The organism is Nocardia vinacea NBRC 16497 (genome assembly GCF_000308835.1).
GTDB classification, from domain to species: Bacteria; Actinomycetota; Actinomycetes; order Mycobacteriales; family Mycobacteriaceae; genus Nocardia; species Nocardia vinacea.
This window is the reverse complement of sequence record NZ_BAGN01000426.1, coordinates 1-57,671: the sequence shown is the minus strand read 5'-3', so window position 1 is coordinate 57,671 and position 57,671 is coordinate 1. Positions and strand designations below refer to the sequence as shown.

Annotated in this window: 54 protein-coding genes; 31 read left to right on the top strand and 23 right to left on the bottom strand. The window is 65.9% G+C overall.

Annotation, left to right across the window (positions count from 1 at the left end):
* Positions 1–102 precede the first annotated feature (102 nt).
* Both ON44_RS44710 and ON44_RS44705 read right to left on the bottom strand, forming a co-directional pair.
* Positions 103–1,356, bottom strand: a complete 1,254-nt coding sequence (locus ON44_RS44710) for a bifunctional 3,4-dihydroxy-2-butanone-4-phosphate synthase/GTP cyclohydrolase II (RefSeq protein ID WP_040701456.1) — start codon at positions 1,354–1,356, stop codon at positions 103–105.
* Between the two features lie 60 nt (positions 1,357–1,416).
* Positions 1,417–2,049, bottom strand: coding sequence for a PadR family transcriptional regulator (locus tag ON44_RS44705; RefSeq protein ID WP_040701455.1), 633 nt, complete (start codon positions 2,047–2,049; stop codon positions 1,417–1,419).
* Between the two features lie 100 nt (positions 2,050–2,149).
* On the opposite strand from ON44_RS44705, the gene hemC reads away from it, so the two are divergent.
* On the top strand, positions 2,150–3,079 hold the full coding sequence (hemC, locus tag ON44_RS44700) for a hydroxymethylbilane synthase (RefSeq protein ID WP_040701454.1): 930 nt from the start codon (positions 2,150–2,152) through the stop codon (positions 3,077–3,079).
* A gap of 83 nt (positions 3,080–3,162) precedes the next feature.
* Here the strand turns inward: hemC and ON44_RS44695 are convergent, their stop codons facing one another.
* Together ON44_RS44695 and ON44_RS44690 are read right to left on the bottom strand one after the other, a co-directional pair.
* Complete coding sequence (locus ON44_RS44695) at positions 3,163–4,308, bottom strand: acyl-CoA dehydrogenase family protein (RefSeq protein WP_040701453.1); 1,146 nt, start codon at positions 4,306–4,308, stop codon at positions 3,163–3,165.
* Between the two features lie 203 nt (positions 4,309–4,511).
* Entirely contained in the window at positions 4,512–5,354 is an 843-nt protein-coding gene (locus tag ON44_RS44690) for an IclR family transcriptional regulator (RefSeq protein ID WP_040701451.1), read from the bottom strand.
* 241 nt (positions 5,355–5,595) lie between these two features.
* Between ON44_RS44690 and ON44_RS44685 the strand changes: the two genes are divergently transcribed.
* The 6 genes from ON44_RS44685 to ON44_RS44660 all read left to right on the top strand — a co-directional run bounded on the left by ON44_RS44685 (position 5,596) and on the right by ON44_RS44660 (position 10,462).
* A complete protein-coding gene (locus ON44_RS44685) occupies positions 5,596–6,072 on the top strand; it encodes a flavin reductase family protein (RefSeq protein ID WP_040701449.1) in 477 nt (158 codons plus the stop codon).
* A gap of 89 nt (positions 6,073–6,161) precedes the next feature.
* Positions 6,162–7,295, top strand: a complete 1,134-nt coding sequence (locus ON44_RS44680) for a 3-ketosteroid-9-alpha-monooxygenase, oxygenase component (RefSeq protein WP_040701448.1) — start codon at positions 6,162–6,164, stop codon at positions 7,293–7,295.
* Positions 7,296–7,306: 11 nt separating this feature from the next.
* Positions 7,307–7,534 (top strand): hypothetical protein, encoded by a 228-nt coding sequence (locus ON44_RS44675; protein ID WP_040701447.1) that lies wholly within the window; start codon positions 7,307–7,309, stop codon positions 7,532–7,534.
* On the top strand, positions 7,531–8,535 hold the full coding sequence (locus tag ON44_RS44670) for a ferredoxin--NADP reductase (RefSeq protein ID WP_040701446.1): 1,005 nt from the start codon (positions 7,531–7,533) through the stop codon (positions 8,533–8,535). The genes ON44_RS44675 and ON44_RS44670 overlap by 4 nt, the downstream gene beginning before the upstream one ends.
* A gap of 7 nt (positions 8,536–8,542) precedes the next feature.
* Positions 8,543–9,430: a VOC family protein gene (locus ON44_RS44665; protein ID WP_040701484.1), complete on the top strand. Its 888-nt coding sequence runs from the start codon at positions 8,543–8,545 to the stop codon at positions 9,428–9,430.
* A gap of 69 nt (positions 9,431–9,499) precedes the next feature.
* On the top strand, positions 9,500–10,462 hold the full coding sequence (locus ON44_RS44660; RefSeq protein WP_040701445.1) for an NAD(P)H-dependent flavin oxidoreductase: 963 nt from the start codon (positions 9,500–9,502) through the stop codon (positions 10,460–10,462).
* Here ON44_RS44660 and ON44_RS44655 read toward each other — a convergent pair.
* Positions 10,459–10,710 (bottom strand): three-helix bundle dimerization domain-containing protein, encoded by a 252-nt coding sequence (locus ON44_RS44655; protein WP_157187639.1) that lies wholly within the window; start codon positions 10,708–10,710, stop codon positions 10,459–10,461. The two genes, ON44_RS44660 and ON44_RS44655, sit on opposite strands and share 4 nt — an antisense overlap.
* Before the next feature lie 284 nt (positions 10,711–10,994).
* On the opposite strand from ON44_RS44655, the gene ON44_RS44650 reads away from it, so the two are divergent.
* The 3 genes from ON44_RS44650 to ON44_RS44635 all read left to right on the top strand — a co-directional run bounded on the left by ON44_RS44650 (position 10,995) and on the right by ON44_RS44635 (position 15,918).
* Positions 10,995–13,547, top strand: a complete 2,553-nt coding sequence (locus ON44_RS44650; protein WP_083898563.1) for an ATP-binding protein — start codon at positions 10,995–10,997, stop codon at positions 13,545–13,547.
* A 769-nt stretch (positions 13,548–14,316) separates the two neighbouring features.
* Positions 14,317–14,793: a nuclear transport factor 2 family protein gene (locus ON44_RS44640; protein WP_040701442.1), complete on the top strand. Its 477-nt coding sequence runs from the start codon at positions 14,317–14,319 to the stop codon at positions 14,791–14,793.
* Positions 14,794–14,871: 78 nt separating this feature from the next.
* Positions 14,872–15,918: an aminotransferase class V-fold PLP-dependent enzyme gene (locus ON44_RS44635; protein WP_040701441.1), complete on the top strand. Its 1,047-nt coding sequence runs from the start codon at positions 14,872–14,874 to the stop codon at positions 15,916–15,918.
* Between the two features lie 91 nt (positions 15,919–16,009).
* Here ON44_RS44635 and ON44_RS44630 read toward each other — a convergent pair whose 3' ends face one another.
* Positions 16,010–17,083: an NAD(P)H-dependent amine dehydrogenase family protein gene (locus ON44_RS44630; protein ID WP_040701440.1), complete on the bottom strand. Its 1,074-nt coding sequence runs from the start codon at positions 17,081–17,083 to the stop codon at positions 16,010–16,012.
* Between the two features lie 76 nt (positions 17,084–17,159).
* A complete protein-coding gene (locus tag ON44_RS44625) occupies positions 17,160–17,954 on the bottom strand; it encodes an SDR family oxidoreductase (RefSeq protein WP_040701439.1) in 795 nt (264 codons plus the stop codon).
* Between the two features lie 90 nt (positions 17,955–18,044).
* Here ON44_RS44625 and ON44_RS44620 point away from each other — a divergent pair, with 90 nt between their 5' ends.
* Complete coding sequence (locus ON44_RS44620) at positions 18,045–18,911, top strand: helix-turn-helix domain-containing protein (RefSeq protein ID WP_040701438.1); 867 nt, start codon at positions 18,045–18,047, stop codon at positions 18,909–18,911.
* A gap of 1 nt (position 18,912) precedes the next feature.
* Here ON44_RS44620 and ON44_RS44615 read toward each other — a convergent pair whose 3' ends face one another.
* The 8 genes from ON44_RS44615 to ON44_RS44580 form a co-directional block, all read right to left on the bottom strand.
* On the bottom strand, positions 18,913–19,908 hold the full coding sequence (locus tag ON44_RS44615) for a TAXI family TRAP transporter solute-binding subunit (RefSeq protein WP_040701437.1): 996 nt from the start codon (positions 19,906–19,908) through the stop codon (positions 18,913–18,915).
* Positions 19,905–21,968 (bottom strand): TRAP transporter permease, encoded by a 2,064-nt coding sequence (locus ON44_RS44610; RefSeq protein WP_245567567.1) that lies wholly within the window; start codon positions 21,966–21,968, stop codon positions 19,905–19,907. The genes ON44_RS44615 and ON44_RS44610 overlap by 4 nt, the downstream gene beginning before the upstream one ends.
* A gap of 86 nt (positions 21,969–22,054) precedes the next feature.
* Positions 22,055–22,471, bottom strand: coding sequence for a nuclear transport factor 2 family protein (locus tag ON44_RS44605; RefSeq protein WP_040701436.1), 417 nt, complete (start codon positions 22,469–22,471; stop codon positions 22,055–22,057).
* A gap of 102 nt (positions 22,472–22,573) precedes the next feature.
* Positions 22,574–23,086, bottom strand: a complete 513-nt coding sequence (locus tag ON44_RS44600) for a hypothetical protein (RefSeq protein ID WP_040701435.1) — start codon at positions 23,084–23,086, stop codon at positions 22,574–22,576.
* Positions 23,087–23,178: 92 nt separating this feature from the next.
* Positions 23,179–23,526, bottom strand: coding sequence for a glyoxalase/bleomycin resistance/dioxygenase family protein (locus ON44_RS44595; protein ID WP_040701434.1), 348 nt, complete (start codon positions 23,524–23,526; stop codon positions 23,179–23,181).
* Positions 23,523–24,470 (bottom strand): LipP1 family hormone-sensitive lipase, encoded by a 948-nt coding sequence (lipP1, locus tag ON44_RS44590; RefSeq protein WP_040701433.1) that lies wholly within the window; start codon positions 24,468–24,470, stop codon positions 23,523–23,525. The genes ON44_RS44595 and lipP1 overlap by 4 nt, the downstream gene beginning before the upstream one ends.
* A 2-nt stretch (positions 24,471–24,472) precedes the next feature.
* Positions 24,473–25,258: a glucose 1-dehydrogenase gene (locus tag ON44_RS44585; protein ID WP_040701432.1), complete on the bottom strand. Its 786-nt coding sequence runs from the start codon at positions 25,256–25,258 to the stop codon at positions 24,473–24,475.
* A 1-nt stretch (position 25,259) separates the two neighbouring features.
* Positions 25,260–26,456, bottom strand: a complete 1,197-nt coding sequence (locus ON44_RS44580; RefSeq protein WP_083898562.1) for an LLM class flavin-dependent oxidoreductase — start codon at positions 26,454–26,456, stop codon at positions 25,260–25,262.
* A gap of 214 nt (positions 26,457–26,670) precedes the next feature.
* Between ON44_RS44580 and ON44_RS44575 the strand changes: the two genes are divergently transcribed.
* The 5 genes from ON44_RS44575 (at position 26,671) to ON44_RS51205 (ending at position 31,089) form a co-directional block, all read left to right on the top strand.
* Positions 26,671–27,408 (top strand): glucose 1-dehydrogenase, encoded by a 738-nt coding sequence (locus ON44_RS44575; protein ID WP_040701430.1) that lies wholly within the window; start codon positions 26,671–26,673, stop codon positions 27,406–27,408.
* 14 nt (positions 27,409–27,422) lie between these two features.
* On the top strand, positions 27,423–29,090 hold the full coding sequence (gene kstD, locus ON44_RS44570) for a 3-oxosteroid 1-dehydrogenase (protein ID WP_040701428.1): 1,668 nt from the start codon (positions 27,423–27,425) through the stop codon (positions 29,088–29,090).
* A gap of 1 nt (position 29,091) precedes the next feature.
* On the top strand, positions 29,092–29,823 hold the full coding sequence (locus ON44_RS44565; RefSeq protein WP_040701427.1) for a glucose 1-dehydrogenase: 732 nt from the start codon (positions 29,092–29,094) through the stop codon (positions 29,821–29,823).
* 15 nt (positions 29,824–29,838) lie between these two features.
* A complete protein-coding gene (locus ON44_RS44560; RefSeq protein ID WP_040701425.1) occupies positions 29,839–30,654 on the top strand; it encodes an SDR family NAD(P)-dependent oxidoreductase in 816 nt (271 codons plus the stop codon).
* Positions 30,655–30,840: 186 nt separating this feature from the next.
* Positions 30,841–31,089 (top strand): hypothetical protein, encoded by a 249-nt coding sequence (locus ON44_RS51205; RefSeq protein WP_157187638.1) that lies wholly within the window; start codon positions 30,841–30,843, stop codon positions 31,087–31,089.
* Positions 31,090–31,152: 63 nt separating this feature from the next.
* Here the strand turns inward: ON44_RS51205 and ON44_RS44555 are convergent, their stop codons facing one another.
* The 3 genes from ON44_RS44555 to ON44_RS44545 form a co-directional block, all read right to left on the bottom strand.
* The gene (locus ON44_RS44555) at positions 31,153–31,404 is read right to left on the bottom strand and encodes a WYL domain-containing protein (protein ID WP_040701423.1); all 252 of its coding nucleotides are present in this window, start codon (positions 31,402–31,404) and stop codon (positions 31,153–31,155) included.
* The gene (locus ON44_RS44550) at positions 31,368–32,123 is read right to left on the bottom strand and encodes a maleylpyruvate isomerase family mycothiol-dependent enzyme (RefSeq protein WP_063721736.1); all 756 of its coding nucleotides are present in this window, start codon (positions 32,121–32,123) and stop codon (positions 31,368–31,370) included. The genes ON44_RS44555 and ON44_RS44550 overlap by 37 nt, the downstream gene beginning before the upstream one ends.
* A gap of 111 nt (positions 32,124–32,234) precedes the next feature.
* The gene (locus ON44_RS44545; protein WP_040701421.1) at positions 32,235–32,933 is read right to left on the bottom strand and encodes an AraC family transcriptional regulator; all 699 of its coding nucleotides are present in this window, start codon (positions 32,931–32,933) and stop codon (positions 32,235–32,237) included.
* A 204-nt stretch (positions 32,934–33,137) separates the two neighbouring features.
* Between ON44_RS44545 and ON44_RS44540 the strand changes: the two genes are divergently transcribed.
* The 5 genes from ON44_RS44540 to ON44_RS44520 all read left to right on the top strand — a co-directional run bounded on the left by ON44_RS44540 (position 33,138) and on the right by ON44_RS44520 (position 39,077).
* Positions 33,138–34,127 (top strand): zinc-binding dehydrogenase, encoded by a 990-nt coding sequence (locus ON44_RS44540; protein WP_218007779.1) that lies wholly within the window; start codon positions 33,138–33,140, stop codon positions 34,125–34,127.
* A gap of 217 nt (positions 34,128–34,344) precedes the next feature.
* A complete protein-coding gene (locus tag ON44_RS44535) occupies positions 34,345–36,549 on the top strand; it encodes a pyruvate, phosphate dikinase (protein ID WP_063721735.1) in 2,205 nt (734 codons plus the stop codon).
* A 4-nt stretch (positions 36,550–36,553) separates the two neighbouring features.
* Positions 36,554–37,324, top strand: a complete 771-nt coding sequence (locus tag ON44_RS44530) for a tyrosine-protein phosphatase (protein ID WP_051183387.1) — start codon at positions 36,554–36,556, stop codon at positions 37,322–37,324.
* Between the two features lie 57 nt (positions 37,325–37,381).
* Positions 37,382–38,131: a hypothetical protein gene (locus ON44_RS44525; protein WP_157187637.1), complete on the top strand. Its 750-nt coding sequence runs from the start codon at positions 37,382–37,384 to the stop codon at positions 38,129–38,131.
* A 64-nt stretch (positions 38,132–38,195) separates the two neighbouring features.
* Positions 38,196–39,077, top strand: a complete 882-nt coding sequence (locus ON44_RS44520; RefSeq protein ID WP_040701415.1) for a glycoside hydrolase family protein — start codon at positions 38,196–38,198, stop codon at positions 39,075–39,077.
* Here ON44_RS44520 and ON44_RS44515 read toward each other — a convergent pair.
* Complete coding sequence (locus ON44_RS44515; protein WP_040701475.1) at positions 39,055–39,645, bottom strand: TetR/AcrR family transcriptional regulator; 591 nt, start codon at positions 39,643–39,645, stop codon at positions 39,055–39,057. The genes ON44_RS44520 and ON44_RS44515 overlap by 23 nt on opposite strands.
* A 107-nt stretch (positions 39,646–39,752) precedes the next feature.
* Here ON44_RS44515 and ON44_RS44510 point away from each other — a divergent pair, with 107 nt between their 5' ends.
* The 5 genes from ON44_RS44510 (at position 39,753) to ON44_RS44490 (ending at position 45,133) form a co-directional block, all read left to right on the top strand.
* On the top strand, positions 39,753–40,595 hold the full coding sequence (locus ON44_RS44510) for an SDR family NAD(P)-dependent oxidoreductase (protein WP_040701412.1): 843 nt from the start codon (positions 39,753–39,755) through the stop codon (positions 40,593–40,595).
* Positions 40,596–40,688: 93 nt separating this feature from the next.
* Positions 40,689–42,101 (top strand): L-fucose/L-arabinose isomerase family protein, encoded by a 1,413-nt coding sequence (locus ON44_RS44505; protein WP_040701410.1) that lies wholly within the window; start codon positions 40,689–40,691, stop codon positions 42,099–42,101.
* Positions 42,098–43,582 carry an FGGY-family carbohydrate kinase gene (locus ON44_RS44500; RefSeq protein WP_040701408.1) on the top strand — a complete coding sequence of 495 codons (1,485 nt, stop codon included), beginning with the start codon at positions 42,098–42,100 and terminating at the stop codon, positions 43,580–43,582. The genes ON44_RS44505 and ON44_RS44500 overlap by 4 nt, the downstream gene beginning before the upstream one ends.
* A 58-nt stretch (positions 43,583–43,640) precedes the next feature.
* Positions 43,641–44,105: a thioredoxin family protein gene (locus tag ON44_RS44495; protein ID WP_040701406.1), complete on the top strand. Its 465-nt coding sequence runs from the start codon at positions 43,641–43,643 to the stop codon at positions 44,103–44,105.
* Positions 44,102–45,133 carry a glycoside hydrolase family 172 protein gene (locus ON44_RS44490; RefSeq protein WP_040701404.1) on the top strand — a complete coding sequence of 344 codons (1,032 nt, stop codon included), beginning with the start codon at positions 44,102–44,104 and terminating at the stop codon, positions 45,131–45,133. The genes ON44_RS44495 and ON44_RS44490 overlap by 4 nt, the downstream gene beginning before the upstream one ends.
* Here ON44_RS44490 and ON44_RS44485 read toward each other — a convergent pair.
* A complete protein-coding gene (locus ON44_RS44485; protein WP_040701402.1) occupies positions 45,119–45,634 on the bottom strand; it encodes a hypothetical protein in 516 nt (171 codons plus the stop codon). The two genes, ON44_RS44490 and ON44_RS44485, sit on opposite strands and share 15 nt — an antisense overlap.
* A 67-nt stretch (positions 45,635–45,701) precedes the next feature.
* On the opposite strand from ON44_RS44485, the gene ON44_RS44480 reads away from it, so the two are divergent.
* The 4 genes from ON44_RS44480 to ON44_RS44465 all read left to right on the top strand — a co-directional run bounded on the left by ON44_RS44480 (position 45,702) and on the right by ON44_RS44465 (position 51,635).
* Positions 45,702–46,700 (top strand): zinc-dependent alcohol dehydrogenase family protein, encoded by a 999-nt coding sequence (locus ON44_RS44480; protein ID WP_040701400.1) that lies wholly within the window; start codon positions 45,702–45,704, stop codon positions 46,698–46,700.
* Positions 46,700–48,112, top strand: a complete 1,413-nt coding sequence (xylB, locus tag ON44_RS44475) for a xylulokinase (protein ID WP_040701398.1) — start codon at positions 46,700–46,702, stop codon at positions 48,110–48,112. Before ON44_RS44480 ends, xylB begins: the two co-directional genes overlap by 1 nt.
* 108 nt (positions 48,113–48,220) lie before the next feature.
* Positions 48,221–49,819 carry an esterase/lipase family protein gene (locus tag ON44_RS44470; RefSeq protein ID WP_040701396.1) on the top strand — a complete coding sequence of 533 codons (1,599 nt, stop codon included), beginning with the start codon at positions 48,221–48,223 and terminating at the stop codon, positions 49,817–49,819.
* Between the two features lie 88 nt (positions 49,820–49,907).
* A complete protein-coding gene (locus ON44_RS44465; protein WP_040701394.1) occupies positions 49,908–51,635 on the top strand; it encodes an N-acyl-D-amino-acid deacylase family protein in 1,728 nt (575 codons plus the stop codon).
* A 103-nt stretch (positions 51,636–51,738) separates the two neighbouring features.
* On the opposite strand, the gene ON44_RS44460 is transcribed toward ON44_RS44465, so the two are convergent.
* From ON44_RS44460 to ON44_RS44450, 3 genes are all read right to left on the bottom strand, one after another.
* Positions 51,739–52,131, bottom strand: a complete 393-nt coding sequence (locus ON44_RS44460) for a hypothetical protein (protein ID WP_040701392.1) — start codon at positions 52,129–52,131, stop codon at positions 51,739–51,741.
* Positions 52,132–52,317: 186 nt separating this feature from the next.
* Complete coding sequence (locus ON44_RS44455) at positions 52,318–53,256, bottom strand: tyrosine-protein phosphatase (protein ID WP_245567566.1); 939 nt, start codon at positions 53,254–53,256, stop codon at positions 52,318–52,320.
* Between the two features lie 59 nt (positions 53,257–53,315).
* Complete coding sequence (locus ON44_RS44450) at positions 53,316–55,733, bottom strand: PEP-utilizing enzyme (RefSeq protein WP_157187636.1); 2,418 nt, start codon at positions 55,731–55,733, stop codon at positions 53,316–53,318.
* A gap of 169 nt (positions 55,734–55,902) precedes the next feature.
* On the opposite strand from ON44_RS44450, the gene ON44_RS44445 reads away from it, so the two are divergent.
* Positions 55,903–57,378, top strand: coding sequence for an FAD-dependent oxidoreductase (locus tag ON44_RS44445; protein WP_040701472.1), 1,476 nt, complete (start codon positions 55,903–55,905; stop codon positions 57,376–57,378).
* The last annotated feature ends 293 nt before the right edge of the window (positions 57,379–57,671 follow it).

Sequence of the window (57,671 nt, the reverse complement as noted above, 5' to 3'; positions counted from 1 at the left end):
GGCACATGTCGGCAATCTCACGGCAAATAGCCAGCATTCGGCGACGAAGATCGGAAAAGATTCACCGCCAGCGACTGCTCGCAGGTCGCTAGAAAGGGTCGGCTACGAGGTGGCCCTTGCCTGCTCGGCGTCCACACCCGAGAGTTGATGATCCATCCGATCGCGCTTGGCACGCAGGTAGCGGATGTTGTGTTCGGTCGGCGTCGCCTGCAGCGGCAGCCGCCGCACCACCGCGACCCCGCAGCGTTCCAGGCCCTCCTGTTTGGCCGGATTGTTGCTGAGCAGCCGAACCGACCGAATGCCCAGATCGGCGAACACCTGCGCACCTGCCGCATACCCTCGGGCATCGACCGGCAAACCGAGCGCGAGATTCGCTTCGACCGTATCGGCACCGCGATCCTGTAATTCATACGCCCGCAACTTGTTCAACAATCCGATGCCCCGCCCCTCCTGTCCGCGCAGGTAGACCACCACGCCACTGCCCTCCTCGGCGACCGCGCGCAACGCGGCGTCGAATTGGTCGCCGCAATCGCAGCGCAGCGAGCCGAGAGCGTCACCGGTGAGGCATTCCGAATGCAGCCGCGCCAATACCGATTCGCGACTCGGTTCGCCGAAAACCAGTGCGAGGGTTTCGGTTCCGGAGATCTCGTCGCAGTAGCCGATGAGGCGGAATTCGCCGTATCGAGTCGGCAAGCGGGTCTCCACGACCCGGGTCAGGGTGGGTTCGGCCCGGCGACGGTAAGCAATCAGATCGGCGATCGAAATGATCGGCAGTGCATGGGTTTCGGCGAAATCGAGCAGTTGCGGCAGACGGGCCATCGAGCCGTCGTCGTTCACGACTTCGGCAATCACACCTGCCGATCGCAATCCGGCCAGCCGGGTCAGGTCGACGGCGGCCTCGGTGTGGCCCGCACGGCCGAGCACACCGCCGGGATGTGCGCGCAGCGGGAAGACGTGGCCGGGCCTGGTCAGCTCGTCCGGTGTGGTGCGCGGATCCGCCAGCGTGCGCACGGTGTGGGCGCGGTCGGCGGCCGAAATCCCGGTCGTCACACCGGAAGCCGCATCCACCGACACCGTATACGCGGTTCCCTTGGGGTCCTCGTTGATCGGTGTCATGGGCGGCAGCTGGAGCCGATCCAGATCCGCGCCGGGCAGCGGTGCGCACAGCACGCCGCTGGTGTGGCGGACCATGAAGGCGATGGCTTCGGGCGTCGCCAGTGCGGCGGCGAGGACCAGATCGCCCTCGTTCTCCCGATCTTCATCGTCGACCACCACGACCATGCCGCCTGCGGCGAGGGCGGCGAGCGCCGTCTCGATCGTGTCCAGCGAACGCTGCTGTGCGAATTCGGTGCGCATATGACTAGTAGAAGTATTCCTATTAGTCATAGCAAGCGCCATCCCGCTCAGTGAGCGGGATCAGGAAGCGCGGCGTCCCTTGCCCTTCGCGGACTTCTTCGGAGCGGTCTTTGTCGCGAGTTTATCCACGTCGGCGAGCAGGGCCTCGGCGAAATCGCGCTCGGCCTCGTAATGCCGTATGCACCAACGTAATACCGCGCCCGGATAGGCCCAATCCGGATTCTCGTCGGCGCCCTCGGCATCGACCTCGGCGAGTTTGCGCATCCGCTCCGCGTATCCGATGTGCTCGGAGAGGATTTCGCGCAATCGGTCCGGTTCGGCGAGATGCCCGAGCCAGGCGCGCAACATGACGCTGTGCTTGAGCACCGGCGCCTCCACCGGCGCATGGTTCACCCACTGCGCCGCCGCCGTGCGACCGCTCTCGGTGATGGCGTACATGCGCTTACCGCGCACGCCGTCGTCCTGCAGCACCGTGCGCGAGGTGGCGTAACCGTGTTTCTCGAGGCGTTTGAGCTCGGCGTAGATCTGGCTGAACGATGGGCTCCAATAGAAGAATTGGAGGCTCCAGTCGGCCCACTTCTTCAGGTCGTAGCCGGAGAGTTCGTCGGCGTGCGAGAGCATGCCGAGCACGGCCCAACTCGTCGTCGGCAGGTCGGGAACTTCGGCGCTCGCCGGAGACTTCGCTTCGGTCACGATAGGACTATACCGCTTAGGCATATTTCGGGTGCAAAGTCCCGCTGAGTGGGACACGCCCCGGTGATCGGGGCGCGAGCGCCGGGAGTAGTCTCGCCGCATGTCGCGTACGCGCATTATTCGGATCGGCACCCGCTCCAGCCCGATGGCCCTGGCTCAGGCCGAGCAGGTCGCCGGATTGCTGGCCGGGCTCGGCGTCGAAAGCGAGCTGGTCAAGGTAACCACGGCGGGCGATCGGTGGATGGGCGACCTGTCGAAGCTCGGCGGTAAGGGCGCCTTCGTCAAGGAGATCGATCGGGCCCTGCTCGATGACGAGGCCGATCTGGCGGTGCACTGCCTCAAGGACATTCCCGGGGATATTCCGGTGCCGGAAGGGCTCGCCTTCGCCGGTTATCTGCCGCGCGAGGACGTGCACGATGCGGTGATCACGCGCACCGGTGCACCACTCGCGAATCTCCCCGAGGGCACGGTCGTCGGCACCAGCTCGGTGCGCCGGACCGCACAGCTGCGGCTGCACTATCCGCATCTTGCGGTGAAACCGTTGCGCGGCAACGTCAATACCCGATTGGCGCGCCTCGAAGAGGGCCATATCGATGTGCTCATCGCGGCCGTATCCGGCCTGCACCGCGTCGACCAGGCGCACCGGATCACCGAAACCCTCGACCTGGACACCATGTGCCCGCCGATCGGGGCCGGCGTGATCGCACTGCAGTGCCGCGATGACGACACCCAACTACTCGATCTCGGTGCGCGCCTGGACGATCCGGCCACCCACCGTCACGCGGATGCCGAGCGGGCCATGCTGCACGCACTGCAGGGCCACTGCAACTCCCCGATCGCCGGACACGCGACGACCGACCCCACGGGACGACTCACCTTGCACGGCAAGGTCTTCAACCTCGACGGCAGCCAGTGGCTGGACGCCAAGCACTGGGGCGTCCCGGAGGACCCGAGCGCCCTCGGTTTCTTCGTCGGCGCGGACCTTCTGCGCCAAGGCGCACGCGCGATCATCGACTCGATCCCGCACTGAGGCCCCGAGCCAGGACATCGGCGCTGTCGCATATCGACTGGCTATCTCGCATATGGCACAGGTGTGCGACGGCAGTGGCTCGATCAGTCGGTGAAGCCGTCCATCATGGACAGCACGCGGAGCATGACTTCGTCGGCACCGCCGCCGATGCTGAGCAGGCGGCTGTCGCGGTAGGCGCGGGACGTCCAGGTTTCTTCCATGTACCCCATGCCGCCGTGCACCTGTAGGCACCAGTCGGCGACCTGCCGGCCGAGGCGGGCGGCCTCCAGTTTGGAGATCGTGGCCATCCGAGTCACATCGGTGCCTGCCATGTAGGACTGGGCGGTGGACTCGGTGTAGACGCGGAGCATATCGACGCGGGCCGCGAGTTCGGCGTAGGTGTATTGCAGGTATTGGTTCGCGCTGAGCGGGTGGCCGAACAGCTTTCGGTCGCGGGCGTAGTCGCGGGTGGCCTCGAGTTCGATGGCGCAGGTGATGGGGACGCTGTAGGAGGCGAACATGCGCTCCATCACGAATTGCGACATCTGCTGTTGGAAGCCGCGGCCGATTTCACCGATGGTGTTGCGCACCGGAACTCGGACATTGTCGAAGGTGAGCAGGCCGGTATCGGACGCGCGCATACCGAGCTTGTCGAGTTTGCGGTCGACCCGGAAGCCCGGAGTGCTGGTGGGGATGATGATCTGGCTCATGCCGCGGTAGCCGCCCTCGCCGGAGGTGCGCACCAAGGTGCAGAGCCAGTCGGCCTGAACGGCATTGGTAATGAACATCTTCGAGCCGTTGATCACCCAGTCGTCACCGTCGCGCCGGGCGTGCGTGCGAATCCCCGCCACATCCGAACCCGCTTCCGGTTCGGTAACCGCTACGCCACAGACCATTTCGCCGCGCATAGCGGGCGCGAGATACTCCTGTTTGAGTTCTTCGCTGCCGTGCGCGTGCAGCGACGGCGTCGCCATCGCGACCTGCACCCCGAGCGCCATCGGGAACGAGCCGTGGGCGACTCGCCCGAGCTCTTGGCACAGCACCACCGTGAACAGATGGTCCGCACCCTGGCCGCCGTAGGCCGGATCGTATTCCAGCCCCAGCATCCCGAGCTTCGCCATATCGGCGAAGATCTCGTGCAGCGGCATCCACTCGGCCCGTTCCCACTCGTCGACCCGCGGATTGATCTTCTGCTCGACATACCGCCGAACCAGCGCCCGGAACTCCTGATGCTCATCGCTGTAGATCACATCGCCCTCCTCAATGAGGTCCCACCCCCGACGCTAGCCGAGCACCACACCGCACGCAGGCAGGTCCGCGCATTCGCGGGCCACGCGCTATTTACCCGGTCACCCGCGGCGAGCTGAACGGTGCGAAGCGTCCGTTCGGACAACTCGGTCGACGCAACCACAGCCGGGACGTCTCGCCCCGACCACAACGCCACAGACCCGAATCACCGCCACCGAGCGTGGAGCGGAAACAGCGCCCGCCCCGCCTCGTGCGCGACCTCGACGAGCACCCGCGCCAAACGCGCGGTATCCAATGCCGTTCGATCCCCACCGACTTGACCGGACAGCGAGAGTGCGCCGATGGCTGCTCCGCGCCCGCGAATCGGCACCGCGACGCAGGAGATCCCGGTCACCGACTCCTCGATGTCCACGGAAATTCCCTGCCGATGCCGGATCCGCGTCAACTCGCGGTGCAGTTCCGCCCGGTCGCAAATGGTCCGCGGCGTCAATTGCGGCAACCGGTCCCGGAAGGAGGTCTCGATAATGCTCGGCTCCAGCGAGGCCAGCATGGCCTTGCCGAGGGCCGTGCTGTGCGCGGGCATCCGGCCACCGAGGCGGGTCGGAATGCTCGCGGTGTAGCGGCCACCGGCCTTGTCCAGGTACAGCACCTCGCGGCCGTCGAGTACGCCGAGATGGCCCACCATGCCGGTCCGCTGACACAGCTCGTGCAGCAGCGGACTCACCACATCACGAATCTCATTGTGGTCGGCGGCGAGTCCGCCGAGTTCCAGCGGACGCAAGCCGAGGCGGTAGCCGCCGGGCGCGTGCGCCAACCAGCGCAGCCGGATCATCTGGTCCAGGATGCGGTGCACTGTAGACCGCGGCAGGCCGGTTCGCTCGGCCAATCCGAGCAGCGTCAGAGTCGGTGTCGAACCGTCGAAAGCGTCTAGGATCAGCGTCATTCGCTCGATCATGGAAACCGGCGGCTGCGCCGGCCGGGTGGTCGGACGACCCGGACCCGATAACAGCTCGTCGGATCCCGGACCGGTCAGCACCTCGACCGTCATGGCGCACCTCCATTGTGTAGCTCATACAGCTTAGAAGTATTTCGATTAGGCATGTCCGTTTTCGGCATACCTGCTTGTGTCCCCAATCACAGTGCCGTCACGCGGACGAGGTCGAATCCCGGAAACTACGGAGATCGCTACGGATCTTCTCGGTAGCCGGAACCGACCGTTGACAGCCCACCGCGCGCGCCGCTTACCTTCATGGCGAAACGGAATATTTCTAGTCGAAACTAGGAGCGCTATGGCCGTCGTGCTCGACTTCAAGGCCGTCCTCGGCCGATTCGCCACCGGAGTCACCGCGATCACCGCCCTGGACGGCGCGCAACCCATCGGGTTCGCCTGCCAGTCCTTCTCCGCACTATCGCTGGATCCGCCTGCCGTGGCATTGTTCCCGGCCCGGACCTCCACCACCTGGCCGCGGATCCGCGCGGCGAGCAAGTTCTGCGTGAACGTGCTCGCCGCCGATCAGGAGCAGGTGTGCAGACAGCTCGGCCGCAGCGGACCCGACAAATTCGACGGACTCGACTGGACCCGCTCCCCCAACGGTTCGCCGCTGCTCGACGGATCCATCGCGTGGATCGATTGCGAGCTCGGCGGAGAGTTGGACGGCGGCGATCACACCATCGTCATCGGCCATGTCACCGCACTCGGCGCGGGCCGTGAGGCCGATCCGCTGCTGTTCTACCGCTCCGGATTCGAGCGCCTTACCACTGCCTGAGCCGTCTCCCGGCCAGTGAGACCACACCTTTGCGCGTCCATCGGCGCGCCGAACCATCGAAACGACAGCCCGACGAACGTGGAGGAACCATGACCGACGATCAGGTGCGCGTGATCGACACCGGCACCCCGCCCACCCGATATGCCCGGGGTTGGCACTGCGTCGGCCTCGCCGACAACTTCCGCGACGGCAAACCGCACACCATCGAAATCTTCGGCACCGAACTGGTGGTTTTCGCGAGCGCGGACGGCACCCTCAATGTGCTCGATGCCTATTGCCGACATATGGGCGGCAACCTCGGCGACGGCATTATCAAGGGCGACACCATCGCCTGCCCGTTCCACGATTGGCGCTGGCGGGGCAATGGCCGTTGTGCCGCAATCCCTTACGCGCGCCGCGTACCACCGCTGGCCCGCACCAAATCGTGGATCACGTTGGAGCAGAACCGGCAGCTGTTCGTCTGGAACGATCCCGAAGGCAATCCGCCGCCCGCGGATATCACGATCCCCCGCATCGAGGGCGCGTTCAGTGACGAGTGGAGCGACTGGACCTGGAACCAGATCACCATCGAGGGCGCGAACTGCCGCGAGGTCATCGACAATGTCGTGGATATGGCGCATTTCTTCTATGTGCACTTCGCCTTTCCGACCTACTTCAAGAATGTCTTCGAGGGCCATATCGCCAGTCAATACATGACCTCGATCGGACGCGCGGATGTGCAGGGCGAATTGGCCAAGGAGGCGGGCTCGGAGAACACGCTGCATTCGGAGGCGCACTACTATGGCCCCTCCTACATGATCGACTACCTCGTCAACGAATCCAGCGGGCAGACGGTCGAATCCGTCCTCATCAACTGCCATTACCCTGTTTCGCCAACCAAATTCGTGCTGCAGTACGGCGCGATCGTCAAGAAACTGCCCGGCCTGTCACCGGAAGATGCCGATGCGATGGCGGTGCGTTTCGCCAATGGACTCGGGCGCGGTTTCGAGCAGGATGTGGCGATCTGGGAACGCAAGACCCGCATCGACAATCCGCTGCTGTGCGAGGAGGACGGGCCGGTCTACCAGCTGCGGCGCTGGTACGAGCAGTTCTACACCGATATCGCCGAGGTGGAGTCGAAGATGACCGACCGCTTCGAATTCGAGGTCGATACCACCCGTGCCGTCACGGCGTGGGAGGCCGAGGTCGCCGAGAATCTGGCCGCGCAGCGCGCGGACGCCTGAACGGATCTGTAATGGATTGCATCACCTGCCATACCTGCCGGAATCAGGTGTCGGTGGTCAAATTCAGTTCCGCGCACACCAGCGTGCAGTGGAGTTCCGTCGCTCGCGCGCACTGTGCCGAGTTCGCTCGTAACGACGGCGGTCCAGTGCGTGGGTGTGCGGCATTGCGCGACAGCATCGAAAAGGCCGTCAGCGCGGGAGAAGTCGGGTTGAGTACCCGTGATGGGGATCTGCTGTGAGTGCGGCGGTAACGCTTCGAGTTGTTCGAGTAACTTCCGAAACCCAGGATGCGGTCTCGCTGGAGCTGGTCGCCGAGCCGGAGCGTCAACTTTCCTATCGGCCCGGCCAGTTTCTGACACTGCGGATACCCAGCGAACGAACCGGTTCGGTGGCGCGCTCGTACTCGCTGTCCAGTGCGCCGCACGAGGGCCGACTCGAGGTCACCGTCAAGCGGACCGCGGGTGGGTACGCTTCGAACTGGCTGTGCGACAACGCTGTTCCCGGCATGACAATCGATAGCTTGCCGCCCGCAGGCATTTTCACACCCGATTCGCTCGACGAAGATCTGCTGCTCTTGGCTGCGGGCAGCGGTATAACGCCGATGCTTTCCATCCTGAAATCGGTACTGGCGCAGGGCAGCGGACGGTGCACGCTGATCTACGCCAATCGTGACGAGAACTCGGTGATCTTCGCCGATGAACTGAAGTCGTTGACCGCCGAGCACCCGAGCCGGCTCGTTGTGCTGCATTGGTTGGAGTCTGTTCAGGGCTTGCCGTCGATGCCCACACTGACCACGTTGATCGCACCGTGGCTCGAGCGCCAGCTATTCGTCTGCGGCCCAGCACCTTTCATGGACGCTGTCGTCACAGCCGCCGACAGCCTGGGTATGGACCGGGTGCATGTCGAGAAGTTCGTCTCGCTGTCCGGTGATCCCTTCGCCGCAACCCAGGTCGAAGACACCGACGACGCTGCCATCGTCGAGGTCGAGCTCGACGGCACCACAGACGAATTCGCCTGGCCGCGCAATACCGTACTACTCGACGTGCTGCTCGCGCGCGGTATGGCAGCTCCGTACTCCTGCCGCGAAGGTGCCTGTAGCGCCTGTGTCTGTCGGATAGTCGACGGCGAAGTGAAATTGCTGCGCAACGAAGTTCTGGAACGTGCAGACCTGGCCGACGGCTATGTACTTGCCTGCCAGGCTGTTCCGGTCACCGATGCGGTCCGGGTCACCTATGAATGAGGAGAATATGGCAATCATCAGCTCGCTCGGTTATGTGCGGGTCGCGGTCAGCGACCCGGATGCCTGGCGCACCTTCGCCTTCGATGTGATCGGTTTCGCCGAGGGCACCGGGCCGGATCCGGACGCCATCTATCTGCGCATGGATGAGCACGTCACACGATTGGTCCTGGTGCCGGGCGAAACCGACAAGGTGCTCGCCATCGGCTGGGAGGTCCGCGACCATCGCGCACTCGCCGCGGCACGAGAAGCCGTTGAGAAGGCCGGAATCGAAGTCACCGCGCTCACCGTGGCCGAGGCGGATGCCCGCAGTGTGGAGGAGGCGATCACCTTCCGCGATCCAGCGGGTACCACCGTCGAAATCTTCCACGGACCTGTCCTGGACCACAGTCCGGTCGTCGGCAAGTATGGAAACCGTTTCGTCACTACGGGACTCGGCCTCGGCCACGCGGTGCTGCCGGTCCCCGATCTCGACGGCGCATTCCACTTCTATACCGATGTCCTCGGATTCCTGCCGCGCGGCGCCTTCCGGCTCCCCGCACCGCCCGAATACGGTCCGGTGCGCATCCGCTTCCTCGGCGTGAATCAGCGCCACCACAGCCTGGCGCTGATCCCCTCCGGCGGCAAGGAGGGCTCGGGCCTGGTGCACGTCATGGTCGAGGTCGACAGTCTCGACGACGTCGGCCGTGCGCTCGACCGGGTGAACAAGGCCGGATATCACCTGTCCTCGACGATGGGCCGCCATACCAACGACAAAATGATCTCCTTCTATGTCCGCACACCCGGTGGCTGGGATCTCGAATTCGGCACCGAGGGCGTGCTGGTCGACGAGAACACCTACACGGCGGAGGAAATGACCGCCGATAGTTATTGGGGTCACGACTGGGATCGAGGCTGACGAGCACGGGCGACGACTCGCAGCCGGAAACCCCTGGCTATCGTCGACAGCGACGGAAGGGGTTTGGCGATGGCATTGCGCACCGAATTCACCGACCTGTTCGACATCGAGCATCCCGTAGTGCTCGCACCGATGGGCGGCGTCGCGGGCGGTGAACTGGCCGCGGCGGTCTCCGAGGCCGGTGGACTCGGCCTGATCGGTGGCGGCGGCGGTGACGAGCAGTTACTCGATCAGGAATGTGCGTTGCTCACCGCTCGCACCGAAAAGCCTTGGGGCATCGGCCTGTTGAGCTGGGCCATCGATCTCGCTACCGTGCGAAGGACAGTGGAGCGCCGACCACACGCGATCCTGCTGTCCTTCGGCGATCCGACCCCGTTTGCCGCCGCGGTCCGGGAATCCGGGATTCCGCTGCTGGTCCAGGTCACCACCACGGACGAGGCGGCCCGTGCCCTGGACGCCGGAGCCGATGTGCTGATCGCGCAGGGCGCGGAGGCGGGCGGGCACGGCGGCGGGCGTGCGACACTGCCCTTCGTACCCGCGGTCGTCGATCTGGCGGCGGGTACGCCGGTGCTCGCCGCGGGAGGCATAGCCGATGGACGCGGACTCGCCGCCGCACTCGTGCTCGGTGCGGCGGGCGCGTTGATCGGCACTCGCTTCGAGGCGACACACGAATCGTTGCTCTCGACCGAAGAAGCCAAGGCCATCATCGATGCACGCGGCGGCGATACCGAACGCAACCGCATCATCGATATCGCCCGCGATTCCCCGTGGCCCGCCGAGTACACCGCCCGCACCCTGCGCAACCGATTCCTCGACGAATGGGCCGGACGGGAGACCGAACTCGCGGCCGATCCCCTTGCCCGGCAACGCTATCGGGCGGCGGCCGAGCAGGGTGATCTCGACTGTGCGCCGATCTGGGCGGGCGAGAATGTCGACCTCATCGGCAGTCTCGAATCCGCCGCTGATCTGGTGCGACGCATCAGCACCGACGCGGAAGAGGTATTGCGGCGAGCCGCGGCGCGATGCGACTAGTCGGCGTGCTCCTCGGCCATGGCGCGGAGCAGTTCACGGGTGTAGCGCTCGGCGAGTAGCGGCAGGAAGGTATCGATGGTGGCGTGATCCGCGAGGTAGTCGTAAGCGGAGTACAGCCACCGTTCGATGGCTTCGTCGCGGGTGCTGTCGAATTCGCGCTCCAGACGTCGCGCGGCGGACTTCAGCGCGAACTGTTGATCGAGGGATGGTTCGTGGAGGGGCGGGTGCGTAACAGGACCTTCGGTCATTGCGGACTCCTGGTCGGAAACTTCCAGTGCAAAGGATGCGGTCGAAACCGTGTCCAATCGATCGAGTACCCGATGGTCGGCGGCGAACACCCGGGACTTCGAAGGCACCCAGGGCTGCCCTTTCGATATGCGACCCGAGCAAAGTAGAACAGGTTGTTGTCAATGCTGCCGAGCTCCAGGCCGCCGACGACTGAGCTCCTAGCTGGACAGACCCATTCCGCGCATCAGGTGGCGCTGATGACGAGGGATTCAGCCTCGGGATGCGGGGCCTATAATCGCAAAGTATGGATGTCAAACACCGGGAAGGTGTAGGCAGCCTACCCGCTGTTACCTACAGCTTTGTCGGTCGAGACCGCGAGCTGGAAAAGATCAGCACCCTACTGCTGGGCCCAGCCCGGTTGATCACCCTCACCGGCCCCGGTGGCATCGGGAAGACTCGTCTGGCCGTCGAAGCGTTGCGCCGTTGCGGTAGAACCGAAGCCAGGAAAACACGAGCGTGCTGGGTGCGATTGGCTCGACTGACTCCAGATTCGGATTCGACCGCGGTCGCGGAAGAAGTCGCCCATGCGGTGATCGAGGCGGATTTCTCCGGGCGATCGGCGTGGGACGCCTTGGTCGACACCCTCACCTCAACCGACACCACCGGACGTGCCCCGCATACCGTGCTGGTGCTCGACAACTGCGAGCACGTACTCTCCGGTGTCGGGCCCCTGATAGCCGACCTCATCGAGGCGGTACCGGGGCTGAGCATCGTGGCCACCAGCCGTGAACCCATCGGCTGGATCGACGAACACCTGATCACCGTTCCGCCGCTATCGCAGCGCGAGGCCCTGGCCCTATTCCGGCAACGCGCCGAACTCACCGAACATCCCGTCACCGGCAAAGACCAGGCCACCACCGCCGCCGAGATCTGCCACCACGTCCACAACCATCCCCTCTACATCCAGTTGGCGGCCGCACGCCTGCTTCGCCAACCGTTGGCCGCCATCCTGCACGGACTCACCGGCCACGCTGATGACACTCGACTGAGTTGGTCGCATGGCCCCCGCGTGGGCGCCGACCCGCGCCATCGCGGAGTCGTCGACGTCATCTCCTGGTCCTACGAGCTGTGCAGCGACAAGGAACGTCTGCTCTTCGACCGCCTGTCGGTGTTCGCCGCCGGCTACGACACCAATTCCGACGACACCACAGAGGCCGCACCGGATGTGGGTGCCGAGTTGGACGCCATCGAGACAATCTGCTGCGACGACGAAATCAGCGATACCCAAGCGTCCCTCACCCGGCAGGAGATCGAGGGCCTGCTCGAGCGCCTTGTCGATCAATCGTTGGTCACGACGCACAGGACGGCGACCACGGTGCGGTATTCACTAGTGGAGAGCCTGCGGGTATTCGCCCAGCAGCGACTGCGCCAGCGCTCCACCGCCGCGGTGGACGAACCCGCCCGTTTGGCCCAGCGGCACTGCCGCTACTACCACGACAGGATCGGCTACGCCGCAGCCAACTGGTTCGATCCCGAAGGGCAAGCCCTGGTGGACTGGGCCCGGACGGTCTGGGCCAACACCCTCACCGCGATCGAAACCAGCATCACCACCCCGGGCCGAGCCGGAGACGGTCTGGAGATCTGTCTCGGGCTGATCACCCTGCAGGTGTGCTTCACCAGCGGCTCCGTACGAGAAATACGCCAATGGACCCTGCGCTGCCTCGACGCCACCCGGGCAGCGTCCCCGCAACCCACCGAACTACAGATCGGTGCCATGGCCACCATCGCATGGCTCGCCACGCTCCAAGGCACACTCGAGGATGCCGAACAGATGCTCGAGGACTGCGTCGCCGCCTGCATCCCCGACCCGGACACCAGGCGGAACTGGCGAGACACCGCCGAGACCGACATCGGGCTGCCCGCTCCTGTCGAATTCGCATGGGGGGCGGAGCTGATATTCGCGCGCCGTGACGCCCGCGCCATCACCGTCCTGAGCCGAGCCCAGGCCAAATTCGAGGCCTACGGCGACCGCGGCGCCGCCTCGATGAACGAGCTGTTCACTGCCCTGGCCGCGGGCCTGCTGGGAACCGCGCAGCAAGCCCACGAGATCACGCAGCGTTACCTCGATCGCGCGATCGTCTCCGGAATTCCATGGGAAAAGGCTTGCGCCGAACTCACCAGGTCGACAGCCTTGACCCGACACGGCAACCCCACCGAAGCACTGGCCCTCGAACGATCCTCACTGGCATATCACCTCGCCACCAACGAGCAATGGGCCGCGGTATGGCTGGTGCAGTATCGGACCTGGTCATTGGCCCGAATCATCACCGACTCGATCGTCGCCGGAAAACCCGACCGCAAGAAGTTGGTCGCCCTGGCCACCGAAATCGCCTACCTGGCCGGAGGCACCACAACCCTACGAGGCAAGCTCGGCATCGACATCAAGGCGTCGGGCCCCCTCCTCGACGAATCCGAAAAAGCTATCGCTGTCGCCCGCCGGGTGCTGGGGCACGACGCCTACGCTGCGGCGGAAACTCGAGGAACGCGTCTGCGTCCGGAACGAAACGAAGTGCAACGGCTGGCACTGGGCACACTGACCATCGATACTCCAGCGGACGCCACATCGCACTGGCACGAATTGACCCGGACCGAACAGCAGGTCGCGATCCTGGCCGCGGCCGGGTGGACCAACGTCGACATTGCCTTCCGCCGTGGAAAGTCGTCCCGAACTGTCGACGCCCAAATCGCGGCGATTTTCAACAAACTGGCCATCGCTTCACGTGCGGACATATCCCAGCACATCCCGAGTAGATTCACCGACCAGGTCCGAGGCGAAATCGCCCGACGACCGCGCTGACAGCAGTGCATTCGACGGTTGCCATAGGTATAGCCCACGTCCACTACCGATGCGGCGATCTATACCCACCACCCATGCTGGTTGTCCGTGCAGAAGACGAAGGTCTGGGTGACGCCGTCGTCAGATCTTCAACCCACACAACATTGCGACGGCCGAACTCGACTTCATTGCCGAGTCGACGGCGAACAGGTGCGTATATGCCGCCCTGCGATGACAGATCCATCCGGCTGACAGAAATGTAATCTCTCGTGGCCGACCGACCGGAAGCCAAACCATCCCATGACAACTGCGCTATTACCTCTTGCATACGGATACCTGCGCGACGATTTGCTCCGTGACCGCGACCGGAATTCGAGCGAAGACAGACTGCGGGACAGTGCCAGATCACTCGGCTACGAGCTGGGCGCCGTGTTTTGCGAGCCCCCACCGCAGAACGGGACACTGCCCCCCGCGTTCGTCGATCTCGTCCAGGAATGCCGGCGAGCCCAGGCACACGCAGTGATAACCCTGCGTGGACACATGTCGGATATGTCGGTGTGCCGGATGGTCCTGCTGGCGGTCCTCGAAGCGCGAGCCGGTGCCGCAGTGCACGAAGTCGAGTTGTGAACCATTCCATCAACGCATCCGCCGCGAGGTACGGCCGAGGCCGATGTCGGCTGCCAGGGGGAAGGGACTACTTCGGGGTTTCTGCGTGCGGAGATGCTGCGGCAGTCCGAACAAGGTAGAACACGTTCTTGTCTCGGGACCCGGCGGATGCCAAGCTGAACGGATGGATCTCGCCGCCATCGAAGCCGTCCGCCAGCTCAAGTACCGCTACTTCCGGACCCTCGATCTCAAACAATGGGACGACTTCGGGGATACCCTCGCCGTCGACGTCGCCGGTCGCTACGGCACCCACGCCCTGGGTGAACCGTTGACCCTCGACGGTCGCGACGCCGTCACCGCATTCATGCGCGAGAACCTCGGCCCCTCCGTGGTCACCACCCATATCGCGACCCATCCGGAGATCACCGTGGACGGCGAAACAGCAACGGGCTCATGGGCTTTCGAGGATACCGTGATCGCCACCGAATACGGCGTCCTCATCCGCGGCGCAGGCTACTATTCCGACACCTACCGACTCGATCCGGACGGCCACTGGCGCATCACCTCGACCAGTTACCAACGCATCTACGAGTCGATGCAGGCCCTCGCCGACACCCCCAGCTACCAACTGCTGACGAACATGTGGGCGACACAGAAATAGGACGGCTCGCCGGATTTGAGGCCACTATCTTCCGGGTGGCACTCGACCGGAGCCGCAGTGGCGGCGGAGGGTGGGAGCATGTCCTCCCTTGCGCCCGCTGAATTCACGACCGAGACCGCCTACCTGAACACCGCTTCCCACGGGTTGCCCGCCGCGCGAACATTGGCGGCATTGCAGGAGTTCAACGCGCTCTGGGCGGCGGGCCGTGCCGCACCGACCACGCGGGACTATCTGGTACCCGAATTGCGGGCCGGATTCGCACGACTGCTGGCGGGCGCTTCGGCCGACGATATCGCGCTGGGCGGCACCGTCGCCGGATTGATCGCGCCGGTGGTCTCCGCACTGCCGTCGGGGGCGGAGGTGTTGCTCGCTGAAGGCGAATTCTCCTCTGTCTCGATGCCTTTCGTACACCGCGGCGATCTGAACGTCCGGTTCGTGCCGTTGGAGCGCATCGCCGAAGAGGTCCGCCCCGAGACCGCGTTGGTAGCGGTGAGCGTGGTCCAGTCGAAGGACGGTCGAGCCGTCGATCTGCCGATGCTGCGCGCGGCCACGCTGGCGCACAACGCTCGACTCCTCGCCGATGCCACTCAGGCCGCGGGGTGGGTGCCATTGCGTTTCGTCGATGCCGACTACTGGGTGTGCGCGACATTCAAGTGGCTGATCGGCGCACGCAGCGTGGCCTTCTTCGCCGCACCACCGGAGGCAGCCGCGCGGCTGCGCCCGATCAGCCCCGGCTGGTACGCGGCGGCCGACCGCTGGGCCGAGCTGTACGAACCCATCGCGCTGCCGACCACCGCCCGGCGTTTCGATTCGACACCGGACTGGCTCGGCGTCATCGCCGCGCTCTCCGCATTGTCCTTGATCGAAGAGCTGACCGTCGACAAGATCGGCGCGCATAACCGCGAACTCGCCACCCGATTCCGAAATGGGCTGGCGGAGTTGGGATTCCAGTCGGTACCAGCGGATTCGGCGATTGTCGCCGTATCGGGCGCGGGCGATGCGGCACCCCGTTTGGAGGAGGCAGGCGTGCTCACCTCCGCCCGGGGCGGCGGCCTTCGATTCTCGTTCCACCTCTACAACAGCGCCGCCGACGTGGACCGCGCGCTCGTAGCCCTCGCCCAGTAAACAGCGGCACCCCTTGTCGGGATTCGCACCTCTCCTGGAGGTGCGAATCCGGCCGACGGTTGGGCGGGACGGGCGCTCTCCCTCGGGGTAACTACGCCGGGCGAGTCGCGGGCGCTGTGATCAGAGGAAGGTCGAGGGCCGTAAGGATGCCCGATGGGGCCTGGACCACGGCCGGGACGGCGTTGACGATGCGCATCGCGGTCGCCAGCAGGGTGGCGTGGTTGTGGTCGCCATTGCGGCTCGAGGTGACCAGATCCATGGCGTAACTCGGCTCGCCGGTGATCTCGACGCGATAGGAGCCCTCGTGGTGAGCGGGCTGCGGCCAATCGGGGCACAGGTCGGGACGTAGGCGCGTGACGTGCTCGAGGACCGTTACGGGCTCGTCGCCGACCATGCCGCGAACCTCGAAACGCAGTGCCGCGGCGGTACCTTCGGCGATATGGCCGGTGGCGATATCGAAGGATTCGGCAGCGGGGATGCGCTCGTAGGTCTGGGTGACGGCGTCGAGGGTGACACCGATGCCCGCCGCCAACTGGCGCACGGTGCCGCCCCACGCGAGCGATAGCACCCCGGGCTGCAACAACATCGGGATCTCGTCCAGCGGTTTGCCGAAGCCCATGATGTCGAACATGACCTCGCGGTTGTCGTAACTGGCGTAGTCGACGATCTCCAGACACCGCAGTTGGTCGATGCGCAGGCAGGTGCCCGCGAGCGCGAGCGGCAGCAGATCATTGGCGAAACCGGGATCGATGCCATTGACCCACAGCGACGAATTGCCCTGTGCCGCAGCCTCTTGGATCGGCTTCAGCAATTCGTCGGGCAGCACGCCGTAGGGGTACTGGAAGAACACCGGCGCACACGCCACCACATTGATGCCCGCGCTGAGCAATCTGCGCAGATCCTCGACGGCCTCCAGCAGTCGATTGTCGGTCATCGAGCAGTAGACGACACAGTCGGGTTTCGCGGCCAGGATCGCCTCGGTATCCGTCGTCGCGGTCACACCGACCGGATCATCGAGTCCGGCAATGGTTCCCGCGTCGAGCCCGTCCTTCTTCGGACCCGACACCCATACTCCGACCAGCTCGAGATCCGGATTCGCGATCACGCCCGCCAGCGCATGTGCACCGACATTCCCGGTGCCCCATTGGACTACGCGGTAGCTCATGACTCCGCCTCGCTGACGCTCGGCTCCGCCGTGCGCCACAGCGCGCTGTGCTTATGGTTCACTCGCTGACGCTCGCTCACGACAGATCCGGAAGCGGGAGATCGAGATTCGGCGCGATCAGGCCACCGTCAGGTTCGAGCACCTTGCCCGTGACGTACTTTCCGGCGGGCGACACCAAATACAGTGCGGCGGCGGCGATATCCTCGGGTTCGCCGATGCGGTGCAGCGGCGTCTTGGCCTCCAGCTCGGCGCGCATCGCATCATTGCCCGCCACGATCTCCAGCGCCGAGGTCAGAATCGACCCGGGCGCAATGGCATTCACCCGGATGCGTGGATTCAGATCCATCGCCGCCAACCGGGTGTAATGCGCCAGCGCCGCTTTCGCCGTTCCGTAGGAGACGAAGGCGCGGCCGGGCAGGCGGCCCATGGTCGAGGTGATATTGAGAATCGAACCGCCACCGGCGGTTTCGAGAATCCTCGGTACCGCCGAGCGAACCAGCGCATGCGCATTGGTCACGTTGAAGTTGAATGCCTCCACCAGCGCGTCCGGCGTGGTATCGAGCAGCGGGCACGGCAGCGCACCGCCCACATTGTTGACCACGATATCGAGCCGCCCGAAACGTTCGACGGCCGCGGCGGCCAGTCCGGCGGTCGCCTCGATATCGCTGAGATCCGCGGGCACCACGTGGGCCTGGCGGCCCACCGCCGCGATCTGCTCGGCGACCTCGTCCAGCTGACTCTTGGTGCGGGATGCGATGACGACATCCGCGCCCGCCTCCGCGAAGGCCACCGCGATCGCCGCGCCGAGGCCGCGCCCCGCGCCGGTGACGACGGCGACCTGTCCGTCGATTCGGAATCTGTCCAGGATCATGCGCACTCCAACTGTCGAATATTCGACGCTATTCTGTCGTAATATTCGTCATCGTAGAGCTGTCCCGCCGAGCCGCACAAGGGGTTGCACATGTCCGACCGGTCCCCGTCCCCGCCGACCCGCCGCGTCATCGATATCGTGTCGCTGCTCGCCGCGACGCCGGAGCCGATCAGCGTCGCGGGCATCGCGGACCGGCTCGATATCGCCCGCGCGACCGCGACGGCGATCTTGGCCGAACTGGAATCGGCGGGCTGGGTGCGACGCGACGCGAGCCGCGGATACGGTCTCGGTCCGACGCTGGCGAATCTGCACGGTCCCGCACTGCCGCACGCACTCGGCGATATCCTCGCCGAACTCACCGTGCGGACCGGCTACGGCGCGACATTGAGTCGTATCGAGCCCGATCACCTCACGGTGCTCGATGTGCGCCACGGACCCGAGCGCGTCGTCCCCGGCATCCCCGTCGGCCATCGCATCCCGATGCAATTTCCGGCGGGGGCGAGCGTAATGCCGTGGCGTTCGGCGGCCGAACAGAACACCTGGCTCGCCACCGCACCCGACTCGGACCGCCGCGTCGCGAGCGGGCTGCTCACGCTCGTGCGTGATCGCGGCGTTGCCCTGTTCCGCCCACGCACCGATGATGCGGGCACGGTCGAACTCCTCGCCGACCTACTGAGCGCGATGGGGACCGAACTCGTGCAGCCGCACCTGCGCACCCGAGCGCTGCGCCGCCTCGCGTTTCTCACCTCGCGGCCATTCACCAAGGCAGAACTCGACTCCGATGCCGAACTCCCGCTGAGTTATCTCGCCGCACCGGTTTTCGATGCGAAGGGCACGGCCGCGTATGAAGTCCAATCGGGGCCGCTGCTGGCATCGACGACCAAGTCCGAACGCGACGAATTCATCACCGCCACAGTCGATATCGCTCGGGCGTTGACCGAAGCGTTGGCCGCCTGAGCTACTTCGTCAAGGCGTGCGCCGCACCGCGGTGCAGCGGCACCGGTGCGGTAATCGTCGCGGTATCGCGGCTGATCCCTTTCGCGGCCGAATTGGCCTGTTCCAGTTGGGGTTTGCGATCGAACAGCGTCTTGGTGAGGATGCACGCCAGGTTCGCGTCCAGATCGTCGCGCACCAGCAACAGATTCGGCACGACGATGGTCTTCACATCGGCGGACAATCCGTAGACGGTGCCCGGAATCGTGCCTTCCTCGTAGACCGGGTTGACCGCGTGCATACTGCCGGTGAGTTCGGAGATATCGAGGAAATGCACCTTACCCTTGTCGGAGGTCAACAGATCGGTGATACCGGGTGTCGGTAGGCCGCCGGAAAAGAACATGGCGTCGATCGAGCCGTCCTTCATACCGTCCACCGTCTTGGTGAGATCCAGGCGCTGGGCCTCGATATCGTTATCAGGATTCAACCCGGCCGCCTGCAGTACCCGCTGGGCGATCACCTCGGTGCCGGACTTCGGCGAGCCGGTGGAGACCCGTTTGCCGCGCAGATCGGCGACCGATTCGATATCGGCGCCGGCGCGCGCGATTACCTGGGTATAGTTCGGGTAGAGTCGCGAAAGCGCTTGCACTGGTTGCTTTTTGCCGTCGAAGCTGGCGTTGCCGAGCACCGCGTCGGCGGCGGTATCGGCGAGGGAAAATGCGACCTGATAGGTGCCTGCCACCAATTGCTGGATATTCTGCACCGACGCACCGGTTTCGGCCGCGGTCGCTTTCACCTTGCCGCCGGTGGCCTGCGAAATCTGGTCGGCGTAGGCATTGCCGAGCGCGAAGTACACCCCGGTCGAATTGCCCGTCGCGATGCCGACGCGGGTCTCACTCTGCACCTCGCAGGTGACCTCGCCGCCGGTGTCGGACTGCGGCGTGTCGCGGCGGCCCCCACATCCGGTCAGCAATCCGGCCGAGATCACGGCGACGGCGAATCCTATGGCAACTCTTCTCAAGTCGTCCTCCTTCGTGAGAGCAGCGTTACCCCGACGGCCGCGGTCAGCGCGACCAGACCGACGACGAGCGCGCCGGGTTCCAGGTACAGCAGCGCCAGCCCGGCCACCGCGGCGAGCAGCCGGGCCGGGAGTCCGGCCGGGCCGATGCCGAGGATCCAGCCGCCGGTCGCGGCGGCCAGTGCCGCAACGCCGACACCGGCCACGATCGTGGTCCACAGCACACCGAGCACCGGCCCGTGCCCGAGCAGATATTCGCCGGGTCCGCTGAGCACGAACACAATCGGCACCAGGAAGGCGGGCAGCGCGTACTTCAATGCCTGCCACATCGTCGGCACCGCACGCGCACCGGTGATGGCCGCCGCGCCAACGGCGGCCAGTGCGGTCGGTGGCGTCACCTCGGAGAGCACCGAGTAGTAGAAGACGAACATCGCCGAGGCGGGCGGGGATACGTCGAGCGCGAGCAGAGCGGGACCGATGATCGCCCAGCCGATTATGAACGATGCGGTCACCGGAACCGCGAGCCCGAGCAGCGCGAGCGCGATCGCGGCGAGCACCACGGTGCACGCCAACACGACGGTGTGGTTGTCCGACAACGCCTTTCCCGCACTCACCAGCAGAGATGCCAGCTGCGCGCCGAGTCCCGTCTTGGTGGCGGTCGCGGTGATCACCCCCGCCGACGTACACACCGCGACCACCGGCAGCGCCGAACGCACACCGCTGCCGAGCATCTGGAAGATTCGTCGCGGTGAGCGGGCCTCGGCGCGGATGCGTGCATCGAGGAAGGCGAGCACAAAAGCCAGTACGGTGGCGTACACCACGGCACGCGCGGCGCTCACGCCGATCAGCAGCAGCACCACGATCGCGATCAAAGACAGGAAGTGGTAACCGAATCGGGCCAGCAGCCGCCACACCGAGGTGGTGCTGATCTCGACCGACTCCGCGCCGAGCCGGCGCGCATCGATCTCGACCGCGAGCAGAATTCCCAAGTAGTACAGCAGCGTCGGGATCATCGCCCACCCGAGCACCGTCACATAGGAGACGTCGAGATATTCGGCGACGATGAAGGCGGCGACACCCAGTGTCGGCGGTGACAGGATCGCACCGACACCCGCCGCTGCGAGCACACCCGCCGCCTGTTCCGGCGGATATCCGGCGCGACGCAGGATCGGCCAGGTGACCGCGCCGACCGTGACCGCGGTCGCGGTGCCCGATCCGGAGACGGTGCCGAGCAGGAATCCGGATGCGACGGTGGTGCGTCCGGCCGCGCCGCGCGAGCGGCGGAAGGCCGCGACCGACAGATCGACGAAGAACTGTGCCGCACCGGAGAATTCGAGTACGGCGCCGTAGAGGGTGAACAGCACGATATAACTCGCCGCGACATCCAGTGGCGTGCCGTAGAACCCGCTGCCGGAGTTGTAGAGCGCATCGATGATCTGTCCGAAGTCGAGTCCGGCGTGCGCGATGGTCCAGTGCTGCGGCAGGTACCCGCCATAGTAGCCGTAGGCGATGAATACCGAGCACACCGCGGGCAATACCCAGCCCGTAGTGCGCCGACAGGCCTCCAGCACCAACACCGAGAGCACCGTGCCCATGGCGATATCGACCGGATCGAACAAACCCTGCCGATCGAGGAATGCGTTGTACCCGCCCCCGCCGGACCCGATCGCCATCGGCAGCACCGGATACAGGCACACCACCAGCGCGACCACGGCCAACAACCAGTCGAGCGGACCCGGACCATCCCGTCGATCGAACCATCGCAGCCCGGACCGATAGGCCAGGAATACCACCGGCAAGGTCCCGGCCAGGAAGATCACCAGGTAGTACTGACTCCCCTGCGCCAGCGGCCGAAAGACCTGCCACAGCACCAGCAACGCGACCGCGAACGCGGCCGTCGCAACCACCCACTCGGCCCATCCGCGCAATATCCGCGCGGGCTTCTCCTCGTCGTCGACCTCGATCTTGTCCGGTACTGCCCGCTCCGGATCAACCCCGGGCCGCACGACCTGGCGGTCGGTGGGAGGCTCGGCTTCGAGATGAGCGTCCCGCATATCCGACATTGCGCGACACTATCAACGCACGACCGCCCGTATGCGGCTAACAAGTATGTAGCTGCGAAAAGTAGAAAAGCGGTCGGTTTGTCGCCCTAAGCCGACCTGGTCGCCCGGCCACCCAGCGGCACCTTGTGGGCGATCACCCGGCGATACGAGATGCGCCAGCCGGTTGCCACACGCACGACCGTATCGTCGTATTCGACGCTGCCGCTGGTCCCGTCGGCGTAGATGCCGATCCCCTTCGACCGCACCCGGACCGCGCCGTCCACCTCGGCAATGACCACATTCGTAACGTGATGTCCGACCGGATTCCCATTGCCGAGCGCGACCGCGGCCTCCTGCAGCGCCGGAATCCCGTGCAGCTCACCGAACCCGAAATCATTGACGTCGTAGGTGATTTCCGCGGTGAACAGCTCGTCCATCCGATCGAGCTCACCCGCGTCCATCAGATGACCGTGCAGCGCGATCAGGTCACCGATCTCGAACCGATCCTGCGCCGACAATGCCATGAAAGCCTCCTGCCGCCCCACTTTCCAGCCGAAAATGAGGCCTAGTCCGATTATCCGCGACAGTAACGGATGAGCGACTGCTCGCGCCGCTGCTTTATCCGGCTAGGCGGGTGCGGCGGTCCGTGCCGATAGGCGGCGCTTCATGATCCAGCGCAGAAAGTTGACCCACGGCGACGGGCGAGCCGGGGTGACGGGCGGGTGGCCGAGGGAGACCGCGGTTCGGTCGAGCAGTGCCTCGATCATGGCGTCGTGGATCCAGCGGATGGCCACCGGCCACAGCAGGTGGCCGATACCGCGCAGGCGGCAGTCGATCTCGTGTCGCAGGATGCTGCTGTCCGGCCACGGACCGTCCAGCACTTCGAGGCTGTGCGTGCCGACCAGGAAGGATCCGGGCGCGACGGTGAACTCCACGCGGCGGCCCGGCACCCACTCGGTACACCGATACCGGATGACGCCGTGTCCGCCGTCGGCCCCGACACCGAGTGGCCGGTCGAGGACCAGCGCGGGCCAGCCGGGCGGCCACACCGGGCTGTCCGGCTCGGCGGCCCTGGCGAGCAATGCGCCGACCTGGTCCGCGGGCACCGGGTATTCCCGCTGGTGGATATTTCGAACCATGACCCAACCTCCATTCGCTACCGTATGGAACGCTTCCCATACGGTAGCGTATGGCAGGTGGGGTGCGATGTTATCCGAGCCACACGAGCCGGTTATCCGGCGGAGGACGGCTCGTAGAGGACTATCGCCCACGGGGATTCGCGGGACGGACGGACCGAAGTGCGTCGTTCGTGCGGTCCGGTCACGGGCTCGTCGGCCGGAAATCCGGCGGCACGGAGGCGGGCGAGGGTCACGTCGAGATCCACGACTTTGACGGCGAGGGACGGGATGTCGCGTTCATCGGCACCGGCGAGCATGACCCGGGTCGGTCCGATATCGAATTGCGCCCACCGATCGCCGTCGACGAATGTCGCGGTGGTGCCGAGTACCGCGGTGAGCAGATCTATTGCGGCGGTGAGGTTGTCGGCGGGAAAGATGGTGCCGAGACGTTCGACGGTCATGACTTCTCCAATGCTCGGCGAACAGCTGAAAAGGCTTGGTCGGCGGCGTCTTTGGCATCCGGCAGGTTGTCGGCCATGCTGAAGAAGCCATGGAATTGGCCGTCGTAGCGAATCGTGACGGTCTCGACATCCGCATCCCGCAGCCGCCGACCGTAGACCTCGCCCTCATCGCGGAGTGGGTCGAATTCGGCGGTGATGACGTAGGCGGGCGGGAGGCCGGACAGGTCGGCCGCGCGCGCAGGTGCGGCGTACAGGTTGTCGGCATCCGCGGCCGAGGCGAGGTATTGCTCCCAATACCAGCGCAAATGGTCATCGGTGACGAAGTAGCCGTAGGCATTCTCCCGATAGGAGATGGTGTCACGGGCCGGATCGAGCATCGGGTAGACCAGCAGTTGATGGGCGATGGCCGGGCCATTGCGATCCCGGGCCAGCAGTGCCGTGACGGCGGCCAGGTTGCCGCCGGAGCTGTCACCGGCCACCCCGATGCGGGCTGGATCGCCGCCGAAGGAACTCGCCTGGGCCGCAAGCCATTTCAGGACCGCGTACGCATCCTCGGCGGCCGCCGGAAACCGATGCTCGGGGGCCTGCCGGTAGTCGACCGAAACCACGATCGCACCGACACCATTGCTCATCGCGCGACACAGCTGATCGTGACTGTCGAGGTCACAGATGACGAAACCGCCACCGTGGCAGAACATCACGACCGGCAGGTTCGCGTCGTACTCGGCGGGCCAGTACATGCGAACCCGAACCTCAGGTGCCCCAACAGGTCCCGGCACCAAACGCTCCTCGACCTGCCCCACCGGAATCGAGTCGACCCGGACCGCCGGACGCGCGGCGAGCATCCGACGCGCCTCGGCGGCATCGAGCACTTCGGTGCCCAGCGCTGGAAACGCGGCCGAGGCGGCATCGACGATCACCTGAGCTTCGGGTTTCAGCGGCATGCTCACTCCCCGCCCGCGGCTCCGACCGCCGGTAGCGCATCCGGCGGAATGAACTGTCCCGCCGACAATCCGCCGTCGACGGCCAATTCCGCACCGGTGATGAACGCCGCGGCATCGGAGGCCAGGAATGCCACCAAATCTGCCACCTCCGAGGGCAATCCGACGCGACCCAGCGGTAGCGAGGGAAAGCTGCCGGGACCGGTGCTCAGCCCGAGGTGCCCGATCATCGGTGTCGCGATCGGACCCGGATGCACCGAGTTGACCCGGATGCCGAGCGGCCCCAACTCGAGCGCGGCCGTCTTCGTCAACCCGCGCAGCGCCCATTTGGACGCACCGTACGCGGAATGCCCCATCAGGCCCTGCAACCCGGCCTGCGACGAGATATTCACGATCGAACCTCCCGCCACCCGCATCGGATCCACGACGGCCTGGATGCCGAGGAACGACCCGATCAGGTTGATGCGCAAAATGCGTTCGAGTTCGGCGGCGGAGGTCTCGACGAGCGGTTTGGCGGTGTAGATCGCCGCATTGTTCACCAGCACATCTATGCCGCCGAATTCGGTGACCGCGGTGTCGACGGCGGCCGCCCAATCGGTGGCGCTGCTGACATCGTGGCGGACGAAACGGGCTGAGTCACCGATGGATTCGGCAACTGCCCGGCCCTCGGATTCCAGTACGTCGGTGAGGACGACGCGTGCGCCGGCGGCGGCGAACAGGCGAGCTTCCTGCTCACCCTGGCCACGAGCGGCACCGGTGATGAGGGCGACTTTGCCAGTGAGATCGGTCATCTCAAGCTCCCAGGAATTCAGTTGTCTCGACACGCTCAGCCGCGCGGCCCTGCCCGATGTTTCCGGCTCGCTCCGCTCCCCGGAAGTGTGGAATGACCTTCTCGCCCCAATGCCGAATGGTCTCCAGACATGCCTCTTGCGGCACAGTCCCCATCTGGATCAGGCACAGGATCTCGTCGGCGCCGGCCGCCTGCAGCCGCTCGACGTACGCGATGGCGTCCTCCGGGCTGCCGTACGCGTGCTCGGCGTTGAAAACCGATGTGGCCCCGGTCTTCACCGGAATCTTCGCCTCGTGCAGATACGCCACATGCTCATCGGCGGCCTCGCGAATCTTGGCCACCTCGTCCACAGTCGGATCGACAGCCTCGTCCGGCACCGGACCCGCGCCGTACCAGTGCTTGATGGACTGCGCGAAGAACCGCTGCCCACGCGCGCCGATCTGCTGCGCCTTCTCCCGGTCGTCGAGCACGATCGTCGGGCACAGTGCCGCGAAGTGGTCGTTGACCACCGTGGAGACGAACTTCTCCCCCGTCCGCTCGGCAATGGCCGCGTCATAGGTGCGGCGCAGTTCGGCGATCTCCTCCACACCCGCGAAACCCAGTACCAGCGCACCGATTCCGTAATCGGCGGCCAGCTTCAGCGTGTCCTTCTTGGTGCACGCCATGAACAGCGGCGGATGCGGCAGCTGCACCGGACGCGGGAGCATGGGATGCGGATCGATATCGAGCAGCTCACCGTGCCATTCGAATTCGCCCTCCGGATCCTGCCAGGCCTTGCCGATAATGCGCAGCGACTCCTCCACCTCCTGATAGGTGCGGTCGGGATCGACACCGCACATGGAGGTCTCCTGCGGCGTAGCGCCGCGGCCTGCGCCGAGGTTCACCCGACCGTTGGAGAGCACATCGAGCATGGCCGCGCGTTCGGCGGCGCGCACCGGGTGATTGAAGTTGAACGGCATACACACCACGCCGTGGCCGATGCGGATCCGTTCGGTGCGCGCGGCCACCCAGGTCAGGAAGATCTCCGGGGCGCTCATATGCGCGTACCACTTCAAGCCGTGATGTTCGACCGCCCAGACGGTGTCGAACCCCATCTCCTCGGCCAGCACCGCCTGCTCGACGCAGTCGCGCAATACCTGCCGTTCATGGTCGGCCGACGGGTCGGTCATCTGTGCCTCGAAGATCATCGAGAACTTCATGCATTGCCTCCACTCTGTTCTTCCCACCCCGCCGGCTCCGCCGGCCGCCATCCCCAAATTCAATATGCCTAGTAGGAATATTTCCGATGCTCTCGTTGAGGTCAGGTGCATGTCTCGGTGGATGGGACTATTCCGGTTCGCGCCGCCCGCGCGCCCATAGCGTCGATATCGCATACGGCGTTCGAACCGACGCCGGAGAAAGGACGGACCTGACGTGGGTCGACTCGATGACAAGGTCGCGCTGATCACCGGCGCAGCGCGCGGGATGGGCGCCGAACATGTCCGCCGCTTCGTTGCCGAGGGTGCGCGGGTGGTGTTCGGTGATGTGCTCGATGATCAGGGCGAACAGTTGGCCGCCGAAACCGGCGCACGCTATCTGCACCACGATGTGACCAGCGAGGCCGACTGGGCGGCCGCGGTGCGGACCGCGGTGGACGAGTTCGGCAGGCTCGATGTGCTCGTCAACAATGCCGGTCTGCTGCGGTTTCAGCGCATCGCCGAGATGAGCCTGACCGATTTCACCACGATCATGACGGTGAATGTCACCGGTACCTGGCTGGGCATCAAATCCGCCGCGCCCGCGATGACCGGCGGCGGCGCGATCGTCAATATCTCCTCGGTCGAGGGATTTGTCGGCGCGGCGGGCCTATCGGCTTACAGCGCAAGCAAATTCGCCATTCGCGGACTGACCAAATCGGCCGCGCGCGAACTCGGCGCCAGCGGAATCCGGGTCAACTCCATCCATCCCGGCGGTATCGCGACGCCGATGACGGCGGCTGCGGGCTCCGGCGTCGACGGCAATACCTTCTTCGCCGGATTGCCTATTCCGCGCTGGGGACAGCCCGGCGAGGTCTCCGAGGCGGCCGTCTTCCTGGCCTCGGATGCCGCGAGCTATTGCACCGGAACCGAGGTCGTCATCGACGGCGGCATGCTCACCGGCGCCGGTTACTAGGGAAAGGGAGCCAGATGTCCGAGGAATACACCTACGACGTTGTGGTCGTCGGCTCGGGTGCGGCGGGTATGACCGCCGCGCTCACCGCCGCCTATCGCGGGCTTTCGGTGGTGCTGATCGAGAAGAGCGGCAGCTTCGGCGGTTCCACCGCCCGCTCCGGCGGCGGCGTATGGATTCCGAACAATCCGGTGCTGGTACGCGAGGGCGTGCCCGACAGCCCGGATCTGGCCAGGGTCTACTTGAAATCCGTTGTCGGCGATCGCGTTCCGCAGGCCAAACAGGACGCCTTCCTGGACAACGGCCCGCGCATGATGACCTATCTCGGCGCACGCACCAACCACCTCCAATTCGTCTATGACCGTGGCTATTCCGACTATCACCCGGAACTGCCCGGTGGCCTCGCACAAGGCCGCAGCATCGAACCGGCGATTATCGACGGCCGACTGCTCGGCAAGGATCTGGAGCTGATCAACCGGCCGACCATGTCCGGCCCGAAGGGAATCGCGTTCACCGTCAGCGACTTCCACGATCTGAATATGATCGCACGGACCTGGAAGGGTAAGCGCACCGCGATGAAGGTCGGTGCCAAGGCGGTGCTGAACCGGTTCCGGGGACGGCAGCCACTGAGCCTGGGCAAGGCGCTGGTGGCCCGGCTGTGGCTGGCGCTGCGCGACGCCGGTGTGCCGGTATGGCTGAATACTCCACTCACCGAACTGATTACCGCCGACGACGCGGTGGTCGGAGTGCGCGCGGAGCGCGACGGTACACCGATCGTCATCCGTGCGCGGCGCGGTGTGGTGCTCGCCGCCGGTGGTTTCGAGCACAACCTGGAAATGCGCAAACAGTTCTTCACCGAGCCGGTCAGCACCGACTGGACCGTCGGCGCGACCGAAAATGTCGGTGACGGCATCCGGGCGGGTGAAAAGCTCGGCGCAGCTTTGGATCTGATGGACGATGCTTGGTGGGGACCGTCGGTGCGCAATCCGGACGGGCCGCCGTTCTTCTGCCTGGCCGAGCGATCCCAGCCCGGCGCGATCATGGTCAATGACGCGGGCGAGCGGTTCACCAATGAATCGGCCAGCTATGTCGATGTGGTGCACACCATGTACGAGCGGCATGCGACCGGCGTCGGTCACGTGCCCGCCCACTTCATCATGGATCAGCGCTTCCGCGATCGATACCTGTTCCTCGGTACCTTCCCGAAACAGGCCATCCCGCAGAAGTATTTCGATGCCGGGATCATCGAGAAGGCCGACACTTTAGCCGAACTCGCCACCAAGATCGGTGTTCCGGCCGACTCCTTGATCGCAACGGTGCAGCGGTTCAACGGTTTCGCGCGCGCCGGACGCGACGAGGACTTCCATCGCGGTGAATCCGCCTACGACCGCTACTACGGCGACCCCACGGTGCAACCGAATCCCTGTCTGGCACCCATCGATCAAGGTCCGTTCTACGCGGTCGAGATGGTGCCCGGCGATCTGGGTACCAAGGGCGGTCTGGTCACCGACGAGCACGCCCGGGTGCTACGTGAAGACGGCGCGCCGATCGCCGGACTGTACGCGGCGGGCAACAATTCGGCCGCCGTCATGGGCAACAGCTACGCGGGCGCGGGCGCGACCATCGGACCCGCCATGGTTTTCGGCTATATCGCGGCCGAGCACATCGCCGATTCAGGAGCATGACGTGGACAGAGTGAGTGGCAAGACGGTCATCGTGACCGGAGGCGCGCGCGGTATGGGTGCGGCATTCGCCCGTCGACTGGTCAGTGAGGGCGCCTCGGTGGTCGTGGCGGATGTACTCGTCGAGGAGGGTAAGGCGGTGGCCGCCGAACTCGGCGACCATGCGGTGTTCTGTGCCCTCGATGTCACCGACGAATCCGCCTGGGCCGCAGTGGTTGCCGAGGCCGAACGCACCTTCGGGCCGGTCTCCGGGCTGGTCAATAACGCGGGCATCGTGCACGTCGACCCGATCGAGCGGCTCGCCGAGGCGGATTACCGCAAGGTGATCGATGTGAACCAGGTCGGCGTGTTTCTCGGCATGAAAGCCGTTGTGCCGTCGATGCGTCGGGCGGGCGGCGGCTCGATCGTCAATATCTCCTCGATCGGCGGCATCATCGCATTCAGCAATATCCTCGGCTACGTCGCCTCCAAATGGGCGGTGCGCGGGATGGCCAAGGCCGCCGCTCAGGAGTTCGGCGCCGACGGCATCCGGGTCAACTCGGTGCATCCCGGCGTCGTGGCCACCGAGATGACCGCCGATTCCGATCGCTCGCACTCGATGGTGCACGACCAGCCGCTCCCCCGGGCCGCGGCACCGGGCGAGCTGGCCAATCTCGTGCTGTTCCTCATCTCCGATGAGGCCGGTTTCTGCACGGGTTCCGAATTCGTCGCCGACGGCGGCTACACCACCAAATGACCAAGGACAGCTGCTGTGAAGAACTTTGAGGACAAGGTCGTCGTCATCACCGGCGCGGGTGCGGGCATCGGCCGCGCGCTCGCACTCGAGCTCGCGGACCACGGGGCGCAGCTGGCGTTGTCCGGGCGAAATCTGGCCAATGTCACCGAAACCGCCGCGTTGTGCGAGAAAGCCGGGGCCAAGGCGCGGGCATACAAGCTGGACGTAACCGACCGTGCCGCCGTCTACGCACATGCCGATGACGTCCGATCCGACTTCGGTCCGGCCAATGTCGTGGTCAACAATGCCGGCGTCTCGCTCACCGCCAACATCGAGGAGCTGACCTGGGAGGACTTCGAGTGGATCGTCGATATCAACTTCTGGGGCGTTATGTACGGCACGAAAGCCTTTCTGCCGCAGGTGATCGCCTCCGGTGACGGCCATATCGCGAATGTCTCCAGCATGTTCGGCCTCGCCGCCTGCCCGAGCCAAGCCGCCTACAACGCGACCAAATTCGGCATCCGCGGCTTCACCGACGCACTGCGCCAGGAGATGAAGATCGCAGGCCATCCGGTCGGAGTCAGCAGCGTCCATCCCGGCATGATCAAGACCGAAATCGCTTGGAAGGCTCGCGCGGGCGGCGACCGCGACCGCGACGCGCTCGCCGCCAACTTCGACAAACTGGCCAAGACGACGCCCGAATCCGCGGCGAAGACCATCCTGCGCGGGATCAGAAAGGATAAGGCCAAGATTCTCATCGGCACCGATGCCCGCGTAATCGATTTGCTGCCAAGGATCTTCGGCTCCGGGTACCAGCGCATCATTACCGCCCAGATTCGAAACGAGGTATAGACCGGTCGGCACTTTGTCGACGGTGAACCGGGCTTGACGGACCGGTTCACCTAATTTCCCGGAAGTGGTTGCTCTAAAACTGCTGTGCTGTCAGGATATTCCCCACGCGACGCCTCCGACTCGGGCGGAAAGTCGCCGTTCCACCGCGAATCAAGTTGTGTTTCAACTACTTCAAGGGAACACCTTGTGAAATATCGGCAGCAACCACGCCCGGCGCCATTCGGGCATGCACCGCAGTTCAGCACCAGATCCACGCAGCAAACCTGCCCCTCGTGGGTGCAGATCGCCCTCGCCCTCGGCAGCTTGTTCGTACTGGCCGTAATCGTCGCCACGCTATACGGCACCCCGAGTCCACTGGCCGAAACGCCGCGCGCCGTCACGGTTGCTACGCCGAATACCGCTACCCCGCCCGGCTTTACCGCGCTATCTCGCTGATCGCACCCGGCATCAACTCGACATTCGGATGAATCCGCTCGATGAACGCTGACATTCATGGCGCTACGCACCTGTTGCCCGGCCCACCGCACGAAGGAGTTTGCGCCCGAGGTCTGCGAGCATTTCCGCCATCTCCGGTGGTTCTCTGACCTCGAATTCCAGGCCCAGACGGGCGATTCGCACGGCGGTCCATTCCAGCGAGTCGGCGGTGGTGCGGAGAAGGCAGGTTTTGTCGTCGATGGGCTCGATTTCCTCGGGGCGGACGCGGAAGGTTTCGATCAGTTGCGGGGCCGGGGCGTGGACGAGGAAGACCACTCGGCGCAGCGGGCGGGAGTCGGCGAGGGATTGGCGGTCGGCCGCGACCCCTCGACGCGACCGGCGCACCCGCGGACCAGATTTCGATACGACAACCGCATCCAGAGCTTGCCGACACCGTCACCGGACAAGCGCGGCAGCACGACCGAGCGGCCGGTCGTCAGCAACAGCAGGTCGGCGATACGACCACGCACCTCGTCTCCGGTACCCACCACCCAATCGGCGTCCGTGGCGACGAGCCGAAATCCCGTGAGCCGGTATTTCGCCCAGAACGGCCACCCCATCGCCCAAACCCGAGTGGCCGCCGTCGCCGCAGCCTCGATCGGGAGGTCGATCTGTCTGCCGGTCGGGATGGCGATGTCCTGACCGTGCACCATGATGTCGTAGAGGATATTGCGATAGTTGGTGACCACCGGCAATTTTCGCGATGCCGCATGCGCCCGGATCTCGGCGACGAGATCCGGACCCGCGTCGGCATAGCGAACGGACACATCGTGATTCAGCCGATGGAACCGCCCGCGCGCCCGCAGCCCCGCACGAACCATATCCACCGGACCGGGCGGCTGCGGCGCCAAGGCGATATGCGCGGCCACATCCCGAATCCGCCAGCCCGCACACAGCGACGGGCGCTCCCACTCGTTCGGTGCGAGATCGTCGAGCACGTCGGCGACGGCGCGTCGTTGTTGCTCGATGACCCGCCACTGCGCATCCCGGTCCATATCGGCCTCCGATACAATTTGGTCAGTCTCACTGACTATTATAGTCAGCGAGACTGACCAACTCAAGGTTGTGCTGCGCCCTGGACAGGTCGCGCTGAAAAGCCTTGCCACTCAGTCCATTCGGGTGGTCGAGCGGTGGCGTCCGGTTCGATAGCGGCCCGGAGTGGTGCCGATGATGTCGGTGAAGGCGGTGATGAAACCGCTGGGGTTCGCCCATCCACAGGCGTGGGCGACGTGGGTCGTGTCGTGGCCGTCGGCGAGCAGGACGAGTGCGTGATAGATGCGTAGTTGTGTGCGCCACTGATAGAAGGTCATGCCGAGTTCGTTGTGGAACAGTCGGCTGAGAGTGCGGGCGCTGGCTCCGATCGTCAGCCCGAGTTCGGCAAGCGAGCTGTTGTCCGCGGGCTGCTGGTACAGCACCTGCGCAATGGCTTGCAACCGATCGTCGTGTGGTTCCGGCAGTTGCAGAGGCTGCTCGTGTGCTTCGTGGAGTTCGTCGACGAGGACTCGACGGAGGCGAGCGAGCGCGGCACGATCGCGCTCGCGTGGGCCGGTGAGGGTGAGCAGGATTTCGCGGGCGAGGTCGGAGACCAGGAACACGGCGGGATGGTCCGGTGCGAGCCGGGCCAGCGATGCCGGTAGGAACAGGATCCGCATATCGGTGTGGCTGTGCGCGCGGTGGTAGTGCGCGAATCCGGCCGGGGTCCATGCGACTCGATTGGCTGGAACGATCGAAGTGCCACGTTCGGTGTGGACCGATAGGACACCATGGGCCGCGTACACCAGATGTCCACGTGGATGGGAATGCACCGTGCTTGTTCCCCCCGACGGCCATAGATGTACGCCTCCGGATGGCCACAGACGTGACGTCTGACTGGTCCGGGCAAGTTGGCGGCCAACGGGCATAAGTTGGCATTCTATCGGTGGCCGGCCACGCCGTTTTCCGGCGACAGTGAACCCATGCGCGATGATCTTCACTCGGCCGGGACTACGACCGCACGCCGCCGAGGTGGTGTGAGTACGACAATGCGAGCGGCGGTCTGTGCCAGGGCCGGTGGTCCGGAGGTACTGGAGATCCGTGAGCTGCCGGTACCGGCGGTTCGGGAGGGCTGGAGCCTGGTACGGGTGCGGGGCACGGGCTTGAACCGGTCGGAGCTGAGGACCCGTCAGGGGCATTCCCCGAACGTGACGTTCCCCCGTGTGCTCGGGATCGAATGTGCGGGAACAGTGGCAGCCTCGACCGATCCGATGTTGCCGGAGGGGACGACCATTGCGGCGGTGATGGGTGAGATGGGCCGCGAGTTCGACGGCGGCTACGCGGAGTACGCGTTGTTGCCGAACTCGCTGCTGATGCCGGTCACCACCATGTTGCCTTGGGATGTCCTGGCCGCGCTACCTGAGACATACTTGACCGCGCAGGGCTCGCTGGATGCGTTGGGGGTCGTGCCGGGTGGCGAGGGGCGGTTACTGATCCGTGGCGGGACCTCGTCGGTGGGGATGGCCGCCGCGTCGATCGCGACCGGCTATGGCATCGAGACCGCGGCCACCACTCGGCGGCAAGACAAGATCGGCGCATTGACCGCGGCTGGTGTCGACCACGCACTCCTCGACACCGGTGAATCGCTGACGGCGAGCGTGCACGCGGTATGGCCCGAGGGTCCGGACTATGTGCTGGATCTCGTCGGAGCGAGCACAGCGGTGGACTCGCTGCACCTCGTCCGTCGAGGCGGGACGGTGTGTGTGGCGGGCTCGCTCAGCGGATGGCTGATCCCGGACTTCGAACCGATAGCGATGATCCCATCCGGAACCAAGCTCACGGCTTTCCACAGCGACGACCTCAAGGGCAGCGCTGGCACGACCGTGTTGCAGCGCGTCATCCACCAGGTCGAAGCCGGCGTCTATCGACCCAACATCGACCGTGTCTTCGGCCTGGACGACATCGTCGCGGCCCACCGCTACATGGAAAACAACCAAGCCACCGGAAAGGTTGTCGTGGTGCCCTAGCCACGGCCATTGCCGGGCAGCGTCGAGGTCGGCGCATCCTGCTGACCGGGACGTCCGGTACGCCCGGGCCGAGCGGGGCGGCAGGCTGAAATCGGGCTGCCCGCGGGTGCGCACTGCGGGGTTGCGCCATCTGCCAGGGCGTTCGGGCCAGCGGCCCGGATATCTGCCCTTGTCATGCGCTGGGTGCGCGGTGGCTGTCGATGATCAAAGGAGTGTTATGACGATCGGAGTGGAGCCGGTGGAGCGACCGGGGGCCGCCTTCGGGAGGGCCGGTGCCGATGGTTCGGTCGTTGTGGAACTCGGTGGGGCGTGCGGTCTTTCGCGGGAGCGGATCGGGGGAAAGGCGTGGAGCGTTGATCATATGCGGGGGTTGGGGTTACCGGTGCCGCCCGCATTCGTGCTGACGACCGAGGCATGGACGGAATTCGGGGCCAACGGCGGGGTGCTCGGCGCCGAGATCTGGGCGGGGGTACGAGACGGTATCGCCGCGTTGGAGCGTGGGACGGGGCGGCGCTTCGGGGCCGCCGAGCATCCGTTGCTGGTGTCGGTGCGGTCCGGGGCCGCGGTGAGTATGCCGGGGATGATGGATACCGTTCTGAATCTGGGGATGAACGACTCGGTCGAGCGCGCGCTGACCGCCGATACGCGAAATCCCGGATACGCCGGCGATACTCGGCGGCGGTTCGTCACCCAGTATCGGGAGATCGTGCTCGGTGATCCGAATGGCGCGGTGCCGGAGGATCCGTGGGAGCAGTTGCGTGGCGCGATCACCGCGGTGTTCCGTTCGTGGGATTCCGCGCGGGCCAAGACCTATCGGCGCACCCGGGGTGTTTCCGACTCGCTCGGTACGGCGGTCACGGTGCAGGCCATGGTGTTCGGGAATCTCGACGCGCTCTCGGGGACCGGCGTGCTGTTCAGCCGGAATCCGAATACCGGTGCGCGTGCGGTCTTCGGCGAATGGCTGGTCGGCGGGCAGGGTGAGGATGTTGTCTCGGGACGCACCACCCCGCGCCCGCTCGACGAACTCGCGGTGACGCTGCCGGAGGTGCACCGCCAGTTGCTCGCCGCCGCCGAACTGCTCGAGCGTGACGGTCGCGATATCCAGGACATCGAGTTCACGGTCGAATCCGGTCGCCTGTGGCTGTTGCAGTCTCGACCGGCGAAACGCTCTGCGCGCGCGGCGGTTCGCGCCGCTGTCGCCATGGTCGACGAGGGGCTCATCGATACCGATGAGGCATTGCGCCGCGTCGGGGCCGACCAGGTGCGCACGGCTTTACTGCCCGCATCGGGCGACGACACCGGGCTGCGGCCCCTGGCCCAGGGCGAATCCGCGTGTCCGGGACTCGCCTCCGGCACTGTCGTCACCGATCCCGACGAGGCCGAAACCCGTTCGGCCGCAGGCGAGCACGTGATCTTGGTGCGCCCGACCACGAGCCCGGATGATCTGCACGGGATGATCGCGGCGCGGGCCATCGTCACCGAACTCGGCGGGGCCACCTCGCATGCCGCGCTGGTCAGCCGCGAGCTGGGCCGTCCGTGCGTCGTCGGCTGCGGTGCAGGGGTCGTCGAGGCATTGGCCAGTCGCGTCGTCACCGTCGATGGTGGGGCGGGCACCGTGTGGCCGGGACAAGTGAGTGCAAAGGCGGTGGATGCCTCGGTAATCGAGGATGTCGGGCGACTCGCACAATGGGCACAGGTCGACTCGGCGGAGCTACCGGCGTTCCTGTCGAAACCGAACGAAGATCGCTCAGCGGCAACTGATTCCGATGCGACGAATTTGCCGATTCCCCGAGAAACCAACGGCAACACAGTCTCCGAACTCGCCGTACTGCGCCTGATCGGCATCAAGGGCCGAGTACAACCGGACGCCATCGCCACCAGCCTCACGATCGCCGCGGCCGAAGCCGCCTCGCACACCGCTGATTTCGTGACGCGTGGGCTATGCGCCAGCACACCCGTTGGCATCCGCCTGACCCCGCAGGGCCGCGAACAACTAGGCCGACTTCTCGAACACGAGCGCGTCGATCTCGACCGGAGCGACCTCGCCGCGGCCTACGATGAATTCTGCGAGTTCAATGCCGAGCTGAAAGCAGTCATCACGGCCTGGCAGATGAAGGACGCGAGCACGGTGAACGATCATTCCGACAACACCTACGACGCAGCGGTTTTGGCGCGCTTGACCACACTGCACCACAGCGTCGTTCCCCTCGTCGAACGCATCGGCACCATCGCGCCCCGCCTCGCGCCATACGCCGACCGCTTGGCCCGCGCCATCGAGCGGATGAACGGTGGCGACCACAGCTGGGTGGCCCGACCGGTCATGGACAGCTATCACACGGTGTGGTTCGAATTGCACGAGGACCTCATCGGTCTGTGCGGGCTGAGCCGCGCCGACGAGGCCGCCGCGGGCCGAGCCCACTAGCGCGATGTTCACCGATAGCGCCCAGCGGCGATGGGTAGAGTTCGCCGAAATCGATAATGTCCGTGACCTCGGCGGTCTCCCGGTGATCGGCGGCGGCGCAACCAGATTCGGCGTCGTCTACCGCTCCAGCACACCGCAGCATCTCACCGAGGACGATCTGGCCATCCTGACCGGACCGGTCGGCCTGCGCACGCTGATCGACTTACGCAACCCGGACGAGGTGCTGCGCGAGGGCTATGGCCGACTGACCGGCAGCGCGGCGGTGCGCATGGTCAATCTCCCGGTACGCAAGGCCACCGACGTCGTCGCGACCCCCGCCGATCTGGTTCCCGACGGCAGACAGTACGACCTGGTCACGCTCTACCGCGAACTCCTCACCGGCAGTGGCGAATCCATCGTGGCGGCGACCCGGCTCATCGCCGATGCCGAACGTCACTCGGTCGTCTTCCATTGCGCCGCAGGCAAAGACCGCACCGGCATCCTCGCGGCCGTGGTGCTGGACGCGGTGGGTGTCCCGGCCGAGGCCATCGCCGCCGATTACGCACTCACCGGCGAACGCCTGGAACGCATCCGCGAACGCCTGGACGCGCTCCCGTCCTATCACGGGCTGCCACCGGTCCGGACCGGCATCCTGGCGGTCGATCCGGATGTGATCATCCGGTTCCTCGGCGAACTGCACACCACCCAGGGCGGCGCGGCCGAATGGCTGTGCACCAATGGACTATCCGGTGCAGAACTCGCCCAACTCCGCGCGGTGCTGGTGGACGCCGCCTAGTCCCCGTGGTGACTGTTCATCCGGAATTACCGCCGAAGGTCCAGTATGGTCACCAGCGTGCACGACGATGTCGACTACACCAAGCTGGCCACCCCCGCCGAGAAGAAGAAGTACGCCAAGCAGAACAGCTTGATGTACGGCGGGCTGATCGCCGTCGGCGTCGTCATCCTGCAGGGTTTCCTCACGGCCTCGCCGCTGGGCGTATCAGGTCGGATCTCCATGATCGCCTTCGCGATTTCGCTGCCACTGCTCGCGGTGCTGCTGATGCTCGACGAATGGCAGTCGGGCGAACAGGCGCCGAGCCCGAGCATGACCGATGACGCGGCCAAGGCCATCGCCCTACTCAGCTCGCTCGTCGGCGTTGTCGCGGCGTTCTGGCATATCGACTGGAGCGCGGGCGTCGCGGTGATCGCGGCCGGGGTGGTCGCACTCGGGGTCTACGGAACGCATTTCAGCAGTACGAGCTTCAGTCAGGCGGTACTGCGGCGTAACCAGCAGCGGTCCGCCGAGCCCCAGGCGGCACCTGCGACGACAACGCCGCAGCCGACGGCATCGCCGTCGCAGGCTCCGCAACCACCAGCAGCTCAGCCGACAACGCCCCAGCCACCAGCGGCTCAGTCCACTGTTCCCCGGCCGGCAGCGGATGAGCCCGAGGCGACCCGGACCGCAACGCCCGAGCCGACGGCACCCGAGCCGAGGTCGGAGGAGCCGACCACGATCATCGAGCAGCCGAAGCCCCCGCAATCGACGCCACCATCATCCGACTCCGCCGAAGAAACACCCCCGCAGCACCCACCGACCCCCTGACCCGCGACATCTCAATGCCGCAGACCTGACCTCAGCGAGGTCCGCGCACGTCATCATGAGCTGTATGGCAACGCGCGAGGTGGTGAGAGCAGGCGCGTTCACGAGGATCTACGACCCAAGCGGCGGCGAATCACGCCCCTGGTACATCAACGACCACACCATCGTCCGCGATGAATCCGGCCGCTGGCACCTTTTCGGCATCACCCATCCCGAACCCGCCGACCCGTTCCACGAAACAGAATTCGCCCACGCCACCGCACACCAACTCCACGGACCGTGGACCAAGCGACCATCCGCCCTGACCGTCGATCCGGGCTACGGCGAAACACATCTCTGGGCACCGCATGTCATCGGCGTCGACGGCCGCTACTACATGTTCTACGCGGGCGGCGGCACCGACCGCAGCACCGCCGCCATCAACCTCGCCACCTCCACCGACCTGTTCCGTTGGACCCGCAGCCGTGCCGGACCGCTGTTCCTCGACGGCTACGACGCGAGAGATCCGATGGTCGTGCGCATCGGCGAGAAATGGGTCATGTACTACTGCGCCACCAGTACACCGCGCGGCGGACACCACGTCGTCGCCTACCGCACCAGCGGCGATCTCGCGCACTGGGGCGACCGTCATATCGCATACACCGATCCCACGATCGGCACCGAAGCGGGCAATACCGAATCCCCGTTCGTCGTGCACCACGGCGGCTGGTGGTACTTGTTCATCGGTCCGCGCCCGCACTACGTCGGCACCGACGTATTCCGCAGCGACACCCCCTTCCGGTTCCGCATCGGCGACAAGGTCGGCCATATCGCCGCCCACGCCGCCGAACTCGTGCGCGACGATGACCGTTGGTGGGTCACCAGTGCGGGCTGGGCTCAGGGCGGCGTCCACCTCGCACCACTCACCTTCCCGATCCCGCGCCCCGTCACCGCGGCCGTTCCCCGCTGAGCGATCGCACCATGCCCGCCACGAGCACCCTGGTCTGCTCGAATGACGCTTCGGAGACCGCCGGTGCGCCGACCACCGTGCGCATGACCCCCAACCCGAGCAGCAGCGCGCCGATCAGTTCCGCACGCAAGGCGCCGTCCGCGCCGCCCAGGCGCGCGGCCATCTCGCCCAGATAGCCATCGCAGAGTTGCGCGCGCAACTGGTCGCGCACGACTTCATGACCGGCAGATCGCAGTCCGGCCACCAGTGGATGCTCACCGCCGAATTCGGGCCAGTCCTCGAAGACGACATCGCGCAGCAGCGCATCAACGATCGATACGACCGGTCGATGCCGGTCGGCCGCAACGCCTTTCGGTATCTCGATATACATCGCCTCGGCATAGAGCTGTTCCTTGGAACCGAAGTACCGGAACACCAGCGCCGGGTCGACGCCTACATCACCCGCTACATCGCGGACCCCGGTCCGGTCGAATCCGGTCGTGGCGAACCGGATCCGGGCGGCGTCCAAGAGTGCGGATCGGGTGGCGGCACGGTCGCGCCGACGGCCCGGCGCTGTGGTTTCGGTCATCTGGTCACCATAAGTCACCAATTGTTGACTTGCGTCTCGCAGACTTCCTAGCCTCGATGTCATCGGCCGATGACCCATCCGAAAACGGCTCGAGGAGAAGCGATTCGATGCGCACCTACGTGATAACCGGCGGCACAGACGGCATGGGCAAGGGTCTCGGCCTGTACTTCCTCGGCCGGGGCGACCGGGTGCTCGCAGTGGCCAGCGGCACGGTCAAGGGCCAGCGATTCCTGCGCGAGGCCGCCGAACTCGGCGCCGCCGACCGGGCGAGCTTCATTCAGGCCGACCTCAGCACACTCGCGGGAATGCACAAGGTCATCGCGGAAGTCGCGGCGGTCACCGATACCGTCGACGGCATCGTCTTCGGCGCACAGAACTTCCGGTCCGAACGCCAGGAGACCGCCGACGGCTTCGAATACACGTTCGCCCTCGCCTACCTGAGCCGCTATGTCATCGGGCACGGACTCTTCGACGCATTGGAACGCGCCGAAGCCCCGGTCATCATGAATATCGCGGGTCCGGGCGGACTGCCGGGCACCATCGAATGGGACGATCTACAGCTGCGAACCGGATTTCGCGGCATGCGCGCGGCCATGCAGTCCTCGCGCTGCATCGACCTGCTCGGCGTCGCATTTGCGCAACGTCATCCGCGAGCCCGCACGCGGTATGTGCTCTACAACCCCCTGATGGTGCGCACCGCCATGGCCGACCCGCTGCCGAGGGCGCACCGCTTCCTTACCAAGATGTGGCTGCTGCTCGCCGGTCAACCGGTGCGCAAGGCCATCGTCCCCATCGCCGAACTGATCGACCATCCGCCGACCGAACCGCTCGCCGCATTCCGACGCCGCACGCGACTCGCCTTGGCGGGCAAGGATTTCGATCCGGAGCGCGCCCGGCGGCTCGATGCGATCACGGCCGAATTGGTCGACAGTCGGGTCACCGGCCGATAACGACCTCGAACCCGCTCGCCCGAAGCCGACCACCGGCGGCCCTCTTCGGATAGATAATCCTGGAGGGGGCCTGCGCGTTGGGAGGCGGTCGGGATGGCGCGGATCGGGGTTATGAGCGTGTCCGACGGGCGTGATTATGTGCACGCCGGGATCGCGGAGTTCATCGAGTCGGCCGAGGATCGGCTCGTCGCCGGGTTGCGGGCGGCCGGGCACGAGGTGATCCGGGGTGCGGCGCAGATCAGTACGAACGCACTGGCCGGCACGGTGGCACGCGAGGTCGCCGCCGCCGGTGTGGATCTCACAGTGCTGCACTATGCGGTCTGGGCGTTTCCGCACTTCACCATGCTGGCCGCGGGTGCGACACCGGGTCCGCTGCTGTTGCTGTCCAATATCGATCCGGTGCAGCCGGGCATGGTCGGCATGCTGGCCGCGGGCGGCGCGCTGGATCAGATCGGCCGCACGCATACCCGGTTGTGGGGCGATCCGGCCGATGCCGAGCTGATCGAGGCCATCGGTAGTCGGGCGAGCGCGGCAGCCGCCGTATCGAGCTTGCGCGGTAGCACTTTCGGGCGCTTCGGCGGACGGCCGATGGGAATGAATACTGCCGTCGCCAATACCGATCAGTGGCAGCGCCTTTTCGGCATCGATGTCGAGGAGATCGACCAGTGGGAGATCGTCCGCCGCGCCGAGCAGGCCGATGCCGGTGAGGCGAAGGGGGCGCGAGAGTGGTTGGAGCGCAACACCGCCGGTGTGCACTACGACGGTGTGAAACTCACTCCGGAATTGCTGGAACGCCAGATTCGCTCGTATCTCGCCGTGCGTGAGCTGATCGACGAATGGCGGCTGGACTTCTCGGGTATCAAGGGCCAGCCCGAGCTCACCCAGTATTTCGCCACCATGGACATCACCGAGGCGTTCCTCAACGACCCCTACGATTGGAACGGCCCCAAACAACCCCATGTGTGCGCGACCGAAGCGGATATGGACGGCGCACTCACCATGCGGCTGCTGCAGCAGATCGCCCACACCCCAGTGCTTTTCGCCGATGTCCGGCACTATCACGCCGACCGCGATATCTGGGATCTGTGCAACTCGGGCCAGCACGCCACCTGGTTCGCCGCCCGCAGCGACGAGCCGACCGAGAATCTCGCCAACGTACATCTCTATCCGGAGGTGTTCTTCTTCCCGGCGGGTGGTGCGTCGGTGCACCATCTGGCCGCGCCGGGCCGGATGACCTTGGCCCGCCTCACCCGCAAGGACGGCGACTACCGAATGCAGTTGATGCTGGGCGATTTCGAGACCTATGACCAGGCGACCAATGAATCGCTGATGAAACAGTCCACCTGGGAATGGCCACATGCCTTCGCTCGGTTGGACGCACATGCCGGTGATTTCCTGTCCCGCTTCGGCGCCAACCATATTCACGCCGTCCCGGGCGACCATCGCGCCACCGTCCGGGCCGCCTGCGATCTCCTCGATATCACCCTCGACGAGTTCACCCGATGACGAGCGCATTCCTCGGCGTCGATATCGGGACCTCCAGTTCCAAGGGCGTCCTGGTCCGGCCGGACGGCACCGTTATCGCCAGAGCCGAACGAACGCACGGTGTTTCGACACCGCGGCCGGGTTGGGTCGAACACGATGCCGAGCGCATCTGGTGGGCGGAGTTCCAGGCGATCATCCGCGAACTCCTCGGTGCGTCCGACGGTGCGACTCTCGACGCACTCGCGGTATCCGGCATCGGCCCGTGCCTGCTACCCGCCGACGCCGTCGGAAGGCCCCTGCGTCCGGCCATCCTCTATGGTGTCGACACCAGGGCAACCGCCGAAATCGCGGAACTGAACCAGGTATTCGGTGCCGCCGCAGTACTGGAGCGCGGCGGTTCACCCTTGACCAGCCAGGCCGTCGGGCCCAAGTTGCGCTGGCTCGCCCGACACGAACCGCAGGTCGCGGCGGGTACCGAAATGCTGTTGATGGCGAGTTCATTTCTGGTGCACCGACTCACCGGACGCTATGTGCTCGATCATCAATCGGCCAGTCAGTGCGTCCCGATGTACGACCTGGGCCGACGAAATTGGGCGCACGACTGGGCCGCCGCAGTTGCTCCCGGTCTGAAGCTGCCCGAATTGGCCTGGCCCACCGAAGTCGTCGGCAAGGTGAGTGCGGCGGCCGCATCGGCGACCGGGCTCCCCGCCGGACTGCCCGTCACCACCGGAACCATCGACGCCTGGGCCGAGGCCGCCAGCGTCGGTGTCCGGGCACCCGGCGACGCCATGATCATGTACGGCACCACCATGTTCCTCGTGCAGGTGCTGACCGATCCCCGCCCGCATCCCGGCCTCTGGCTCACCTGCGGCACCTGGCCGGGCACCTACACATCGGCGGCGGGCATGGCGACCTCCGGCGCGGTCACCGATTGGCTGCGCAAACTCGTCAGCGGCGACTTCGCCGACCTGGTGGCCGAGGCCACCGATGTTCCGGCGGGCAGTCGCGGCCTGCTCGCGCTCCCGTACTTCGCGGGCGAGCGCACACCGCTGTTCGATCCGGATGCGCGGGGCATTATCGCGGGCCTCACCCTCGGACACGGACGTGCGGAGCTGTACCGGGCGGTGCTCGAAGGCATCGCCTACGGCGTGCGGCACAACCTCGAAGCCATGGCAGGCGGACAGGCCCCGCGACTGGTCGCCGTCGGCGGCGGGACCAAGGGCGGGCTCTGGACCCAGATCGTCAGCGATGTGACCGGCCTACCGCAGCAACTACCGGCCGATACCGTCGGCGCCTGCCTCGGTGACGCGCTGCTCGCGGCGGAGGCCGTCGGCGTCGATACCGCGGGCTGGAATCCGGTCATCGGCGTTGTGGAGCCCGATGCGGATCGCGGCGCGATCTATGCGTCGTACTACCGGCGCTACCGCGAGCTGTACGAATCCACCGCAGACATAGCGCATTTTCTGGCGGCGGAGCAACACCGATCCGCTCACCTCCCGTAAACCGCCGCCTATGCGAGGATGCAGGGTTGCACACAGGACAGTTATCGCGAGGACCTCGATGCCGACAATGACCGTGACCCGAAATAATTTCGATGCGACCATCGCGAACAGCCATATCGTGCTGATCGATTGGGGTGCGCAGTGGTGTGAGCCGTCGCGCCGGTTCGCCGAGGTCTTCGCGGCGTCCGCGGATCTGCACCCCGAAATCGTCTACGGCACAGTCGATATCGATGCAGAGAAGCAGCTGACCGAGATTGCCGACGTCTCGGCCTACCCAACGCTCATGGCCTTCCGCGAGGGCCTGCTGGTCTATTCGGAGGCCGGCGCCCTGCCCGCCGAAACAATGGAGGAATTGGTGCAGCAGATCCGCTGGCTGGATATGGACCGATTCCGGCGCGAACTGGCGCAGCTCTCGGCGAGCATCTCGGTCGGCGAACCCGAACAGCCGCCGACCACCATCGCCTACCAGAAGCGCGCGGGCCACGCCGCCGTCACCGACCGATACGGCTGGCCGGGGCTGTGACCGTTCTCGGATCGGCATCGGAGCTCTGGCGGCTCGACGCCGCGCGGACCCGCTCGATCAGTGCGGAGAATCCGACCGGCTCCCCCGGTGCCGGGGCGCGCGCTATCGAGGGCACCGGGGCACATGCGGCGCGGCTGCTCGGCCCCGGCTGGAAAGTCTCCCCGTCCATTCACCTCGGTGCGGGCGAAACCGCAACGCTCGCAGATATTTCCGGCGCGGGTGTGCTGCGCCACTGCTGGCTCACCACCGACCGCGCGGTGCTGCGGCAGCTCACGCTGCGCTTCTACTGGGACGACGAACCCGCGCCATCGATCGACCTGCCACTCGGCGATTTCTTCTGCAACGGCTGGGACGAACTGGCGCTGGTGCGGTCCGAGATGGTGGTCGTCGCGCCCGCTGGTGGTCTGAACAGCTTCTGGCCCATGCCATTTCGCGAGCACGCCAGGATCACACTGCACAACGGCAGCGACCGTGCGGTGCCGGTCTACTACCAGTTCACCTATTCCGAGGAGAAGGTGCCCGATTCCGCCGGATATCTGCACGCGCTACGGCGTCACAGCACGCCACTCGGCGCGCCCGCCCTGCACACCATCCTCGACGCGGTGCCGGGTCCCGGTCGATATGTCGGCACCTACCTGGCGATTCGACCCGGCGCACCCGGCTGGTGGGGCGAGGGCGAGCTGAAGTTCTACCTCGACGGTGACACCACCCATCCGACCCTCTGCGGCACCGGCACCGAGGATTACTTCGGTGGCGCATGGAATTTCGATCTCGACGGCGTCTACCGCACGTATTCGACACCCTATCTCGGCCTGCACCAAGTTCTGCCGCCCGACGAGATCTATCAGCCCCACCAGCGATTCGGCATGTACCGCTGGCATATTCGCGATCCGATCTGCTTCCAGCGGGAGCTGCGCGTCACGATCCAGGCGCTCGGCTGGCGCGACGACGGCACCTATCTGCCGCTGACGGAAGCCGATATCGCGACGACGGCGCTGTGGTATCAGAGCCACCTAACCTCGGTCTGACTCGTCGTCTTCGGGAAGTTCCATGGCAAGTAGTTCGTCCGCGCGGTTCAACGCATCGTCCATCGCCGACTCGATGCCGTCCATCACCGAAAGTCCGTCCAGCAGGCCGGACAGTTCGCGTCGGGTGGCTTCCAATTCCGCGACCGCCGGATCGACGCGATACCAGCCGACACTGTCGCGCCACCACGTGTTTTCGTCGATCCACGCCCACATGACATCGCGGACGAGCTTGGCATCGGGGGTGTATATCTGGAAGCACTCGTCCGATCCGGTGGCGCGGTGCTCGAGCTCGTACACACCGTCGGGCAGGAGGCGAGCCTGGATATAGGCATGCTCGCCGCGTTCGACCACGATCGCCGGATATTCCGGATCGGGTGGTTCACGCAGCAGATCGTCCAGCAGTGGATCCGTCAGGGCGGGCAGTGTGGTTCCGTCGCCCATGCGGACGTGCACGTCGGCGTGCCGGTCCGGGTCGTCGTTCACCGCGACAGTCTGCCTCATCCGGAAATCCGCGATGCGGCGGGTCGAAATGCGACGGTGCGGCGGGGTTGGGGTGCAAGGTAGTGCTATGCGTGCGGTCGTGATCGAAACGCCTGAGAAATTCGCCGTACAGAACGTGCCGGATCCGGCGCCCGGGCCCGGTGAGGTCGTGGTGCGGGTGGACGCGGTCGGCATCTGCGGCACCGATGTGCATATTGCCGATGGCGAATTCCCGCCGACGCCGTATCCGATCGTGCCCGGTCACGAGTTCGCCGGTTCGGTGGTGGCACTGGGCACCGGCGTCGACAGTGTGCGGATCGGCGATACCGTCGCGGTGGACCCGTCGTTGTTCTGCGGCGCGTGTCACTACTGCGCGGCCGGGCGCGGGAATCTGTGCGAACGGTGGGGCGCGATCGGCGATACCGTCGACGGCGCGATGGCCGAATACGTCGCGGTGCCTGCCGCGAATTGCTATCGGCTGCCCGAGACGCTGTCGACCACGCACGGCGCGCTCGTCGAGCCGTTGTCGTGTGCCGTACATGCGTTCGATGTACTGCCACATGCGCTCGGCGCGCACTATCTGCTGTACGGCGCAGGCACCATGGGTCTGCTGATGTTGCAGTTGGCGAGAGTCGCCGGGGCCGCGTCGGTGTCGGTGGTCGACATCAATGCCACGCGACTCGGGGTGGCCGTCGACCTCGGCGCGGACGCCACCGCCACCACCGCCGACGAATTCGACCGCCCGCAGGGGTGGGAGGTGGTCATCGACTGCACGGGCGCTATCCCCGCCATCGAGGACGGACTCGGCCGGGTGCGCAGAGGCGGGGTGTTCCAGCAGTTCGGGGTGGCGCCGGGCGCGGCGACCGCGTCGATCTCCCCGTTCCGGATCTACAACGACGAGATCACCATTGTGGGTTCGATGGCGGTGCTACACAGCTTCGGTCGCGCGGTGGAACTCATGGGCAAGGGCGTGATCGATGCGAACGCCATGATCACCCACAGCTTCGGATTGGCCGAATTCGCCGACGCGCTTCAGACTTTCCGCGGGGGCACCGGCCGCAAAATCCAGCTCAGGCCAGGTGCGTGATGGCCACCGTCGCGGGGGTCGACAGCTCCACCCAATCCTGCAAGATCCTCCTGTGCGATGCGGATACCGGCGAGATCCTGGACGAGGCGCGCGCGGCGCACCCGGACGGCACCGCGGTGCCCGCCGAATCCTGGTGGCAGGCACTGTGTTCGGCGGGCAAGGGGTTGTTGGATCGGGCCGATGCGGTGGCGGTCGCGGGGCAACAGCACGGGTTGGTCGCACTGGATGCCGATGGTCGCCCGGTCCGGGATGCGTTGCTGTGGAACGACATACGATCCGCCGATGCGGCCGAGACGTTGATCGCGGAACTGGGCGGCCCGCAGGTCTGGGCCGACGCTGTGGGCAGTGTTCCGCTGGCCGCATTCACCGTCGCCAAGCTGCGCTGGCTGGCCGACCACGAACCCGAACATGCCGACCGCACACATCGGGTACTACTTCCGCACGACTATCTGACCTGGCGGCTACGAGGAGGACCGACCGATCCCACCGTCGAACCGACCACCGATCGCGGCGACGCCTCTGGCACCGGATACTGGTCGCCCGCGACCGGTCGGTATCGCAAAGACCTGCTGGCCCATGCCTTCCGGGGCCGGAACCCGGAACTCCCTCGCGTCGCCGGACCCGCCGAGGCGGTCGGACGCACACCTGAGGGCGCACTCGTCGCGGCGGGTACCGGTGATAATGCCGGTGCCGCACTGGGTTTGGGTATCGCAGACGGTGACGTCGTCATCTCACTCGGCACCAGTGGCACCGTCTACACCCGTGCCACCGCACCGAGCGCCGATGCCACCGGTGCCATTGCTGGATTCGCCGACGCGACAGGCGCATTCCTGCCACTGGCCTGCACACTCAACGCCGCCCGTGTACTCGACTCGACCGCCCGATTGCTCGGCGTCGACCTCACCGGCCTGGAAGCCCTTGCTCGCCAAGCACCGCCGGGTTCCGAAGGCGTCGTCATGCTCCCCTACCTCTCCGGCGAACGCACCCCGAACTTGCCACACGCCACGGGAAGTCTGCACGGTCTACGACCGGAAACCCTGCGCCCCAGCCATATTGCGCGGGCCGCCGTCGAGGGCATGCTCTGCAATATGGCCGCCGCGCTCGACCATCTGCGCACCTCTGGAATCCCGATCCACCGTGTGCTGCTCATCGGCGGTGCCGCCCGCTCCGCCTTGGTCGCCGAAGTGGCCGCCCAGATCTTCGGGCTCACGGTCACGGTCCCGCAGCCGAGCGAATACGTCGCGCTCGGCGCGGCCCGGCAGGCGGCCTGGGCCCTGGGCGGCACCGCACAGCCCCCGAGTTGGCCCGCACGCACCATCGCCGAGGTCCGCGCGCCCAGCGACGGTGGGGCGATCGGGCGGCAGATCCGGACGGCGTACGAGAGCGCACGGCATGCCCTCTACGCTCGATGAATACGGTGCCGAAGGAAACACCGGTGGACGTATTCGCGATGTTGTAGTAGAAGTACCAGCGCATGCCGTCGACGGAGGATCGATGGCGCCGCACCTCGGGGGATCATCATGGAATCCGCGCACGCACAGCGCCGTCGACTGATCGTCTATGTCGCCGGTCTTTCCGAACCGCCGCATGCGGCGAAGGATCTCTTCGACAAATTGCGCCACGAGCCAGGGTACGGGCCGGACGAAGCCGTCTACTGGCAATTCCCGGAGCCGGTCACGCGGCTGAGCCGAGGGAGCCTGACCGCGCGCTGCCGCGATCTCGCCGATCGCATCGACGCCTTTTGGACCGGACCGCGCCAGACCGAAGAGGTCGTCCTCATCGGGCACAGCATCGGCGGCGTCATGGTCCGCTACGCCTTCCTGCAGGCACTGCGCGGTCTCGACGGCCCGCAATTGGCCTGGGCCGACGCTGTCTCCCGCATCGTGCTGCTCGCCGCGCCGAATCGCGGCGTCGATCTGGACCGCGCGCCTTGGCCGTTCCGGATGCTGGCCAAGGTGCTGGTGCCGCTGCTGCAGACGTTCACGGTGCTGGAGATGCTCTGCGGTTCACCGTTCATTACCAATTTGCGCATCCTATGGCTGCGCGAAATTGCCGATCTCGGCGATAAAGCACCGACAGTCGTACAGGTGCGCGCGCGCAACGACTGGTCGGTGAACAGCGAGGACAGCCGCGATCTGGAAACCCTGCCGACCGGCGTTCAGAAGCTGATGCCCAATGCGACACACGCCGATATCGCCTGCACCAGACGCAAGGTCCGCGAGGATTACACCGGACAGCGCTACGACATTCTGCGCTGGGCCATTACCGCGGACGTCGAATCCACCAACCCGAGCCCTTTACCCGAGCATGAGGCGAGCATCAAGTCGGTGGTGTTCGCACTGCACGGAATTCGATCGGGCAATGGCGAATGGCCGAACGAACTCGAGCGGAAACTGCACGAGCTGGAACCGGATGTGCTGGTGGTGACACCGTCCTACGGGAGGCTGTCCGCCTACAACTTCGCGCTGCCGTTCACTCGGCGCCGCAATCTGCGCTGGTTCGCCGATCAGTACAGCTACTTCCTGGCCCGGCATCCAGGGATTCCGTTCCACTTCGTCGGGCACAGCAATGGCACCTATCTGTTCGGGCAGTCGCTGAAGCAGATACCTGCGCTGGCATTCCAGAACGTCTTCCTCGCGGGCAGTGTGCTGCCCCGCGAATTCGACTGGGTGGAATGCGCCGACCGCGGACAGGTCGGCTCGCTGGTCAATGTGTGCGCCAGTGCCGATAAGCCGGTCGCCTGGTTGTGCAGCGCATTGCGCGGACTCGGCATGCGCGATGTCGGGGTCGGCGGTTTCACCGGATTCGATTCGGTTCCGCCCGGCACGCTGCAGGTCCGCTACATCAAGGGCGGCCACGGCGCGGCGCTCATCGCCAAGCGGCTGCCGGGTGTCGTCGGGTATGTCCACGACGGCGACGAACCCTGCGAAGCCGACCATGTCACGCCGGGCAAGTTCTTCGAGCTGATGTCGCGTTTCGCGCCGGTCGCGACCTGGTTGGCGGGTGGGGCGCTGATCGGCCTCGGCTGGCTCTCGGTCGCCATGCTCGGCCCGCTGGTCGGCCTCGGCATCATGGCCGGAATGCTGGTGGCGACCTACACGGCACTCGAGGTCGCCTGACCTTTTTCGAGAGGCCGACGCCGACCCGTGCGACGATGTAAGAGATACCGGTAGTACCGGTATCTCTTACATGGATGTGAGGGCTGAGATGGCTCGGTGCGATTTGGTGATTCGCGGCGGATCGGTATTCGACGGGCTCGGCACACCGCCGCGCCTCGCCGATATCGGAATCACCGACGGCCGGGTCACCGTGATCAGCGCCTCGGCATTGCCCGACGGTGCGCGGACGGTGGATGCGGCGGGCAAATGGGTGATGCCCGGAATGCTCGACGTGCATACGCATTATGACGCGGAGGTGCTCGGCAACCCTGGTCTCGGCGAGTCCGTACGGCACGGCGTCACCACTGTGGTGTTCGGGAATTGTTCGTTGTCGACGGTGTATTCCGAGGCCGAGGACTGTGCCGATATGTTCGCGCGGGTGGAGGCATTGCCGTGGGATGCGGTGCATGCCGCGGTCAAGGAGCACAAGGACTGGGACGGTCCGCATGCCTACACCCGTGCCCTCGCCGCGCGCCCGCTCGGTGCGAATGTGGCTGCGCTACTGGGACATTCGGATATGCGGGTCGCGATAATGGGGCTGGCTCGGGCCGTGGACGCGGCGGCGCGGCCGACCGAGGTGGAACTGGACCGCATGCGTGCGATGCTGTCCGACGCACTCGATGCCGGTTTCCTCGGGCTGTCCACCATCCGCAGTTCGTTTTCCAAATTGGAGGGCGTGCGCTTCCCAACCAGACAGCTGCCGTCGACCTATGCCACCTGGCGCGAATATCGAGCCCTGAACGATATTCTGCGGCAGCGCGATCGGATCCATCAGAGCACGCCCAACCTGACCGCCCGCGTCGAGATAGCGCGCTACTTCGCCGAGAGCGCGGGCCGACCGTTCCGTAAGCCGCTGAAGACCACCCTGATCGCGGGGATGGACGTCAAGGCCGATCGCACCGTCGCGCGGGCCGCCACGACCGCCGCCTGGATCGCGAATACCGTTGGCGGAGCACAATTCCGGTGGCAGCATCTGCCGGTGCCGTTCGAGGTGTACGCCGATGGTGTCGATCTGGTGGTGTTCGAGGAATTCGGCGCCGGCGTCGCGGCACTCAATATCCGCGATGTGATGAAGCGCGGTGAACTGCTCGCCGACGAGTCCTACCGGCGCCAGTTCCGCAAGGACCTCAGCAAGAAATACGGTCCCCGCGTTTGGCATCGCGACCTCTACGACGCCCAGATCGTCGCGTGCCCGGATCCCGAGGTCATCGGCAAGTCTTTCGGCGAGGTGGCCGACGACCGCGGCATCCATCCGGCCGACGCCCTGCTCGACCTCACCGTCGAGCACGGTGCGCAATTGCGTTGGCGCACAGTCATCGCCAATGATCGCGACGAGGTGATGGACCGGCTCCAGTGCTCCCCCGTCGTCCAGGTCGGCTTCGCCGATTCCGGTGCCCACCTGCGCAATATGGCCTTCTACAACTTCGGCCTTCGCATGCTGGAGCGCGTCCACCTGCGCGCCTTCATGCCGCTGGAGACCGCGATCCACCGGCTGACCGGCGAACTCGCCGACTGGTACGGCCTGGACACCGGCCGCTTGACCGAAGGCGCCCGCGCCGATATCGCGGTCATCGACCCGGCCGGATTCGACGGCTCCAGCGCCGCCTACGCCGAAGCCCCGGTCCCCGGAATCGACGGCCTGGACCGCATGGTCAACCGCAACGACCGTGCCGTCGCCGCGACCATCGTCGGTGGCCACCTGCTGTACGAATACGGGGACTTCGCGCCGGGTTTCGGCACGTCGATCCACGCGGGCACTTTCCTCGAGGCCCGGTAACCTGGCCCGAGTCTGCACGATCGGCAGCGATTCATACCGCCGGCGACCACGGACCGGTCGGCGCGGGCAGCTCGTGCACGACCACCATGACAGCGATCTCGACCTACTCGGCGACGGGGGTCTCGTGCACCGAACGCCACAGATAGCCGTGGTCGGCAATGATCAAGATCGCGGTCACGAGGCGGCGGGTCCGCACATCACCCAGCTGGTTCTCCGCCGTGAAACGCACGCTGACAACCGTCCCGCCGCGAGCCAGCTCTTCGATATCGGAAACCTCGATCTCCAACCCCGGCTGAGAATTCCGAGCCGACCAAACCCCGGCCAACAACGTATCGCGACCGACAACCTGCCCGACCGTGGTCACCGCCGAGAACCGCTCATCCAACGCATTGGCGAACCGATCGAAAACCTTCGGCGGCGCATCCGCCCCCATCCACTCAGCCAGATCCCAATGCAACCCCACAACCACATCCACCAAGTAAGGATCCACACCCATCCCGTCAATCTCAATCTCCGCAGCCCCCTCAGCCCACCCCAAAATCATATCCACCCCCCAAGGCACCGAACTGGACAAATGATCACGTGGAAACCACGGCGGCAAATCGCGACAGGCTCCCACCACCAGTTCCACCTGATCTTGATCGACTCCCGGTGCCACCTTCGCGGTGACACCGGCACGAGGTCAGTGTTTGGTGAGCATCTTCGCTTTCAGGGCTTCCAGGGTTGTGCCGTCGATTCCGAGACCATCGCTGAGGAAGCTGTCGAACGAGCCGTAGGACGCTTGGACCTGGTCGAACGCCGCGTCCAGGAATTCGCGCTGCACACCGAGGATCGGCTCCCAGAGCGCACGATCGGTCACCAAGCCCTGGGCGACGAGACCGTCCAGCAGCGCCTTGTTCCCGGCCGCCAAATTGTCGTTGGAGTCCGTGAAGTCGTTGTAGATCTGTCCCTTCGGCACATCGAGCGCGCTCATCAGGATCGCGGTCATCCAGCCGGTGCGGTCCTTACCCGCCGTGCAGTGGTACAGCACCGCCCCCTGCGCGGTCGCGATGTCCTTGAACGCCTGTGCGAACTGGGCGCGCGCGGTGGGATTCGAGACGAACCACGCGTAGTAGTCGCGCATGATCTTGGCGGCCTTGCCGTCGCCGAGCGCCTCCTGCTGGGCGGCCGGTCCGGCCTGGATCAGCCGTGCGACCGTGAGGTAGAAGTCATTGGCCGGATCGTAGACCGGCTGTTCGGTGCGGCGGATCGATGCCGGGAGCTTATCGGGATCGCGGCCGGTTTCGGTGGGGCTGCGGAAGTCGATGACCTGAGTGATGTTGAGCGACACCAGCTTCTGCTGTTCGTTCGCGTCGAGTTTGGCCAGTGCGTCGGAGCGGTACACGGCGCCGGTCGCGAGCTTGCTGCCGCCCTTGGCCGGATAGCCGCCGATATCGCGGGCATTCGGCGCATGCGCCAGACCCATCGGCCGATCGGCCTGGCCCGGGGACCGCAGCACCGGCACGGCCGGCCCAGCGAGCGCCGGACCCGCCGACGCCGGTCCGGCCAGCGCCGGGAGAACGCCGACCAGCACCGCGGCCGCGGCCGCGATCGTGCCGCGGAAAGCGCGCGAATTCTTCACGAGGGGTGATCCTTTCATCAAGGGCCGCATATGGTCTGCGACCCGAGTTCGGGCCGCGCTCAGTCGGCCAGCAGGGTGACCGTCCCGGCCGCGCCGTCCACGCGCACGCGCTGGCCGTCGGCCAGGCTGGTGGTCGCGGTCTTCGTGTCGACGACACAGGGAATGCCGAATTCGCGGGCGACGATCGCGGCATGGGACGCGGACCCGCCGATATCGGTGATCACGGCGGCGGCGTAGGAGAACATGGCGGTGTGGCCGGTGTCGGTGACCGCGGCGACCAGGATGTCGCCGGGCTCGATATCGTCATCCAGCGACAGCACCAGCTTCACCCGGCCCTCCACCACACCGGCACAGACACCGATGCCGGTCAGGCTCTCGTCGGCGGTGAGCGCGGCCGCAGCGGGTACCGGCTCCCATTGTCCGGCAATGACATCGGGCATCCTGATGGTTTGCAACCGAATGCGTTCCGCGCGCCTGCGGGCCACCTTGTCGGCCGCATCCGCTGGGAGACAGAAGATTTCGTCCAGCGTGAGATAGCAGGCGTCGTCGATCTCGCGCAGCCGGCCGACGCGCACGAGCCGATCGGCCCGCTCACGCACGGCAAGTCGCAGGCAGTGGGTGATCCGGACGACGCCGTCGCGTGCGCGTTCCCGGGCCACGGTGGCTCCCGCGGCCATCCGAGCCGTGCGACTCGGCGACGAATCCACGGAGTCGCGCTTGGGCGCAGGCATCTGCGCAGCGCGGGCGGCGGCGCTCACCAAAAGGGCGGGCCGGTCACGGAATGTCGGATTGAGCAGCTCACATTCACCGGGACCTCGGTGCCCGACCGTGGCCAACTCCGCGTCGAGCGCGGCGGCGAAGGCGGGTGATTTCGCCCGTGCCGCATCGATATCACCGGCGTGCGCCAGCTCGGCGAGATCGGCGTCGGCACGGCAGAATTCGGCCAGATGTTCCACCGCGAGCATGGGCTTCGCCGATTCCAGCCGAGTCAAGTCGATCGGAACCTCGCCGGCATTCTTGCCGCGTGCGTGGATGGCGGTGGCGGCGCCGGTCATCATCACACCGATCGCCGCGGCCTGCCACGCCTGGTGCAGACGATCGCGCCAGAGCAGTGCGCGGACGTGCAGCTGCTCATCGGACAGTTCGCGAATCTCGTTCGCGTTCAATGCTTCCGCATGAGATGCGGCATTGATCAGCTCGGCCGTCTTGCCGAAACGACGGGCGGTGGCGATGACCCGAGAGGTCGCGCGCGCGGTCGCCAGCGTACTGGCAAGTCCGGTCGGCATCGGCGGCTTGCCGTGCGGCTGCAGGGCGATTTCGGCCGGAATATTGCCGTAGGCGTCGCGGCGGATGCTCTCCTCATCCCAGCCCGGCATATTCTCGGCCGCGAGCACGCCGATCGAGGCATTGATGTAGATGTGATGTCCGAGCACCGTGGTGACCCGACTCGTCCAGTGTTCCAAGGCGATTCCGTCGAGTGCGATCATCTCGCCCATGGCCTCGTTGCTGAGGCGGATGGCGCCGGCCTGCAGGTCGATGGTCAGGGGTGTCATCGGGCCGGGCAATGCTTCGGAGGTGTTGGTTGCGGTGTGCACCGGGTAGCGCTCGTCGACCCGATCATCGAATTCGCCCTCGAGACCTTCCGGGGCGACATCGGTGAGCGGATGGTTGTCCGATGTGGCGGCACGAGATGGAATCACGTGTGACGGCAACGGGATTGCGCCCCTCCGCGTGCGGAAGCCGCCGCCGTCGGGCTTGCGGCCGATCATCCCGCGCACCAGATCGGCGATGACCTCGCGTGCCGTCCAGCCGCAGCGGAAGCCCCACTTCTCCTGTGCGACAGTGGGATCCAAGAGGGGTTGGCGACCCGACCAGCCGGGCGCCCAGGCCGAGTAGCGTAGGCCCGCTTCGCGCATCATGCGGCGCACCTCGTCGTTGGTGACCACGCCGGGGGCCGTGAGTTCGACGATCTCGAGCCCATCTTCGCTACGACCGGACGGCAGCGTGGTGGCGGCCAGTACCAGGAAGCGGTCCAGGTCGTCGCTGTGCAACAGTTGGAATCCGTCATCGGACTTCGAGCCGAGAATCGGCTCCAGTGCACGGCGAGTTTCGTGTCCGATCCGACGACCGGCGATCGGCGCGGTGCGCACCAGCACGCTATCCGCACCCGACGCGCGCAGCACCGCTGTGGCCTCGGCGTCCGAAAGCCGCGTCGAGCGCGGACTGACTGGAACCACCACCCGCGCACCGGCTTTGCGGGCGGCGGCAGCGATTTCGGCGAGCCCGCTCGCTGCCAGATGTACGACGCTCGCGCAGCCGTCGACAGCGTCGGTGTGGTCGGTCGTGAACCGCACCCGCGGATCGATATAGCGATGCCACCGCTGGTCCAGCCCGACCACTTCGTGCCCGGCGGCCGACAACATGCGCGCCACCGCGCGACCGCTCGGCTCGGTGATTCCGGTGACCAGGACCCGCATCGATTTCCTCTCCTCACTGGCGCCGGGATACGCGAACGTGACGCCGTTCACACACCATCGCGAGTGCGGGACGCCGCGATCGGTGCCAGTCCCACTGAACGGGAGTACTCGGCTCGACCATCGAGATGATCGATTCCGTCATCAGGTGGATGCGCGCAGCCTCGATGTCATGACGGTCCGCAAATCGGTCGCGCCGCGTGCCGCCGCCGAGGTGAAGTCCTATGACATCGAGACCGACGTGCTGGTCGTCGGGTACGGCAGCGCGGGGGCTTGCGCCGCATTCGAGGCCGCGACGGCCGGCGCCGCGGTCTTGGTGCTGGATCGGGCCGGTGGGCCCGGTGGTGCGTCGGCTTTGTCAGGTGGCGAGATCTACCTCGGCGGCGGTACGCCGATCCAGCGGGCGTGCGGGTTCGACGACAGTCCCGAACAGATGGCGGCATTCCTGGTGGCGGCGCTCGGGCCGGGCGCGGATGTGGCGAAGATCGTGCACTACAGCGAGCACAGCGTGGCGCATTTCCACTGGCTCGTCGATCGCGGTGTGCCGTTCAAACCCAGTCTCTGGGATGCTCCCGCCTGGGTGCCGCCAACCGATGACGGGCTCATGTGGCTCGGCGAAAACAGTTGGCCGTTCACCGAAATCGCTATCCCCGCCCCGCGCGGGCACCGGCCTACCGCGAATGACTTCGGCGGAAGGCTGCTGCTGGACTGTCTGGTGTCGGCGGCCGAATCTGCCGGTGTGACAGCGCAATACGACACCTACGCGACGAATCTGATCCTGGGCGAGGATGGCTCGGTGGTGGGCGTGGTGGCCCGACACTACGGCAAGGAGCTCACGATTCGGGCACGACGCGGATGTGTGCTCACCACCGGTGGTTTCGTCGACAACGACGATATGCTCGCCGCCCACGCGCCACGACTGCTCGGCCACACCAAGGTGAGCGCGGGCACCGACGACGGCAGCGGCATCCGCATCGCACAGGCCGCAGGCGCCGCCGTGCGGCATATGTCGGCCGGTCAGGTCGGCGCTTCCCTGATTCCGGGTTTCGCCGCGCGCGGGATGATCGTCAACCATCGCGGCCAGCGCTTCGTCAACGAGGACACCTATCCCGGCCGCATCGGCCAGGCCGCGCTGTTCGGTCACGATATGAACGTTTGGGTGGTGCTCGACGAACAGGGCTACGAGGAGGTACCCGAGCGGGAACGCTGGGGTGTGCGCCCGACCCACGTCGCCGAATCCATCGACGAACTCGACGAACTACTCACCCTGCCGCCCGGCGCACTCACCGCCACCATGAACCGTTACAACGAATTCGCTGCGCGCGGAACCGATCCCGACTTCCACAAAGCACCGCGCTGGCTGCGCCCACTGAGACCCCCGCTGGCCGCGATCGATGTGAAAGCGGGCGTCCGCCCGCCCTCGGAATCCGGCAACCGCCGCGGCACCGGCGCCTCCGTTTTCACCCTCGGCGGCCTCCACACCACCCTCGACGGCCACGTCCTCAACCTCGACGGCCTCCCCATTCCCGGCCTCTTCGCAGCCGGCCGCGCCAGCTCCGGCCTCCACGGCGAGGGCTACATCAGCGGCACCTCCCTGGGCGACGCCACCTTCTTCGGCCGCAAAGCCGGCGCCACCGCCGCGCGCTGACGCAATCAAGATCAGGTGGCACTGGTGGCGGGGGCTATTCGCGTTTTGCCGCAATGGTTTCCACGTGATCACTTGTCCAGCCGGGGGCGCGGAGCGGTTTTCCCAAGGGTGGCAAGGGGATGGCTTTGCGTGGTGGGGTGGCGGCGGCGACCATGCTAGTTCGCTGCTCTTCGGCGGTCGTGCGGGAAGGTGAGATGGATGCGGCTGATCATGATCGATGGTGAAGCCGATGGCGGCGACGCGCTGGTGCAGGGGCTCGAACTGCACGGTCATCAGGTGGAGCGTAAGCATCG

Excerpts from the sequence above, each read along its gene's own strand:
- ON44_RS44630 (WP_040701440.1), bottom strand. The coding sequence starts at position 17,083 with ATGAGCTACCGCGTAGTCCAATGGGGCACCGGGAATGTCGGTGCACAT.
- ON44_RS44460 (WP_040701392.1), bottom strand. The coding sequence starts at position 52,131 with ATGGGTGTGGATCCTTACTTGGTGGATGTGGTTGTGGGGTTGCATTGG.
- ON44_RS44600 (WP_040701435.1), bottom strand. The coding sequence starts at position 23,086 with ATGGTTCGAAATATCCACCAGCGGGAATACCCGGTGCCCGCGGACCAG.
- ON44_RS44625 (WP_040701439.1), bottom strand. The coding sequence starts at position 17,954 with ATGATCCTGGACAGATTCCGAATCGACGGACAGGTCGCCGTCGTCACC.
- ON44_RS44445 (WP_040701472.1), top strand. The coding sequence starts at position 55,903 with ATGACGGTCCGCAAATCGGTCGCGCCGCGTGCCGCCGCCGAGGTGAAG.
- ON44_RS44470 (WP_040701396.1), top strand. The coding sequence starts at position 48,221 with ATGGAATCCGCGCACGCACAGCGCCGTCGACTGATCGTCTATGTCGCC.
- ON44_RS44585 (WP_040701432.1), bottom strand. The coding sequence starts at position 25,258 with ATGACCGATCTCACTGGCAAAGTCGCCCTCATCACCGGTGCCGCTCGT.
- ON44_RS44495 (WP_040701406.1), top strand. The coding sequence starts at position 43,641 with ATGCCGACAATGACCGTGACCCGAAATAATTTCGATGCGACCATCGCG.
- xylB (WP_040701398.1), top strand. The coding sequence starts at position 46,700 with ATGGCCACCGTCGCGGGGGTCGACAGCTCCACCCAATCCTGCAAGATC.
- ON44_RS44530 (WP_051183387.1), top strand. The coding sequence starts at position 36,554 with ATGTTCACCGATAGCGCCCAGCGGCGATGGGTAGAGTTCGCCGAAATC.
- ON44_RS44640 (WP_040701442.1), top strand. The coding sequence starts at position 14,317 with ATGGATCTCGCCGCCATCGAAGCCGTCCGCCAGCTCAAGTACCGCTAC.
- ON44_RS44465 (WP_040701394.1), top strand. The coding sequence starts at position 49,908 with ATGGCTCGGTGCGATTTGGTGATTCGCGGCGGATCGGTATTCGACGGG.
- ON44_RS44610 (WP_245567567.1), bottom strand. The coding sequence starts at position 21,968 with ATGTCGGATATGCGGGACGCTCATCTCGAAGCCGAGCCTCCCACCGAC.
- hemC (WP_040701454.1), top strand. The coding sequence starts at position 2,150 with ATGTCGCGTACGCGCATTATTCGGATCGGCACCCGCTCCAGCCCGATG.
- ON44_RS44650 (WP_083898563.1), top strand. The coding sequence starts at position 10,995 with ATGGATGTCAAACACCGGGAAGGTGTAGGCAGCCTACCCGCTGTTACC.
- lipP1 (WP_040701433.1), bottom strand. The coding sequence starts at position 24,470 with ATGCCGCTGAAACCCGAAGCTCAGGTGATCGTCGATGCCGCCTCGGCC.
- ON44_RS44580 (WP_083898562.1), bottom strand. The coding sequence starts at position 26,456 with ATGAAGTTCTCGATGATCTTCGAGGCACAGATGACCGACCCGTCGGCC.
- ON44_RS44450 (WP_157187636.1), bottom strand. The coding sequence starts at position 55,733 with ATGCGGGTCCTGGTCACCGGAATCACCGAGCCGAGCGGTCGCGCGGTG.
- ON44_RS44550 (WP_063721736.1), bottom strand. The coding sequence starts at position 32,123 with ATGGACCGGGATGCGCAGTGGCGGGTCATCGAGCAACAACGACGCGCC.
- kstD (WP_040701428.1), top strand. The coding sequence starts at position 27,423 with ATGTCCGAGGAATACACCTACGACGTTGTGGTCGTCGGCTCGGGTGCG.
- ON44_RS44675 (WP_040701447.1), top strand. The coding sequence starts at position 7,307 with ATGGATTGCATCACCTGCCATACCTGCCGGAATCAGGTGTCGGTGGTC.
- ON44_RS44515 (WP_040701475.1), bottom strand. The coding sequence starts at position 39,645 with ATGACCGAAACCACAGCGCCGGGCCGTCGGCGCGACCGTGCCGCCACC.
- ON44_RS44635 (WP_040701441.1), top strand. The coding sequence starts at position 14,872 with ATGTCCTCCCTTGCGCCCGCTGAATTCACGACCGAGACCGCCTACCTG.
- ON44_RS44480 (WP_040701400.1), top strand. The coding sequence starts at position 45,702 with ATGCGTGCGGTCGTGATCGAAACGCCTGAGAAATTCGCCGTACAGAAC.
- ON44_RS44685 (WP_040701449.1), top strand. The coding sequence starts at position 5,596 with ATGGCCGTCGTGCTCGACTTCAAGGCCGTCCTCGGCCGATTCGCCACC.
- ON44_RS44660 (WP_040701445.1), top strand. The coding sequence starts at position 9,500 with ATGGCATTGCGCACCGAATTCACCGACCTGTTCGACATCGAGCATCCC.
- ON44_RS44710 (WP_040701456.1), bottom strand. The coding sequence starts at position 1,356 with ATGCGCACCGAATTCGCACAGCAGCGTTCGCTGGACACGATCGAGACG.
- ON44_RS44485 (WP_040701402.1), bottom strand. The coding sequence starts at position 45,634 with ATGAGGCAGACTGTCGCGGTGAACGACGACCCGGACCGGCACGCCGAC.
- ON44_RS44620 (WP_040701438.1), top strand. The coding sequence starts at position 18,045 with ATGTCCGACCGGTCCCCGTCCCCGCCGACCCGCCGCGTCATCGATATC.
- ON44_RS44655 (WP_157187639.1), bottom strand. The coding sequence starts at position 10,710 with ATGACCGAAGGTCCTGTTACGCACCCGCCCCTCCACGAACCATCCCTC.
- ON44_RS44665 (WP_040701484.1), top strand. The coding sequence starts at position 8,543 with ATGGCAATCATCAGCTCGCTCGGTTATGTGCGGGTCGCGGTCAGCGAC.
- ON44_RS44505 (WP_040701410.1), top strand. The coding sequence starts at position 40,689 with ATGGCGCGGATCGGGGTTATGAGCGTGTCCGACGGGCGTGATTATGTG.
- ON44_RS44605 (WP_040701436.1), bottom strand. The coding sequence starts at position 22,471 with ATGGCATTGTCGGCGCAGGATCGGTTCGAGATCGGTGACCTGATCGCG.
- ON44_RS44535 (WP_063721735.1), top strand. The coding sequence starts at position 34,345 with ATGACGATCGGAGTGGAGCCGGTGGAGCGACCGGGGGCCGCCTTCGGG.
- ON44_RS44595 (WP_040701434.1), bottom strand. The coding sequence starts at position 23,526 with ATGACCGTCGAACGTCTCGGCACCATCTTTCCCGCCGACAACCTCACC.
- ON44_RS44680 (WP_040701448.1), top strand. The coding sequence starts at position 6,162 with ATGACCGACGATCAGGTGCGCGTGATCGACACCGGCACCCCGCCCACC.
- ON44_RS44510 (WP_040701412.1), top strand. The coding sequence starts at position 39,753 with ATGCGCACCTACGTGATAACCGGCGGCACAGACGGCATGGGCAAGGGT.
- ON44_RS44500 (WP_040701408.1), top strand. The coding sequence starts at position 42,098 with ATGACGAGCGCATTCCTCGGCGTCGATATCGGGACCTCCAGTTCCAAG.
- ON44_RS44520 (WP_040701415.1), top strand. The coding sequence starts at position 38,196 with ATGGCAACGCGCGAGGTGGTGAGAGCAGGCGCGTTCACGAGGATCTAC.
- ON44_RS44690 (WP_040701451.1), bottom strand. The coding sequence starts at position 5,354 with ATGACGGTCGAGGTGCTGACCGGTCCGGGATCCGACGAGCTGTTATCG.